Origin of the sequence: Pseudomonas sp. YL2, assembly GCF_023063025.1 — a bacterium.
GTDB classification, from domain to species: domain Bacteria; phylum Pseudomonadota; class Gammaproteobacteria; order Pseudomonadales; family Pseudomonadaceae; genus Aquipseudomonas; species Aquipseudomonas putida_A.
In genome coordinates this window covers 186,531-241,979 of record NZ_JAJSLU010000005.1, presented here as the reverse complement: position 1 = coordinate 241,979, position 55,449 = coordinate 186,531, and the positions used below count along the sequence as shown (strand labels likewise).

Annotated in this window: 59 protein-coding genes and 1 tRNA gene (1 of these 60 cut by a window edge); 44 read left to right on the top strand and 16 right to left on the bottom strand. The window is 59.3% G+C overall.

All coding sequences use genetic code 11. From position 1 onward, the window contains the following. From LVD08_RS10315 to LVD08_RS10275, 9 genes are all read left to right on the top strand, one after another. A protein-coding gene (locus tag LVD08_RS10315) for a disulfide bond formation protein B (protein ID WP_025109264.1) crosses the window boundary here: on the top strand, positions 1–103 show its end. Its footprint begins 407 nt before the window's first position; only the last 103 of its 510 coding nucleotides appear in the window; its start codon lies beyond the left edge, outside the window; it ends in the stop codon at positions 101–103. Positions 104–928: 825 nt separating this feature from the next. Continuing rightward, entirely contained in the window at positions 929–1,870 is a 942-nt protein-coding gene (gene cyoA, locus LVD08_RS10310; RefSeq protein WP_027612162.1) for a ubiquinol oxidase subunit II, read from the top strand. A gap of 3 nt (positions 1,871–1,873) precedes the next feature. Continuing rightward, entirely contained in the window at positions 1,874–3,901 is a 2,028-nt protein-coding gene (cyoB, locus tag LVD08_RS10305) for a cytochrome o ubiquinol oxidase subunit I (RefSeq protein WP_007968380.1), read from the top strand. A gap of 3 nt (positions 3,902–3,904) precedes the next feature. Continuing rightward, complete coding sequence (gene cyoC, locus LVD08_RS10300; RefSeq protein WP_003227982.1) at positions 3,905–4,528, top strand: cytochrome o ubiquinol oxidase subunit III; 624 nt, start codon at positions 3,905–3,907, stop codon at positions 4,526–4,528. After that, on the top strand, positions 4,528–4,863 hold the full coding sequence (gene cyoD, locus LVD08_RS10295; RefSeq protein WP_003227981.1) for a cytochrome o ubiquinol oxidase subunit IV: 336 nt from the start codon (positions 4,528–4,530) through the stop codon (positions 4,861–4,863). The genes cyoC and cyoD overlap by 1 nt, the downstream gene beginning before the upstream one ends. A 10-nt stretch (positions 4,864–4,873) precedes the next feature. Then, a complete protein-coding gene (gene cyoE / locus LVD08_RS10290) occupies positions 4,874–5,761 on the top strand; it encodes a heme o synthase (protein ID WP_003227980.1) in 888 nt (295 codons plus the stop codon). Between the two features lie 126 nt (positions 5,762–5,887). Then, a complete protein-coding gene (locus LVD08_RS10285) occupies positions 5,888–6,232 on the top strand; it encodes a toxin (RefSeq protein WP_247268075.1) in 345 nt (114 codons plus the stop codon). Next, the gene (locus LVD08_RS10280) at positions 6,229–6,543 is read left to right on the top strand and encodes a helix-turn-helix domain-containing protein (RefSeq protein ID WP_047599259.1); all 315 of its coding nucleotides are present in this window, start codon (positions 6,229–6,231) and stop codon (positions 6,541–6,543) included. Before LVD08_RS10285 ends, LVD08_RS10280 begins: the two co-directional genes overlap by 4 nt. A 198-nt stretch (positions 6,544–6,741) precedes the next feature. Then, positions 6,742–7,233: a RidA family protein gene (locus LVD08_RS10275; RefSeq protein WP_247268074.1), complete on the top strand. Its 492-nt coding sequence runs from the start codon at positions 6,742–6,744 to the stop codon at positions 7,231–7,233. 67 nt (positions 7,234–7,300) lie between these two features. Here the strand turns inward: LVD08_RS10275 and LVD08_RS10270 are convergent, their stop codons facing one another. The 3 genes from LVD08_RS10270 to LVD08_RS10260 form a co-directional block, all read right to left on the bottom strand. Next, a complete protein-coding gene (locus LVD08_RS10270) occupies positions 7,301–8,002 on the bottom strand; it encodes a hypothetical protein (RefSeq protein WP_096795496.1) in 702 nt (233 codons plus the stop codon). Positions 8,003–8,121: 119 nt separating this feature from the next. After that, complete coding sequence (locus LVD08_RS10265; protein WP_247268073.1) at positions 8,122–9,642, bottom strand: sensor histidine kinase; 1,521 nt, start codon at positions 9,640–9,642, stop codon at positions 8,122–8,124. Beyond that, complete coding sequence (locus LVD08_RS10260) at positions 9,639–10,349, bottom strand: response regulator transcription factor (protein WP_247268072.1); 711 nt, start codon at positions 10,347–10,349, stop codon at positions 9,639–9,641. Before LVD08_RS10260 ends, LVD08_RS10265 begins: the two co-directional genes overlap by 4 nt. A 151-nt stretch (positions 10,350–10,500) precedes the next feature. Here LVD08_RS10260 and msrB point away from each other — a divergent pair, with 151 nt between their 5' ends. The 3 genes from msrB to msrA are packed head-to-tail and all read left to right on the top strand — an operon-like array spanning position 10,501 to position 13,558. Further along, entirely contained in the window at positions 10,501–11,019 is a 519-nt protein-coding gene (gene msrB, locus LVD08_RS10255; RefSeq protein ID WP_247268071.1) for a peptide-methionine (R)-S-oxide reductase MsrB, read from the top strand. A gap of 43 nt (positions 11,020–11,062) precedes the next feature. Beyond that, positions 11,063–12,838, top strand: a complete 1,776-nt coding sequence (locus tag LVD08_RS10250; RefSeq protein ID WP_247268070.1) for a cytochrome c biogenesis protein DipZ — start codon at positions 11,063–11,065, stop codon at positions 12,836–12,838. 15 nt (positions 12,839–12,853) lie between these two features. Then, positions 12,854–13,558 carry a peptide-methionine (S)-S-oxide reductase MsrA gene (gene msrA, locus LVD08_RS10245; protein WP_247268069.1) on the top strand — a complete coding sequence of 235 codons (705 nt, stop codon included), beginning with the start codon at positions 12,854–12,856 and terminating at the stop codon, positions 13,556–13,558. 10 nt (positions 13,559–13,568) lie between these two features. Here msrA and LVD08_RS10240 read toward each other — a convergent pair whose 3' ends face one another. Together LVD08_RS10240 and LVD08_RS10235 are read right to left on the bottom strand one after the other, a co-directional pair. After that, positions 13,569–13,973: a GNAT family N-acetyltransferase gene (locus LVD08_RS10240; RefSeq protein ID WP_183783918.1), complete on the bottom strand. Its 405-nt coding sequence runs from the start codon at positions 13,971–13,973 to the stop codon at positions 13,569–13,571. 54 nt (positions 13,974–14,027) lie between these two features. After that, positions 14,028–14,933: a LysR family transcriptional regulator gene (locus LVD08_RS10235; protein WP_027612153.1), complete on the bottom strand. Its 906-nt coding sequence runs from the start codon at positions 14,931–14,933 to the stop codon at positions 14,028–14,030. 102 nt (positions 14,934–15,035) lie between these two features. Between LVD08_RS10235 and LVD08_RS10230 the strand changes: the two genes are divergently transcribed. Continuing rightward, positions 15,036–16,208, top strand: a complete 1,173-nt coding sequence (locus LVD08_RS10230) for an aspartate aminotransferase family protein (protein WP_183783922.1) — start codon at positions 15,036–15,038, stop codon at positions 16,206–16,208. 125 nt (positions 16,209–16,333) lie between these two features. Here the strand turns inward: LVD08_RS10230 and LVD08_RS10225 are convergent, their stop codons facing one another. The 3 genes from LVD08_RS10225 to LVD08_RS10215 all read right to left on the bottom strand — a co-directional run bounded on the left by LVD08_RS10225 (position 16,334) and on the right by LVD08_RS10215 (position 19,544). After that, the gene (locus LVD08_RS10225) at positions 16,334–18,253 is read right to left on the bottom strand and encodes an alkaline phosphatase D family protein (protein ID WP_247268068.1); all 1,920 of its coding nucleotides are present in this window, start codon (positions 18,251–18,253) and stop codon (positions 16,334–16,336) included. Between the two features lie 74 nt (positions 18,254–18,327). Beyond that, on the bottom strand, positions 18,328–19,059 hold the full coding sequence (locus LVD08_RS10220) for a hypothetical protein (RefSeq protein ID WP_247268067.1): 732 nt from the start codon (positions 19,057–19,059) through the stop codon (positions 18,328–18,330). A gap of 110 nt (positions 19,060–19,169) precedes the next feature. Next, entirely contained in the window at positions 19,170–19,544 is a 375-nt protein-coding gene (locus LVD08_RS10215; RefSeq protein ID WP_049827877.1) for a hypothetical protein, read from the bottom strand. A 119-nt stretch (positions 19,545–19,663) separates the two neighbouring features. Between LVD08_RS10215 and LVD08_RS10210 the strand changes: the two genes are divergently transcribed. Beyond that, on the top strand, positions 19,664–20,413 hold the full coding sequence (locus LVD08_RS10210) for a hypothetical protein (protein ID WP_247268066.1): 750 nt from the start codon (positions 19,664–19,666) through the stop codon (positions 20,411–20,413). Positions 20,414–20,437: 24 nt separating this feature from the next. On the opposite strand, the gene LVD08_RS10205 is transcribed toward LVD08_RS10210, so the two are convergent. Continuing rightward, a complete protein-coding gene (locus LVD08_RS10205; RefSeq protein ID WP_247268065.1) occupies positions 20,438–20,767 on the bottom strand; it encodes a hypothetical protein in 330 nt (109 codons plus the stop codon). A gap of 256 nt (positions 20,768–21,023) precedes the next feature. On the opposite strand from LVD08_RS10205, the gene LVD08_RS10200 reads away from it, so the two are divergent. After that, positions 21,024–21,284 carry a DUF6429 family protein gene (locus tag LVD08_RS10200; protein ID WP_103369540.1) on the top strand — a complete coding sequence of 87 codons (261 nt, stop codon included), beginning with the start codon at positions 21,024–21,026 and terminating at the stop codon, positions 21,282–21,284. Between the two features lie 222 nt (positions 21,285–21,506). On the opposite strand, the gene LVD08_RS10195 is transcribed toward LVD08_RS10200, so the two are convergent. Both LVD08_RS10195 and LVD08_RS10190 read right to left on the bottom strand, forming a co-directional pair. Further along, positions 21,507–22,127, bottom strand: a complete 621-nt coding sequence (locus LVD08_RS10195; RefSeq protein ID WP_247268064.1) for a hypothetical protein — start codon at positions 22,125–22,127, stop codon at positions 21,507–21,509. 85 nt (positions 22,128–22,212) lie between these two features. After that, positions 22,213–23,127, bottom strand: coding sequence for a hypothetical protein (locus tag LVD08_RS10190; RefSeq protein WP_247268063.1), 915 nt, complete (start codon positions 23,125–23,127; stop codon positions 22,213–22,215). 244 nt (positions 23,128–23,371) lie between these two features. On the opposite strand from LVD08_RS10190, the gene LVD08_RS10185 reads away from it, so the two are divergent. Together LVD08_RS10185 and LVD08_RS10180 are read left to right on the top strand one after the other, a co-directional pair. Then, on the top strand, positions 23,372–23,839 hold the full coding sequence (locus LVD08_RS10185; protein ID WP_247268062.1) for a hypothetical protein: 468 nt from the start codon (positions 23,372–23,374) through the stop codon (positions 23,837–23,839). Further along, positions 23,824–24,180, top strand: a complete 357-nt coding sequence (locus LVD08_RS10180; RefSeq protein ID WP_166497729.1) for a DUF7079 family protein — start codon at positions 23,824–23,826, stop codon at positions 24,178–24,180. Before LVD08_RS10185 ends, LVD08_RS10180 begins: the two co-directional genes overlap by 16 nt. Positions 24,181–24,310: 130 nt before the next feature. On the opposite strand, the gene LVD08_RS10175 is transcribed toward LVD08_RS10180, so the two are convergent. Beyond that, positions 24,311–24,395, bottom strand: a tRNA-Leu gene (locus LVD08_RS10175). A gap of 108 nt (positions 24,396–24,503) precedes the next feature. On the opposite strand from LVD08_RS10175, the gene queA reads away from it, so the two are divergent. From queA to LVD08_RS10145, 6 genes are all read left to right on the top strand, one after another. After that, the gene (queA, locus tag LVD08_RS10170) at positions 24,504–25,568 is read left to right on the top strand and encodes a tRNA preQ1(34) S-adenosylmethionine ribosyltransferase-isomerase QueA (protein WP_247268061.1); all 1,065 of its coding nucleotides are present in this window, start codon (positions 24,504–24,506) and stop codon (positions 25,566–25,568) included. A 14-nt stretch (positions 25,569–25,582) separates the two neighbouring features. Then, a complete protein-coding gene (gene tgt, locus LVD08_RS10165) occupies positions 25,583–26,698 on the top strand; it encodes a tRNA guanosine(34) transglycosylase Tgt (RefSeq protein WP_161794909.1) in 1,116 nt (371 codons plus the stop codon). 43 nt (positions 26,699–26,741) lie between these two features. Next, on the top strand, positions 26,742–27,080 hold the full coding sequence (yajC, locus tag LVD08_RS10160) for a preprotein translocase subunit YajC (RefSeq protein WP_003227923.1): 339 nt from the start codon (positions 26,742–26,744) through the stop codon (positions 27,078–27,080). 64 nt (positions 27,081–27,144) lie between these two features. Beyond that, on the top strand, positions 27,145–29,013 hold the full coding sequence (gene secD / locus LVD08_RS10155) for a protein translocase subunit SecD (RefSeq protein WP_096795518.1): 1,869 nt from the start codon (positions 27,145–27,147) through the stop codon (positions 29,011–29,013). A gap of 9 nt (positions 29,014–29,022) precedes the next feature. Beyond that, positions 29,023–29,937, top strand: a complete 915-nt coding sequence (gene secF / locus LVD08_RS10150; protein WP_047599292.1) for a protein translocase subunit SecF — start codon at positions 29,023–29,025, stop codon at positions 29,935–29,937. Positions 29,938–30,058: 121 nt separating this feature from the next. After that, positions 30,059–30,607 (top strand): glycine zipper 2TM domain-containing protein, encoded by a 549-nt coding sequence (locus LVD08_RS10145; RefSeq protein WP_041071808.1) that lies wholly within the window; start codon positions 30,059–30,061, stop codon positions 30,605–30,607. A 245-nt stretch (positions 30,608–30,852) separates the two neighbouring features. On the opposite strand, the gene suhB is transcribed toward LVD08_RS10145, so the two are convergent. After that, positions 30,853–31,671, bottom strand: coding sequence for an inositol monophosphatase family protein (gene suhB / locus LVD08_RS10140; RefSeq protein ID WP_247268060.1), 819 nt, complete (start codon positions 31,669–31,671; stop codon positions 30,853–30,855). A gap of 145 nt (positions 31,672–31,816) precedes the next feature. Here suhB and trmJ point away from each other — a divergent pair, with 145 nt between their 5' ends. From trmJ to LVD08_RS10035, 21 genes are all read left to right on the top strand, one after another. Further along, positions 31,817–32,587 carry a tRNA (cytosine(32)/uridine(32)-2'-O)-methyltransferase TrmJ gene (gene trmJ / locus LVD08_RS10135; protein WP_027612138.1) on the top strand — a complete coding sequence of 257 codons (771 nt, stop codon included), beginning with the start codon at positions 31,817–31,819 and terminating at the stop codon, positions 32,585–32,587. 3 nt (positions 32,588–32,590) lie between these two features. Further along, a complete protein-coding gene (gene cysE / locus LVD08_RS10130) occupies positions 32,591–33,367 on the top strand; it encodes a serine O-acetyltransferase (protein WP_003227913.1) in 777 nt (258 codons plus the stop codon). 239 nt (positions 33,368–33,606) lie between these two features. After that, entirely contained in the window at positions 33,607–34,098 is a 492-nt protein-coding gene (gene iscR / locus LVD08_RS10125) for a Fe-S cluster assembly transcriptional regulator IscR (RefSeq protein WP_007956690.1), read from the top strand. 50 nt (positions 34,099–34,148) lie between these two features. Continuing rightward, a complete protein-coding gene (locus LVD08_RS10120) occupies positions 34,149–35,363 on the top strand; it encodes an IscS subfamily cysteine desulfurase (protein ID WP_007964423.1) in 1,215 nt (404 codons plus the stop codon). A gap of 83 nt (positions 35,364–35,446) precedes the next feature. Then, positions 35,447–35,833: a Fe-S cluster assembly scaffold IscU gene (iscU, locus tag LVD08_RS10115; protein WP_003227907.1), complete on the top strand. Its 387-nt coding sequence runs from the start codon at positions 35,447–35,449 to the stop codon at positions 35,831–35,833. Between the two features lie 28 nt (positions 35,834–35,861). After that, a complete protein-coding gene (iscA, locus tag LVD08_RS10110) occupies positions 35,862–36,185 on the top strand; it encodes an iron-sulfur cluster assembly protein IscA (protein WP_003227904.1) in 324 nt (107 codons plus the stop codon). A gap of 8 nt (positions 36,186–36,193) precedes the next feature. Further along, positions 36,194–36,715: a co-chaperone HscB gene (gene hscB / locus LVD08_RS10105; protein ID WP_003227901.1), complete on the top strand. Its 522-nt coding sequence runs from the start codon at positions 36,194–36,196 to the stop codon at positions 36,713–36,715. 51 nt (positions 36,716–36,766) lie between these two features. Continuing rightward, positions 36,767–38,632 carry a Fe-S protein assembly chaperone HscA gene (gene hscA / locus LVD08_RS10100; RefSeq protein ID WP_247268059.1) on the top strand — a complete coding sequence of 622 codons (1,866 nt, stop codon included), beginning with the start codon at positions 36,767–36,769 and terminating at the stop codon, positions 38,630–38,632. Then, positions 38,632–38,973, top strand: a complete 342-nt coding sequence (gene fdx, locus LVD08_RS10095) for an ISC system 2Fe-2S type ferredoxin (RefSeq protein ID WP_007964424.1) — start codon at positions 38,632–38,634, stop codon at positions 38,971–38,973. Before hscA ends, fdx begins: the two co-directional genes overlap by 1 nt. 14 nt (positions 38,974–38,987) lie before the next feature. Next, entirely contained in the window at positions 38,988–39,188 is a 201-nt protein-coding gene (iscX, locus tag LVD08_RS10090) for a Fe-S cluster assembly protein IscX (RefSeq protein WP_103367342.1), read from the top strand. An 88-nt stretch (positions 39,189–39,276) separates the two neighbouring features. Then, entirely contained in the window at positions 39,277–39,702 is a 426-nt protein-coding gene (ndk, locus tag LVD08_RS10085; protein WP_007964426.1) for a nucleoside-diphosphate kinase, read from the top strand. Positions 39,703–39,730: 28 nt separating this feature from the next. Further along, complete coding sequence (gene rlmN, locus LVD08_RS10080) at positions 39,731–40,879, top strand: 23S rRNA (adenine(2503)-C(2))-methyltransferase RlmN (RefSeq protein ID WP_003227893.1); 1,149 nt, start codon at positions 39,731–39,733, stop codon at positions 40,877–40,879. Between the two features lie 12 nt (positions 40,880–40,891). Then, positions 40,892–41,650 carry a type IV pilus biogenesis/stability protein PilW gene (pilW, locus tag LVD08_RS10075; protein ID WP_007964430.1) on the top strand — a complete coding sequence of 253 codons (759 nt, stop codon included), beginning with the start codon at positions 40,892–40,894 and terminating at the stop codon, positions 41,648–41,650. After that, on the top strand, positions 41,650–42,678 hold the full coding sequence (locus LVD08_RS10070; RefSeq protein WP_247268058.1) for a RodZ domain-containing protein: 1,029 nt from the start codon (positions 41,650–41,652) through the stop codon (positions 42,676–42,678). The genes pilW and LVD08_RS10070 overlap by 1 nt, the downstream gene beginning before the upstream one ends. A gap of 3 nt (positions 42,679–42,681) precedes the next feature. Beyond that, the gene (ispG, locus tag LVD08_RS10065) at positions 42,682–43,791 is read left to right on the top strand and encodes a flavodoxin-dependent (E)-4-hydroxy-3-methylbut-2-enyl-diphosphate synthase (protein ID WP_007964434.1); all 1,110 of its coding nucleotides are present in this window, start codon (positions 42,682–42,684) and stop codon (positions 43,789–43,791) included. Positions 43,792–43,827: 36 nt separating this feature from the next. Next, positions 43,828–45,117 carry a histidine--tRNA ligase gene (hisS, locus tag LVD08_RS10060; RefSeq protein WP_027612134.1) on the top strand — a complete coding sequence of 430 codons (1,290 nt, stop codon included), beginning with the start codon at positions 43,828–43,830 and terminating at the stop codon, positions 45,115–45,117. A gap of 41 nt (positions 45,118–45,158) precedes the next feature. Next, the gene (locus tag LVD08_RS10055) at positions 45,159–45,800 is read left to right on the top strand and encodes a tetratricopeptide repeat protein (RefSeq protein ID WP_247268057.1); all 642 of its coding nucleotides are present in this window, start codon (positions 45,159–45,161) and stop codon (positions 45,798–45,800) included. Continuing rightward, positions 45,793–46,944, top strand: a complete 1,152-nt coding sequence (bamB, locus tag LVD08_RS10050) for an outer membrane protein assembly factor BamB (protein WP_095136893.1) — start codon at positions 45,793–45,795, stop codon at positions 46,942–46,944. Before LVD08_RS10055 ends, bamB begins: the two co-directional genes overlap by 8 nt. A gap of 211 nt (positions 46,945–47,155) precedes the next feature. Next, on the top strand, positions 47,156–48,628 hold the full coding sequence (gene der / locus LVD08_RS10045) for a ribosome biogenesis GTPase Der (RefSeq protein ID WP_041071834.1): 1,473 nt from the start codon (positions 47,156–47,158) through the stop codon (positions 48,626–48,628). Between the two features lie 237 nt (positions 48,629–48,865). Continuing rightward, positions 48,866–50,014, top strand: a complete 1,149-nt coding sequence (locus tag LVD08_RS10040; protein ID WP_247268056.1) for a pyridoxal phosphate-dependent aminotransferase — start codon at positions 48,866–48,868, stop codon at positions 50,012–50,014. Next, on the top strand, positions 50,002–50,793 hold the full coding sequence (locus LVD08_RS10035) for an amidohydrolase (RefSeq protein ID WP_247268055.1): 792 nt from the start codon (positions 50,002–50,004) through the stop codon (positions 50,791–50,793). The genes LVD08_RS10040 and LVD08_RS10035 overlap by 13 nt, the downstream gene beginning before the upstream one ends. Positions 50,794–50,949: 156 nt before the next feature. Here the strand turns inward: LVD08_RS10035 and leuA are convergent, their stop codons facing one another. The 3 genes from leuA to xseA form a co-directional block, all read right to left on the bottom strand. Continuing rightward, a complete protein-coding gene (leuA, locus tag LVD08_RS10030) occupies positions 50,950–52,629 on the bottom strand; it encodes a 2-isopropylmalate synthase (protein WP_027612129.1) in 1,680 nt (559 codons plus the stop codon). A gap of 463 nt (positions 52,630–53,092) precedes the next feature. Further along, a complete protein-coding gene (locus tag LVD08_RS10025; protein WP_247268054.1) occupies positions 53,093–53,917 on the bottom strand; it encodes a peptidoglycan DD-metalloendopeptidase family protein in 825 nt (274 codons plus the stop codon). Between the two features lie 3 nt (positions 53,918–53,920). Beyond that, positions 53,921–55,300: an exodeoxyribonuclease VII large subunit gene (gene xseA / locus LVD08_RS10020; RefSeq protein ID WP_108183714.1), complete on the bottom strand. Its 1,380-nt coding sequence runs from the start codon at positions 55,298–55,300 to the stop codon at positions 53,921–53,923. Positions 55,301–55,449 lie beyond the last annotated feature (149 nt).

Sequence of the window (55,449 nt, the reverse complement as noted above, 5' to 3'; positions counted from 1 at the left end):
GATCCTCGGTCTGTCGCTGGCGCAATGGGCGCTGGTGGCGTTCGTGCTGGTGGTGATTCTGGTGCCGCTGCTGACCTCGCGTAACCGAAAAGCACTGCGCTGAATCAACTCTTCGGCAGATTGGCCGATACAGAAAACGCCCCGATTTGCGTATCAGCCGATCGGGGCGTTTTGCATTTCAGAGTGTTTGTGAAATCACCGTGACGAACGGCAATGGAGAGTGCGGCAGATGTGCGACATGTTGTCACACGCGCCCTGTCGCAGGGCGTTTCGGCGACCCGGATTGGCGTAATGTTACAAAAAAGGATTGGTCTGTTTCGGCATTTTTCTGGTTTTGCACGCAGGTGCCAGATCAGGCAGTTTTAACAGGCTCTGGCAGATGGCCAGAGGCCTTTGAATATCGGGCTTTGCGCCGATTCGCCGCTGGGAAAATCCCTTCGGAGCTGTCTGAACTGAGGTGTATAGGCCTACATTTTTTGGTGTTTTTGTTGAGAATCGATTTCGATAACATGCGAAACTTTTGCAAAAACGGTGATGGATTGTTGCTCTGAGCGATAAAAATTATTTCGGGATAAGACATGGTGTATAGGGCGCTACCTATCTACAATCGCCCGCACTGAATTCCCGGCACTGTTCAGCCTTTATTAAGGAACTGGACAGGAAGTCGGGTGTCGAGCGGGCCGAAAGGCTTTTGCGACACCCAGGTGTCGGTGCCTTCCAACTTTCCGCACCAAATGGAATTGGTCTGTAACAAGGCCTTTGACCACGAATTCGAATAAGAACTGACCGCTGTCCATGGTTTTGTCGAGCGTCTGACGCGCGACGGGCGGCCCTTATTCAATCCAAAGAAAATGCCAACCCTTGGCAGGGTGAAGTGTTGGCGATCAAAACCCAACTGCATTGCGCAAGCTGCTTTAGAGGTCGTGAGATGAGTAAAAACAGGTACCCCAGATTACTAGGCCTAGTGCCGCTGCTCGGCACGTTGTTGCTGGGAGGCTGCAACATGACCCTGCTCAATCCAACGGGCCAGGTCGGCCTGGAACAGCGCAACCTGATCATCACCGCCACGCTGCTGATGCTGTTGGTCGTTGTGCCGGTTATCGTCATGACCTTCCTGTTCGCCTGGAAGTACCGCGCGTCCAACAAGGATGCCGTCTACACCCCGAAATGGTCGCACTCGACCAAAATCGAAGTGGCGGTCTGGACCATCCCGGTTCTGATCATCATCGCCCTGGGTTACATCACCTACATTTCGACCCACAAACTGGACCCGTACCGTCCGATTGAATCCGACGTCAAGCCGGTGACCATCGAAGTCGTTGCGCTGGACTGGAAGTGGCTGTTCATCTACCCGGAACAAGGCATTGCCACGGTCAACAAGATCGTGTTCCCGGCGCACACTCCGGTCAACTTCCGGATCACCTCCGACGCCGTGATGAACTCGTTCTTCATCCCGGGCCTGGGCGGCCAGATCTACGCGATGGCGGGCATGACCACCAAGCTGCACCTGATCGCTGACCGCAACGCTGAAATGGACGGTATCTCCGCCAACTACAGCGGCGCTGGTTTCACCGGTATGAAATTCAAAGCGATCGCAACTTCTCAGGAAGATTTCGACGCCTGGGTAAGTGAAGTCAAAAAGGCACCTAAACAGCTTGAACAAGCTGAATACGCAGCCCTTGCCAAGCCAAGCCAGAACAATCCAGTCGAGCTCTACTCCTCGGTCACGCCGAACCTGTTCCAGACCATCGTCGACAAGTACGAAGGCATGAAACCGGGCAAGCCGCTGAAGCACGAGAAGAAAGAGAAAGAAGTGGCGGCAACGGACATGGACTCGAATTCGCATTCAGCTGCCGGGGCAGAGGAGTAAACGATGTTTGGTAAATTAAGTTGGGAAGCGATCCCTTTCCACGAGCCGATCGTGATGGTCACCATCTCGATGATCGCGCTCGGTGGTCTGGCGTTGTTCGCTGCAATCACCTACTTCAAGAAGTGGACCTACTTGTGGACCGAGTGGCTGACGTCGGTCGACCACAAGAAAATCGGTGTGATGTACATCATCGTTGCCATGGTCATGCTGCTGCGTGGCTTTGCCGACGCCATCATGATGCGTACCCAGTTGGCCATGGCCACCGAGGGTTCGCCTGGCTACCTGCCGCCTGAACACTATGACCAGATCTTCACCGCTCACGGTGTGATCATGATCATCTTCATGGCGATGCCATTCTTCACCGGCCTGATGAACCTTGCAGTGCCGCTGCAGATCGGCGCGCGTGACGTTGCCTTCCCGTTCCTGAACTCCCTGAGCTTCTGGCTGCTGGTGTCCGGCGTGGTGCTGATCAACCTGTCGCTGGGTGTCGGCGAATTCGCCAAGACCGGTTGGGTTGCCTATCCGCCGCTGTCGGGTCTGCAGTACAGCCCTGGCGTGGGGATGGACTACTACATCTGGGCGCTACAGCTATCCGGGTTGGGTACGACGCTGACGGGGGTCAACTTCCTCGCCACCGTGCTGAAAATGCGTACCCCTGGCATGAAACTGATGGACATGCCGATCTTCACCTGGACCTGCACCTGGGCCAACGTCCTGATCGTGGCTTCGTTCCCGATCCTGACCGCTACCCTGGCACTGCTGACCCTCGACCGTTACATGGATTTCCACATTTTCACCAATGAACTTGGTGGCAATCCAATGATGTACGTCAACCTGTTCTGGGCCTGGGGCCACCCTGAGGTTTACATCCTGATCCTGCCGGCATTCGGCATCTTCTCGGAAGTGATCTCGGCGTTCACCGGCAAGAAACTGTTCGGCCACCACTCGATGATCTACGCTTCGGGCGCGATCTCGGTACTGGGCTTCATGGTTTGGCTGCACCACTTCTTCACTATGGGTTCGGGTGCCAGTGTCAACGCCTTCTTCGGTCTGGCGACGATGCTGATTTCCATCCCGACGGGTGTGAAACTGTTCAACTGGCTGTTCACCATCTACCAGGGCCGTCTGCGCTTCACCAGCCAGGTTCTGTGGACCCTGGGCTTCATGGTGACCTTCGCCATCGGCGGCATGACCGGCGTACTGCTGGCCATTCCGGGTGCTGACTTCGTTCTGCACAACAGCCTGTTCGTGATCGCGCACTTCCACAACGTGATCATCGGCGGCGCGGTATTCGGCTACATCGCAGGTTTCGGCTTCTACTTCCCGAAAGCGTTCGGCTTCAAGCTGCACGAAGGCTGGGGTAAAGCAGCGTTCTGGTTCTGGATCTCGGGCTTCTTCGTCGCGTTCATGCCGCTCTATGCACTGGGCTTCATGGGCATGACCCGTCGTCTGAACGCCACCACCAACCCTGAGTGGGTACCGTACCTGTACGTTGCCATGTTCGGTGCGGTGATGATCGCTGTCGGTATCGCCTGCCAATTGATCCAGCTGTACGTCAGTGTGCGTGACCGCAACAAGCCAGAGAACATGTGCGAACACGGTGACCCGTGGAATGCCCACACTCTGGAATGGTCGACCTCGTCGCCACCTCCGTTCTACAACTTCGCTGTGCTGCCTAAGGCTGACTGCATCGACCCGTTCACCGAAGCCAAGGAAAACGGTACTGCGTACCAGGCTCCGGCCAAGTACGAGCCGATCCACATGCCGAACAACACCGCCACTGGCGTGGTGATGGGCGCACTGCTGACCGTCTTCGGTTTCGCGATGATCTGGCACATCTGGTGGTTGGCGATCGCCAGCCTGGCCGGCACTGTCATCTACTTCGTGATCCACGCCGCACGTGACGACCAGGGCTACATGGTTCCGGTTGAAACGATCGAGCGCATCGAAGCCGAGCAGCACAAGCGTCTGGTCGCGGCAGGGAAAATCCCGGCCAATGCCACCCGTGTAACCTCGTTGGAACAGGCTTAAACCATGTCGAACTTAGTGACCAATGTTGGACACGCCCATGGTGACCATGGGCACGATGACCATCACCACGACTCGGGCGAGATGACCGTATACGGTTTCTGGCTCTACCTGATGACCGACTGCATTCTGTTTGCGTCGATCTTCGCGGTGTACGCAGTACTGGTAAACAACGTCGCCGGTGGCCCGTCGGGCCACGACATCTTCGAACTGCCATACGTGCTGGGCGAAACCGCTCTGCTGTTGTTCAGTTCGATCACCTACGGCTTCGCCATGCTGGCGTTGTACAAAGGCAAGAAGCAGCAGGTTCTGGGCTGGTTGTTCATGACCTTCCTGCTCGGCGCAGGCTTCATCGCCATGGAGATCAACGAGTTCCACCTGCTGATCTCCGAGGGCTTCGGTCCTAGCCGTTCGGGCTTCCTGTCGGCGTTCTTCACCCTGGTCGGTACCCACGGTCTGCACGTATCTGCGGGTCTGATCTGGATGGGCATCATGATGTACCAGGTCAACAAGCACGGCCTGACGGCGACCAACAAGACCCGTCTGAGCTGCCTGAGCCTGTTCTGGCACTTCCTGGACGTGGTGTGGATCTGCGTATTCACCGTTGTTTACCTGATGGGGACTCTGTAATGGCTAATGCACACTCCCATGACAGCCATGATGCTGGCCACGGCAGCGTAAAGTCGTACGCCATCGGCTTCATCCTGTCGGTGATCCTGACTGCCATCCCGTTCGGCCTGGTGATGTTTCCGACCTTGCCGAAGTCGACCACGCTGGCAATCGTTCTGTTGTTCGCAGTCATCCAGGTGATCGTTCACCTGTATTACTTCCTGCACTTGGACCGTTCGATTGCACAACGTAACAACGTGATCGCGTTTGTCTTTACGGCCATCGTGATCCTGCTGCTGGTTGGCCTGTCGCTGTGGATCATGTTCAGCATCCACACGTACATGATGGCGAAGTGAGGTAGACCCGATGTCGCTCAAGCACTTTATCCAAATCACCAAACCGGGGATCATTTTCGGTAACGTGCTTTCTGTGGCAGGCGGGTTCTTCCTGGCCTCGAAAGGGCATGTAGATCTGGCGGTGTTCCTGGCCGCCATGATCGGCACTTCCCTGGTTGTGGCCTCCGGTTGCGTGTTCAACAACTGCATCGACCGCGACATCGACCTGAAGATGGAACGCACCAAGAACCGGGTGCTGGTGCAGGGCTTGATCTCCCTGAAACTGGCCCTGGTCTACGCGACCATCCTGGGTGTTCTCGGCGTTGCCTTGTTGTACAAGGTGGCCAACCCGTTGGCCGCCCTGTTCGCGGTAATCGGCTTCATCATCTACGTCGGCTTCTACAGCCTGTACCTCAAGCGCAAGTCGGTTCACGGCACGCTGGTGGGCAGTCTGTCGGGCGCCATGCCGCCAGTGATCGGTTACGTTGCCGTAACCAACAGCTTCGACATGGCCGCACTGACCCTGCTGGTGATGTTCAGTCTGTGGCAGATGCCGCATTCCTACGCCATCGCGATCTTCCGTTTCAACGACTACCTGGCCGCATCGATTCCGGTGCTGCCCGTCAAGCGCGGAATCGAAGTGGCCAAGAAGCACATCCTGCTCTACATCCTGGCGTTCCTCGTGGCGACCTTGATGCTGACCTTCAGCGGTTACGCCGGCATGAGCTACCTCGCCGTCGCCGCGGCCATGGGCATGTACTGGCTGTACATGGCCTGGACCGGCTACAAGGCGGTGGATGACACGGTCTGGGCACGCAAGCTGTTCGTGTTCTCGATCTTCACCATCACCGCCCTGAGCGTCATGATGTCCCTGGACTTCAAGGTGCCGGCCGAGCTGCTGCTGACGTACGCGCCGTAAGGCTGGATGGTTTCAAGAAAAACCCCGCACATTGAGAGATGTGCGGGGTTTTTTGTTGATCGGATGTTTATCAAAGGTCGAATTTGTTGATAGTCTCTCCATGGGCAAGTTGCCTATAGTTTGCCCATGCGAACTGTATTTTTTGAAACCACAATATTCACCGCGAGCGTTGGTCATTACCTGACGGACGATGAGTATCGGGAGTTGCAGAATTATCTGCAGTGCAATCCAGCGTCGGGCGACGTAATACCGCGAACTGGAGGCTTCCGGAAATTACGTTGGTCTGACGCCCGGCGTGGCAAAGGCCGACGAGGTGGCTTGCGGGTCATCTACTATTGGCTTATGAATGATCGTCAGTTCTGGATGTTTGCGATTTATGACAAAGATGAGCTTGAGAATCTGTCCGCCGAGAAAGAGAAGGCGCTCAAAAAAGCCATTGAGATAGAGTTGAAAAAAAGAGGTGCCTCATGAAAAAACGCGACCTGTTTGCGGAATTGATGCAGGGCGTTGAAGAGATGGCCGCCCATCGCGAAGGTAAAATTACGCTGCGCAATACGGTCGTCGAGGACAAACCGGTTCCCGAGGTTGGTGCACAAGAGATCGTTGCACTGCGTGAAAAATTGCACATGTCACAAGCGGTATTTGCCAAGCGAATCAGGACCAGCCCGAGCACATTGAGGAATTGGGAGCAGGAGAAGTCCAAGCCCAATGCTCAGGCGGCACTGTTGATCCGCTTGGTGGAGAAATTCCCTGATATGGTTGAGCGCTTGGGCGCTGTGTAGATAGTTCGTTGATATAGGTCATCAAGCCCCGCGATTCGATAGAGTCGCGGGGTTTTTCGTCCAGAACGACAGGTTGCGGTATCGCCGCAAACCACCTAGATTTGGATCCAGTCTTCAATGATAGCGCCATGCCACTTCCTCGGCGCTCAACTGTTCCACTCCGCGATTCTTCATGCACTGATCAAAAGGCTGGGCGAAATGACTGAGAGGATGACCTGCGACGAACGCTTCATTGCCCTGGCACAAGAGCTGAACTACGACATCTATGCCGAGAACACCGCCGGCGGCAATTACGCGCCGCTGATCCGCCACCGCGATGAGTTGTACATCAGCGGCATGGTGCCGCGGGTCAATGGCAGGATTCTGTATCCCGGTCGCGTGGGGTTGGAGTTGACCCTCAAGGACGCCCAAGCTGCCGCGAGCATCAGTGCCATGCGCTGCCTGGCGCTGATTGTCGATGCGGTGGGGTCGCTGGACAAGATTCGGGCGTTGTTGCGGGTCACGGTGTATGTGAAGTCGACCCCGGACTTCGTTGACCTGAGCGAGGTGGCCAACGGTGCATCGGACGTGTTCAGCCATGTGCTCGGCGATGCCGGCCGGCACACCCGCACCACGGTCGGCGTGTATCAGTTGCCGAAGAACGCCGCGATTGAAGTCGACATGATCGCGGCGGTGCAGTCGGAAGTCTGATCGCCGCGCCGCCCAACAAAAAGCCCCGCCTGAATCTCAGAGCGGGGCTTTTTTGTCGGCGCCGGGATTACTGCGCGGCGATGCTGTAACCATCGAACGCGGTTTGCTGTTGCAGGGCGGTGATGATGTTCTTGCGGTTGATCGCGTGTTCGGTGCCGGCGTTGTCGATGAAGGTCTCGCCCTCCAACTCGGCTTCTTCGCCTTCACCGACGAAGGTGAAACCGAGGAACTCCAGCGCTTCACGGTCAACGTTCAGACGCGAACGCGGCGTGCGCAGCGGCAGGGTCACGCTGCTGCCGTCCTTGCTGATGGTGAAGATTTCCAGTTCTTTCTTCTTGGCAGCCTTGCTCTTGCCGCCGCTCGGGTTGCTGATCGCCTGGTGGGTCTGATTCAGCACTTTGAGCGCGAGGCCGTAAACGATTTCCTGGAACGCCGGATCGTCCTTGAAGCAGGACAGGATGCGGCCGATTGAAAACTTGCTGCTCAGGTCTTCGAGGGCGGCGATGTCGGCGGCCTCGGCGTCCTTGAGGCGCTTGAGTTCGCCCATCAGCTCGTAGGCCTTGTCGTCATCGAAGCTGTCGTGCGCCTGACGGATCGCGGCGCGCAGCTCGCGGATCTGGTCACTTTCGCGGGTCGACTGGAAAGCATCCAGCACCATCTCGCTGATGATTTTGGCTTGTGGAAGGTGTTGTGAAAGATTGATGGAGTTTTCGTATTCCGCTTTGGACGATTCGGTGACTACGGATTCAGCGGTGTTGAAATCGGACATTGAAATTTCACTACTTTTTTAACTTGAGTGGAAACGAGAAAGCGCGAGGTCTTTTTCAGGCCGGTTAATTTAGGGGAGCGGGGCGGCGTTGTCACGGAACAACAGTCCGGTGGTGCGGATTATTTGTCCGGCGTGCTCAGGTTCATCGAGCGCACCATCCACTGTTCAGCGGTTTGCTGATCGGTCGGCAGCGTGAAGCGGAAAGTCGCCCCGCGCCCGGCGACATCGATCAACTGAATCTCACGCCCGTGCAGTTGCAGGATGCGGTGGACGATCCGCAGGCCCAGTCCACCGTCACGCCGCGCGCCGCCAATATTGAAAGGACGCAGGAACAGACCTTCGCGCAGATCCGGAGCGATGCCGGGGCCGGTGTCGCTGACCGTGACTTCTACCAGTGCGCCCTGGGGCTTCAAATCCAGCTCGATCTCGCCACCCGAAGGCGTGTGGCGCAAGGCATTGTCCACCAGGTTGGTCAGCACCCGTTCGATCAACCCGAGGTCGGCGCAGACCGTTGGCAGGTTGGGCACGAAGGTGGCCTTGAGTTCGACATGGCGGGCTTCGGCGGCCAGTTCGAATTTCTGGAACATGTCCTGCAGCAGATCGATCAGCGAAAAGCGTTCCAGTACCGGTTGCACGAAACCGTGTTCCAGACGCACCAGCTCCAGCAGCGATTGCGCCAATCCGCCAACCTTGCGGCTCTGATCCAGTGCGATGCCCAGATAGCGGCGGCGTTCTTCGGCGGTGAGCGTAGCGTCCTTGAGTGACAGGGTTTCCAGATAACCGTGCAGCGAGGCCAGTGGCGTGCGCAGGTCGTGGGAGATATTCGCGACCAGTTCGCGTCGCTCCTGATCCTGGCGGGTCAATGAGCGCCACTGCTCACCGAGGCGTTTTTGCATTTGGCGGAAGGCGCCATCAAGCACGGCGATCTCATCCGGGTCAGCGCTTTTATCCACAGCTGCTGACGGAGCGGGCAGAGGTTGCGGCGTGCCATCAATGTCGAAGCGGCTGACGGTTTCGGTCAATCGGCGCAAGGGTCGGGTAATCAGGTTGAACGCCGTGAGACCCGCGATCAGGCACAACAGCGCCACCAGCCCGATCGACAGCAACGCCGTATTGAGTGCGGCACTGGTCGCGCCCCGTTCAGCGAAGCGATCGTGTTCTTCGCTGAGCAACACCACGTACAGATAACCGGCGGACTTGCCGTTGACCTTCAATGGCGCGGCACTGAAGACCTTGCGCCCGTCGGCACTGCGCGGGTCATCGCCGAGGATCGGCAGCGGCTGATCGGCAAGCAGACGCTGCACCGGAACCAGGTCAACCTTCTCCCGCCGCAAGTGGCCTTCGGGGGCAGCATTACCGACAATTCGCCCCTCCGTATCGAGCAGGTACACCTCGACACTCGGGTTGACCAGCATCAGCTTGCTGAACAGTTCGCGCACGGCACCGGGCATCAGGCCATTGCTGTCCATCAGCACCGTGTCATGGGCGATGTGCTGCGCCAGATCTCGCGACAGGCCTTGCACCACTTCCAGTTCATGCATCTTGCTCGAGCGCACTTGCAGCCATGCCGAGGTGCCGCAGCACACCAGCAGCAAAACGGCGAACACCAGCGACAGGCGCTGCGACAGATTCAGTCTCATGGTTGTTCCGTGCCGAATTTATAGCCGCGACCCCACACGGTGAGGATGCGGGTCGGTTGTGCCGGATCGCTTTCGATCTTCGCCCGCAGGCGATTGATGTGGGTGTTGACCGTGTGCTCGTAACCTTCATGACTGTAGCCCCACACCGCGTTCAGCAGGTCCATGCGTGAGAAGACCTTGCCCGGTTGTCGGGCGAAGAAATACAGCAGGTCGAACTCTCGCGGGGTGAGGTCCAGACGCGCGCCATTGAGGGTGACGTCGCGGGTGATCGGGTCGATGCTCAAACCATCGAGACTGAGGCTGCCGGCGTCCATTTTCAGGTTGCGCGCCATGGCGTCGACCCGGCGCAGCAAGGCTTTGACCCGAGCCACCAGTTCCAGCATTGAAAACGGTTTGGCAAGGTAATCGTCGGCACCCAGCTCCAGACCCAGAATGCGGTGCAATTCGCTGGAGCGGGCGCTGGTGATGATGATCGGCGTATAGCGCGCCATCGCCCGGGCGCGGCGGCAGATTTCCAGGCCGTCGACCCCCGGCAACATCAGGTCGAGGATCAGTGCATCCCATTGTCCCTGTTGCAACAGGCGCATGCCTTCGTCGCCGTCTGCACAGTGCACGACGTCGTAATGCTCATCGCGCAGGTGCAGGCAAATCAAATCGGCGATGTGTTGGTCATCCTCGACCACGAGGATGCGTCTGGTTAATTCCATCAAGCTCAATCCTTCGGCGCAGTGAGCGCATTGTGCGGGTTTTCCTCGGGGCGAGTTATCACGAATTCGTTAACTTCCCGTGAGGATTTGGCGATCAACCCAAGCCTAGGCTGTGTTCCATGACAGGCACCTGGAATTTTTGGAGACGGCCATGTTTTCACGGCGACAGATTCTCGTAGCGAGCGGCGGGCTGGGGGTTGCAGCTCTGGTGGCGGGTGTATTGCCAAAATTTTCCTCGGGCTCCGCACTGATCGAGCAAGCCCATGCCGATGAGGTTTTCGAGGTGAGCCACAGCGACAGCGAATGGCACTCGCTGCTCTCGGATGAGCAGTACGCCATCCTGCGCGATGAAGGCACCGAACGGGCCTATACCAGCCCGCTCAACAACGAACATCGCAACGGCACATTCGCCTGCGCGGGTTGTGATCTGGCGCTGTTTTCATCGGCGACCAAGTTCGACAGCCGCACGGGCTGGCCGAGTTTCTGGGCACCGTTGGAACATGCGGTGGCCACGCGTCAGGACCGATCGTTAGGCATGTCACGCAATGAAGTGCACTGCCGACGCTGCGGCGGGCACTTGGGACATGTGTTCGACGACGGCCCGAAACCCACCGGCCTGCGCTATTGCATGAATGGCCTGGCGATGACGTTCAAACCCGTGGCGGCATGAGCCATGGCCATTTTTCGATGTTCACTTTCTACAGGACGACACCATGTGGCTCTTGGTTCTCGCTTATCTGGGCGGTGTGCTGACGATCGTCAGTCCGTGCATCCTGCCTGTTCTGCCTTTTGTCTTCGCTCGCACCGGGCAGCCGTTTATCAAGAGTGGCTTGCCGCTCTTGGCCGGGATGGCGCTGACTTTCGCCCTCGTCGCCACACTGGCGGCGGTGGGCGGCGGTTGGGTGGTGCAAGTCAATCAGTACGGGCGCTGGCTCGCGTTGCTGTTCGTTGCACTGTTCGGGCTGACGCTGCTGCTGCCGCGCCTCGCCGAGCGCCTGACGCGACCGCTGGTCTCGGCCGGCAGTCGGCTGTCCGAAGCCGCGGGCCAGGACAATCGTCCGCGTCCCGGCGCCTCGTTTCTGATTGGCGTCGCCACGGGTCTGCTCTGGGCACCGTGCGCCGGGCCCATCCTCGGTTTGATTCTGACCGGAGCCGCGTTGCAAGGGGCAAGCATCGCCACCACGCTGTTGTTGCTCGCCTACGCGGCGGGCGCCGCGACTTCACTGGCGGCGGCGCTGCTGCTGGGCAGTAAGGTCTTTGCGTTGATGAAGCGCTCGATCGGTACGGGGGAGTGGGTCCGGCGCGGGTTGGGGGCGGCGATGCTGGCGGGTGTCGCAGCGATTGCGCTGGGCCTCGATACCGGGCTGTTGGCGCGGCTGTCGACGGCTTCCACGGGCGGGATTGAACAGGCGCTGGTCGGCAAGCTGACCAGCAAATCGCCGACGGGCAACGGAACCATGATGGCGCAGATTCCTGCTGCCGGCGGGGCGATGAAAGTTGCCGACAAGGCACCGGGAACACTACCGGTTGAAGGCCAGTTGCCGCCGCTCAATGGCGCCGTGCAATGGCTCAATTCGCCACCGCTGGACGCCCAGGCATTGAAGGGCAAAGTGGTGCTGGTGGATTTCTGGACCTACTCCTGCATCAACTGCCTGCGCACCTTGCCATACGTCAAAGCCTGGGCGGAAAAGTACCGCGATCAAGGCCTGGTAGTGATTGGCGTGCACGCCCCGGAATTCGCTTTCGAGCGCGATGTCGGCAATGTCACTAAAGCCATGAAGGAGCTGGGTATCAACTATCCGGTCGCCATCGATAACGACTACAAAATCTGGCGTGCTTTCAACAACGAATACTGGCCGGCGCATTATTTTGCCGATGCTCAAGGACGGATTCGTTACCACCATTTTGGCGAAGGGGATTACGCCGAATCGGAACGGGTCATACAGCAGTTGCTGCGTGAGGCCGGGGCGAAAACCGTCGCCGACGGCTTGATCAACGCCGATGCCCAAGGCGTGCAACAGGCGCCGGACATGAATCAGGTGCTGTCACCGGAAACCTACGTCGGCTACCAGCGTGCGGAACATTTCGTACCGGAAACCGGGCTGGTGCCTGACAAGGTCGCGACCTATAACCCACCCGCCAACCTGACCCTGAATGACTGGAGCCTTGGCGGCCAGTGGGCCGTCGGTGCCGAGCAGGCCACCGCCAGCGCGCCGGCCAGTCGCATCGTCTACCGCTTCCACGCCCGCGATCTGCATCTGGTGCTGGGCCCGGGTGCGGATGGCAAACCGGTGCGTTTCAACGTGTCGATTGACGGGCAGGCGCCGGGTGACGCCCACGGTGTCGATGTCGCCGCGGATGGCAGCGGCCGCGTGACCGAGCAGCGCCTGTATCAACTGGTACGGCAAACCGACGAGGTGAAGGACCGGACCTTCACCATCGAATTTCTTGACCCGGGCGTATCGGCTTACGCCTTCACCTTCGGCTGATCGGGAGTGCGCAACATGAAAGCTCAAAACAACTGGCGCCGTGCACTGCTCGGCGTCGCCATGGCTGGTGTGATCGGTCAGTGCTCGGCGTTCTCTTTCGGTGCAGAGGACGCGGTGGCCATCCCGCCACCGGCCCTCGACGAAACCACTCAGGCGCACAGTGAAACCGCGGTGTTCGCCGGTGGTTGTTTCTGGGGCGTACAAGGGGTTTTCCAGCACGTCAAAGGCGTGCAGAAAGCCGTCTCCGGTTATGCCGGAGGTACGGCGAACACGGCGGAATATGAGCGGGTCAGCGAAGGTGATACCGGTCATGCCGAGTCAGTGCAAGTCACCTTCGATCCGACGCAAGTCAGTTACGGCAGCCTGCTGCAGATCTACTTCTCGGTGGCCCACAACCCGACCGAACTCAACCGCCAAGGCCCCGACAGCGGCACGCAATACCGCTCGGCGCTGTTCCCGGTCAACGCCGACCAGCAACGCGTGGCCCAGGCCTACATCGCCCAACTCGACGCGGCGCATGCCTACAGCAAACCGATCGTCACCCAACTGGAAACCTACAACGGCTTCTACCCGGCGGAGGACTATCACCAGGATTTCCTCACCGAACACCCGAGCTATCCGTACATCGTGATCAACGACATGCCCAAGGTGGCGCAGTTGAAGCAGTTGTTTGCGCAGCGTTATCAGGAGAAGCCGGTGTTGGTGAAAAGCGGGAGTTGATTCTCACGTGTTACTTGAGCCTTGGGCGCTCCATGGCAATCACTGATGTTTCAAACCCCAAACTGGCAAAAAACGCCTCCGCACCTTCGCGCCCGGCGCGCAGGACCCAAGTGATCTCGGGGTTGTCCCCCATGACATGCTCGACCAGTGCGCGCCCGACGCCGGCGCGCCGATGCTGGCCATCAACCACGACCATCGACAGATAACCGTTGGACAAACCATCGGTGATGCCTCGGGCGAAACCGATGATCTGCTCGCCGCTCAGCGCGACGGCAGTGCGTTGCGAGTTTTCGATGAGTTGGGCGAAATAGTCGCTGGAGCCTGTCCGGTGTCCCCAGCCATGTAGGCCGAGAAACAGCCGCACTGGCTCCACTTCTTCGGGCAACAGATCGCGTACGGTAAGGTCGTTTTTCATCACGTGGCAGCATCCTTGTCGGCAATCACCGGAGCGTAGTCGATAGCAACTAAGTCAGGATCTGCCCCAGGTTTTCATCGCGAACTCGACGAAGCGCCGCAGCTTCGGCAAACGATAACGATCCGGGGCATACAACAGATGCAAAGGGCGGCTCGGTGGCTGGTAATCGGGGATCACCGTCACCAGTTTGCCGTCGCGCAGATCCTGTTCCACCAGCGCATCCGGCAACATCACGATGCCCATGCCGGTGCGCGCTGCCTGATGCAGGCCGGCGGAGGTGTTCATCAGCATCGGGCCGCTGACGTCGACCAGAATCTCGCCGTCCGGGCCGCTGAGGCGCCAGCGTTTTTCCACTGATTGCCAGTCGTCGCCAGCGGGGTAGGCGAAGGACAGGCAGTCGTGTTGTTGCAGGTCTTGCGGGGTGATCGGCATGCCGCGTCGGGCGACGTAAGCCGGCGAAGCGCACACGGTCAGGGTGTAGTCGATCAGCGGCCGGGCGATCAGGTTCGACTGCTCGAAATGTCCCAGCCGAAACGCTACGTCGAGGCCGCTTTCCAGCAGATCCGGACGGCGGTTGGTCAGCACCACATCCATTTTCACCTGCGGGTATTGCAAGGAAAACTCGCTGAGCGCCGGCGCCAGGCGTTCGACACCAAAGGTCAGCGGCGCGGTGATGCGCAACAGGCCGCGCGGCTCGTCTAGGGCCTGTTCGGCCAAGCGTTCGGAGTCGGCCACCAGACCCAAAACATCCAGACAGCGCTGGTAGTAAACGCTGCCGAACTCGGTCAGTCGCTGACGGCGGGTGGTGCGCTGCAGCAACTGCACGCCGAGCCTTTGCTCCAGTGCGCGCAGGTGATTTCCGACCATGGTCGTGGACATTTCGCACTGCAACGCGGCTGCCGTCATGCTTCCGGCTTCCACGACCTTCACGTACACGCTCATTGCCTGCAACAGGTCCATTATCAAGCTCGGCTTTTAAATGAATGAAGTTTTGCCGAGTTTATCCAGTTCTGGTGGCTAACCATACTGCAAACACACCGACCTTCACTGGAGTTTGAAGTCATGACCGCCGCCCTGATGAACACCTACCAATCGCTGGCTCTGAGTTTCACCAGAGGTCTGGGCACTCGCCTGTGGGATCAGGCCGGTCGTGAATACCTGGATGCTGTCGCCGGGGTTGCGGTGACCAATGTCGGGCACTCGCACCCACGGATCGTCGCGGCCATCAGTGAGCAGGCCGGAATGCTGCTGCACACCTCCAATCTGTACAGCATCGACTGGCAGCAGCAACTGGCCAAACGGCTGACTGAGCTGTCGGGCATGGATCGCGCGTTCTTCAATAACTCGGGTGCTGAGGCTAACGAAACCGCACTGAAACTTGCGCGCTTGTACGGCTGGAGCAAAGGTATCGGACAGCCGCTGGTGGTAGTCATGGCCAACGCATTTCATGGCCGCACGCTCGGCACGTTGTCGGCGAGTGATGGCCCAGCGGTGCGGCTGGGCTTCAATGATCTGCCGGGGGATTTCGTCAAAGTGCCTTTCGGTGATCTGGCGGCGCTGGATCAACTGCAGCAAAAGCATGGCGAGCGCATCGTGGCGATTCTGGTCGAGCCGATCCAGGGCGAAAGCGGCGTGCAACTGGCGCCGCCCGGCTACCTCAAAGCTCTGCGGGAAGTGTGCAATCGGCGCGCCTGGCTGCTGATGCTCGACGAAATCCAGACCGGCATCGGCCGCACCGGCCAGTGGTTCGCGTTCCAGCATGAAGGCATCGTGCCGGACGTCATGACCCTGGCCAAAGGCCTCGGCAACGGTGTGCCGATCGGCGCCTGCCTGGCACGGGGCAGAGCGGCGGACCTGTTCACTCCCGGCAGCCATGGCAGCACCTTCGGCGGCAACCCGCTGGCCTGCCGGGTCGGTTGCACGGTGCTGGATATCATCGAAGAACAGGGCTTGCTGGAAAATGTCCGGGTGCAGGGTGAGCGCCTGTTGACCCGCCTGCGCGCCGAACTGGCAGACAACCCCAATGTGTTGGCGATTCGCGGGCAGGGCTTGATGATCGGCATCGAGTTGAAACAGCCGATTCGCGATCTGACGCTGATTGCGGCGCGGGATCATGGATTGCTGATCAACGTGACGCGTGGCAAGACGATACGGCTGTTGCCGCCGCTGACGATTGATGAGCGGGAGGTGGGGATGATTGTCAGAGGTGTGGGGCTTGTTGTAGCCGCGCACTGACAGGCACCGACAACCCCTGTGGGAGCGGGCTTGCTCGCGAAAGCGTGTTGTCAGTCGACACTGATGTTGAATGATCAATTGCATTCGCGAGCAAGCCCGCTCCCACATTGGAAAAATGCGTGATGCTAATCAGGATAATCCCCCAACTCCGGCGCCAGCATCCGCGTCTTCACCGCCCCGTTTGAATTGTGCTGAATGATCTCGCTCGGCTGTCCCTGCGCATTGAAAAATACCTGCCCGATCCCCGCCGAATTCCACAGCCGCTCACCCGCTTCGGCATGTTCCGGGGTATAGGGCACGATGCGCATGCGTCGGCGTTTGGTGAACCAGTTCAACGGCGAGCGCGGTGAATAGAGCCAGCGGTTGAGGCGGTCAAACCATTCCAGCAGGGTTTTCGGGAACTCGTTCTTGATCCCGCTGCTGGTGATCTGCCAGATGCGTGGCCCGGCCTTGCGGTGTCGGATAAGCACTTCGTAGACGAAGGAATAATGCACATCGCCGGACAGCACCACGTAGTTCCCGGGTGTGCGGGTGTGTCGGAAAATGTTCAGGATCACCTGAGCGGCGCCACGGTGGGCCATCCAGTTTTCGGCGTCGACCAGCAGCGGATAACCGCACCAGCTGAAAACCTTCTGCACGGTTTCAATCAGCTTCACGCCGAAGATCGGCGCGGGGGAAACGATGATTGCTGACGGATGATCGAGCAGTTCCTGCTGCAGTTCGCTCAGCGCCTCCCAGTCCAGCAAACCGGAGGGTTGCTTGAGTGCCATCTCGCTGCGCCAGCGGCGGGTGCGGGTGTCGAGCACCACCAGCGCCGGGCTGGTTGGCAGCACGAAATGCCAGTGCTGAAAGCGCAGCAAATCATCGATCAGCGCGTCCTGCACCGGGCTGTCGAGATAACGATCGTCACCGCTGGCGCTCAGACGTCGTGTGTTCTCCAGCACATCCTTGAACGCATCCGGATTATTGCCCCAGCCCTGACACAACATGTACGCGATCAAGGCATTGCCGATGATGCGTTTGGAGAACGGATGGCCGTAGGCGGTTTCCTCCCATTGCGCGGAAAGATTCCAGTCATCGGTGATGTCGTGGTCATCGAAAATCATCAGGCTCGGCAGGTGCGCCAGCGCCCGGGCAACGTTGGCCAACCCGGCCTTGAAACCATCGATTCGGGTCTGCTCCAGGGTGTAGCGCTTCAAGCGTTCAGGCGTCAGCGATGGAGCAGCAGGATTGATCAACCCCCAGGCAACTGGTGACCACACCAGCAAGTACATCGCCATCACTTCGGCGAAGGTCACCAGGTGATTGTCGGCGCTGCTGCTGGTGAAAATCGGCTTGCGCGCACCGCCGAAAAATCGCTCGCGCAATGTCTCGTTGCTCTCCAGCGCCGGTAACAGATCCGCACGGTGGTAGTAACTGGCCGGGTGTTGGTAGAGCTTGGCGCTGTCGCTGACCACGGCACCTTCGAGGTGTTCGTCGAACAGGCCGAGGCGCTTGATCAACGCATGAATCGCCCGCAGCATTGGGCCGGCAACGTCGTCTGCGTAAACCTGGTCGCCGCTCATCATCAGCAGCGCTGGGCGTTGTTGCGGATCGGTTTCGCCAGACAGCAGTTGATCGACGCACAGCAGACCGTCTGCCGCCGGATGATGTGGTTTGCGGCAGGAGCCATGCAGCAACTGATCAATCCGTGAGCGCACGACGAGGTTTGGACAGCGGGCATTGCCGTACAGCAGGTGCGGCGCCCATTCGGCGATGGGCGTCTGGCCGTCGATCAGCAGGTCATAGTCGATGCGCGTGTCGCAGGGCAGGGTGCTGTCGAGCGTAACGTCAATCAAATGGACGAACGCTTGACGGCCTACGGCAATGACCGTGCATTTCCCGGCATCGAGAGGAATGTCTCCTACACCTTGCAGGCGCAGGGTCAACGACAGTTCGCGGGTGCCAACCAGCCACAGCACCACTCGCGTCGCTTCCAGCCGTCGCAGCAGCGGGCCGGCCAACACGGGAGGCAGCGGGTTCAGATCAGCAGGTATCGAGGACATTCGGGGGCAAAGAGCTCAAGGCGCACAAGCCGGCGATGATAGCGCAGCCGGCGCCTTGAACCCTTAAACGAGGCTTAAGAGTCAGCCTTCTGCAGCTTCAGCGCCAGCAGTCGCCATTCGGCGGACGCGGATTGCTCCTGCACCGAGCAGTCGAAGCGATAAGTGACGTCATCGCCGTTCATGTTGCGCGCGGTGACCTTGTTGCTGAGGGTGTAGACCTGATCCTTGAAGCGCTTGGTGACAATGGCAGAGCTGTCGGCGAAGCGCTCCGACGCTGGGAAGCGCAGTGTGCTGGTGACCACCGTGCCGCACATGACATACGCGAGCATCGATTTATCGCTGTCGGCATTTTGCCCAAGCTTGTCGCGCAGCGCGGTGAGCGCTTTACGGCCCTGCGCGTCGCTCTGATCCAGGACGGATTTTTCCGATATCGATTTCGGTGCCCGGCTGGCGTAATTCGGCAGCAGTGCGGAATCCGGCGGAGAAGGTTGGTTATCCGGCTCGATCACAGCAAAGCCCGGCGCGTTTTCCAGCACCGCGGACGTCGAGTCCGACTCGGCTTCGGGCAACAGACTGGTGGTGACATCGTTCTGTGTGATCACGTCTTCAACTGGCGCCTTTTCGGCTTTATGCGCCGACGGGAACAACGACAGGAAGATCGACAGCACCACCATGCCGACGATAAAGCCGCCCGCCGCGCCAACGATGTTGCCGTAAAACAGATTCCAGCTGCCGCGGTTTTTCACCACCCAGCGCCACATCAAACCCCAGGCGGCGATAAATGCCAGAAAACTCAGAAACTCCATTCGATCCTTTCCTTAACCCTTCAATAGCCTGCAAAACAGCACTCACTGGCGGTGAGTGCTGAAGATGGACGGCAAGATATCAAAATAGAGGTCTGACGCCACGAAGACATTCACATGCCGAGATTGGGCGGATTGATCTGAACAAAAAACATGATCGCCGTTATGCCGGCCACAACGCCGCAAAGGCCGGCCAGTAGCTGACGCGCGACAGGGTGTTCGACCTGCGAGCGACGGGCCACCAGCATCCATACGCCGGTCAGCGCCGCGGCAGTCGCCAGCATTTCCAGAAGCGATCCCATGACTCCCGGGACCGGTGGCCGGCTAGAGCCGAACAGACCGACACAAAGCTGCGAAACCACCAGGCCGACAATCATGCCGCTGGCCGCACCCAACACATTGGCGAGTAGCAGATTCCACGCACCACGCTGCCTGACGACCCAGACCCACATGCCTATCCAGGCGATAAAGAAAAACACAACATCCATCGTATCCATCCTTCGAAACCCGTCACGGTACAAACGCTCGGCACCTTGCCGACAGTGGACGGCACGATAGCAAAATAGTAGCGTCGCGCCACTTTCTTGATTCCTGTAATGGACTACTCATGCCAAAAGCTGCTTCTGTTCTGCGCTTGCTCTGTGCAATCACGTGCGCCGCTGTCATTACCCCGGCATTCGCCGAGTGGAAGGAACCCCCGGAAAGCAGCTGGCAGTATTACCTCGCCAACTGCCAGCGAATGCAGGAGAAAATCGCCGACGTCCGGAGCGGTCGCGTACCTGGCGCCTTTGAGGTGGCAGGTGATCTGGAAGGCAGCCTGCGGATCATCAATGAGCGCCGCTTGAACCTGACGCCCCAATACCTCGGCTCCCGCGAATTCGCGCAATGCGAAAACGTCGCCGCCCAGGCCGAGGCAACGATAGCCCAAGGCAAAGCCGAGTTCGCCGCCAGAATGAACCAGGCCGCCGAGCAAGGCCGCATCGCCCACCAGAACTCCCCCGAATACCTACGCGCGCGTTCACTCGGCTACAGCGACGTCGGCGACATCTCCTTCCTGAAACTGCACGAAGACATGGACGGCGAAGCCCGCCTGAAAACCATGCTGATCACCGTCGACGAAGTCTGCGGCCAATACTTCCGCGCCACGCAATATGTGAAGCCGTATGTGATTTATACCGTTCGCCCATCGGATGGCGGTTGTGGCGAGGAAAAACGCGTGGCGATCGTCGGTGGCCGGTCGGTGGAGAAGGGTGATTACATCGATGAGCGGGGCGAGTTTCAGTATGTGGGCTGGAAGAAGCTTGTGGGGGCGGATGGGTTTCCCACGGATATACGGGTGTTGAAGGCGCGGCGCTGAAAGCTCAGCGCGTGGCGCAACTGATCAGAGAATGTCTTTCAGATAACCCTTGAGCGCGAGGAGCGGCTGATCAAGCTGCTCCAGCGACTGCGCCTGACGGAAATCGGCTGACAGCTTGTGCAGCTCCCGCCCCAGCGGTTTCTCGACACCGCCCAAGGCTTCCATTGCCAAGCCCAGGCACTCGTTCATCTTGAACTGGATGGTCTCGACATCACCCCGGCGCACCAGCAGTTCGAAAACGTCTTTCTGATAGTCACCCATAACCATGTCATCCCGCAGAATCGGGCTCAGGCCTTCCTCCTCGTAAGCGAGTTTGAGGGAGAACAGGGCGACGGTTTCCAGTGACGTTTCCATGGGGGGGCCTTAGCGACGTCCGTCAATGTGAGTGTTAATGCGTAGATGCAACCACCGATGCGGTGGACTACTTTCAGAGGGGCGTGATTATACGGAGTGAGATCAACAAGTGCAGCCCAAAGGCGAGGCTGGGCACTCGGAAGCCGATCAATAACCTTCACGGGATTGAGCGGTATTTCCATCGGAGGTCGGCGAGTATTATGGTGAGCCTTCACACACTCGACGTTAACTGTTGGATACGAATGGAGTGACGACCATGGAATACGACGACAAACTGATGGAAGACGCCGTGCTTGCCCTGTTGGCAGCACTTAGTTCCGATAAAGGAAATGCCTGGAAAGGGTTCGACTTCGAGATCATGAACCGATTGCATGAACAGGGTTTCATTAGCAATCCGGTGAACAGGAACAAGTCGGTCTGGTTGACGGAGGAGGGGCTGGAGAGGGGGCGGGCGATAGCAGCGCGGTTGTTTGGGGGAAATGCTCAGATTGAGTCTGCAACCGACTCCGATACCTGAGTCCGTGCCATGTCACGTGCTACCCGCGCGGTGGTGAGCGTTCTGCATTGCGCGTCCACTTTCCAACAGACGAAAAAAAAGGCCTTGCTAAGCAAGACCTTTCTTGATTTTGGTGCCCGAGGGAGACTGTCGTCTCCCATACACTCCGGGGCTTGCAGCCAGATTGTATTGATAGGGATACATGTAGTGATACACCGTTTCGGGTGGTGGCTGATTATGACGTCAGTTTTCACTCTGGGAAAGAATCACGTCGTTGTCCCATTCCCTTTTCCACGTCACAAAATCAAAATCGTCGTTGTAGCCCAGCAAGGCGCCGACGGTGTCTGAAATCAGGCTCTCCAGATCTTTGATAACGTCGTTGCCAGTGAGTATCCCCACGATCGTTCCTCCGGTTCCTGAACCACCAGGCTCATGCTTGGACCAGTGGAACGCGTATCGCCCTTGAATGTAGGTCTGAATGTAGTCTTGGGCCGACTGCCCCCCCCAATGCCTATCAGGATAAAACTCCGCAATACGCAACCATGCATATTCTAAAAATGCGGTAACGTCGTAGCTTGCATCGCGCATCTCGGACGTCACTCCGGTGTCCCATCCTTCACCGGCATTTTCTAGAACGACGGCTCTCAACTTCGGTAGCGATTTGATGAAGCGATAGTGGCTTGGGTACTCCAAGTACCTACGCGCAAAGCTTTGAGATTCGGTTTCCTCATTGCTTTGCTGCTCAGTGATGACTGGAGCGATGGTTGGAGGCGCCGGTTTGGGACGTTGGAGATACCATCCAATCAATACCGCCGCCACCGTTGCGATTGCTCCGATTATTGCGGCAAGAAGAGTTGAGTCCATGTTGTTATCTCTTATTTGACTGTTTGGGAGAGGTTCAGCCATCAGATCGTGTGACAACTGAACCTAGCGAACTAAGGAGTGATCATCAAGATACGATGATCAAAGCCCCCAGCAGCCCACAAATCAGCCTATGGTCAGTTACGTTGAAAATGGTTGGATCGTCCTCATCCTGGTCACCGATAAAGAAAATGTATGCGCGATCTTTGAGATTTTTTTTCTTTGCTTTTATCCCTTCCTCACGCACAACCTCCATCTCATTTCTTACAACTGTTTGCTTGTATTTTGACCATTTCGCCCAGCTCACACGCACCTTGTAATGGCGAACCAGTTTTCGAGCAGTACTCCACTCACCAGCCGATAGTGGGATGGTAAGCGAGCCGTCATCTTCTTGAGCTTTCGCCCATGCGAGCTCCGCGTAGAAAATTTTTGGGCGCTCGAACGTCTCTATTCCTTTGTTGCCGGCTCCTAGCTTCTTGAAGGCAGTCCAGTATGTTTTGTCGTCAACTCCTGGAACGTCCAGCGACATATTTCTGTCAAAAGGGAAGTTCAGAAATGCTCGGCAGATAGGACGAATGGTATTTGCTGCTCTGCGACCTACAGGTCTCACCGTTTCACTGTCTATGTCACGTCGGGCAGTTCTGGTGCTGCTGGTTTGAGCTGATGTGCGAGGAAGCGTAGGGTCAACCGCCACACGCTCGTCTCTAAGTGTCAATCTCGACGGAGATAACCCTGGGCTAGTTTCTAACTCGTCGCGAACGCTTCCCTTTTTTCCTCTAGCAACTGTCTTTTTATCGCCCTCGACGTCACAACCGTTCAGGTGATCGGTATCTCCGTACAAGCTGAAATAAGGTCGCTTGAGATTGGTTTTGAGATAGGAGGCAGGATAAACGTCTACGCCACAGCTGCCACATTCGTATCCTTTTCGATCTACCGTAGGCAGCTGCCATAGCTCTTCCGCCTCGACAATTTCCCTAGTGTATTTATCACGAGCTGACTCCATTTAACGCTTCCTCACTCCTAGATGACCGTAACCTACCATGTCAAAAAGGTTACCGGGGACCCTAGAGCCTTTCTGACGGCACGGGTCGGAAACCCGCGGGATTTTGTTAGCGGCACGACTTCAAGCTTATTGAATTTCAATCATTGAAATCGAAAGGATTCCGTTGTGGATCCCTCAGGGACAGACCACGTTTTCAAAATGTGGTCTGTCCCTGAAGCACTTCCAAGGCCTGGCGATTGTTCAAATGAAGAAAGCCGATGGCAGGACTTTGCAGTTTCTTTTTGACCGCTACTCGGAGCGACTTTTCAAAAAACCTTACAACATCTTTACTGCAGCAGAGCAGTCAAAGGTTCACTACACCATTTTGGAAGCAGCCGGTCGGGACGATGTGAAGTTCACGAAGGGCACTCAGAAAATGTTGATCATGGGGAAGCTCGGAGTCCTGGTGACTGCGGCCCTCGCGACTTATCAAATCCTCAATGCCGAAAACAAACCGAAAGAAGCGGCACGTCAAGGCATCATCGTTGGCGGTGGTGCCGTAGGCGGTATTCTTGCGGGTATGGGAGTTAGCGCACTCTGTGGCCCAGGGGCTCCCATTTGTGCAAAAGCTGTTGTTTTGGTTGGATCGGTTGCCGGTGGCGCCGCAGGTGGAGTGGTCGCTGACTCAGTGGATGAAGAACTGGAGGAGTTTTCGCATTGGGACATTTTCTGAGTGAGCCGGAACTGAAAAATGTAAGGGTCGCACTCTCTGATCCGTTCAACGATTTCCCTGTGGATTACGACTACATAGCCAGTCAGGTAAAGAACATCGATCCCGGTGTGCTGTACGAGATCCTTTATTCAGAAGTCGCACCGGTGTGTTTCACCAATATTGCGGCTGCCGTGCCCTCTGTCTGGACGGGTTTCGATCCCGAGTCGCTCAATAGCATGATCAACGAAAGGCTGGCTGAGAGAGAGCGCAGTTGGTTTCGCAGTCAATTCGATAAAGCGCTGGTTCTCTGGCTCAAATACAACTACGGCTATATCTGGAAGGAAATTGCCCGCAGGTTGTGAGCGTTCACGTACCGGATTTCTGATCAAAAACAAATCGCGGGGAGGTGCGGCGTGCGCGAGGTCAGCGCCACACGTCCACTTTCCGACAGACGAAAAAAAAGGCCTTGCAAAGCAAGACCTTTCTTAATTTTGGTGCCCCGAGGGAGACTCGAACTCCCACTCCTTTCGAAAACGGATTTTGAATCCGCCGCGTCTACCAATTCCGCCATCAGGGCTCAATGGCGGCGAAGTATAGAGAGGTGATTACCGTTGGTCAATCACGTTTCATGGTCAATTTTTGATAATTCCGCTAGACTTTCCGGCCCTGCTAGACGAACCCCATCATGCGCGTTGCTGACTTTACCTTCGAGCTTCCTGATTCGCTGATCGCCCGCCACCCTTTGGCCGAGCGTCGCGGTAGTCGCCTGCTGACCCTTGATGGGCCGAGCGGCGACCTTGCACACCGTCAATTCACTGATTTGCTTGAGCATTTGCGCCCGGGCGATTTGATGGTATTCAACAATACCCGGGTGATTCCGGCGCGGCTGTTTGGGCAGAAAGCCTCGGGCGGCAAGCTGGAAATCCTCATCGAACGCGTGCTCGATTCGCACCGCGTGCTGGCCCATGTGCGCTCCAGCAAGTCGCCGAAGCCGGGTTCGAAGATCCTCATCGACGGCGGTGGCGAAGCCGAGATGCTCGCGCGTCACGATGCGTTGTTCGAGCTGGGCTTCGCTGAAGAAGTGCTGCCGTTGCTCGATCGCGTCGGGCACATGCCGTTGCCTCCTTATATAGACCGCCCGGATGAAGGCTCGGATCGCGAGCGCTATCAGACCGTGTACGCCCAGCGCCTGGGGGCGGTGGCGGCGCCGACGGCGGGGCTGCATTTCGATCAGCCGCTGATGGAGGCGATTGCCGCCAAGGGCGTCGAGACCGCGTTCGTCACGCTGCACGTCGGTGCGGGGACGTTCCAGCCGGTGCGCGTCGACAAGATCGAAGATCACCACATGCACAGCGAGTGGCTGGAGGTCGGCCAGGATGTGGTCGACGCCGTTGCCGCGTGCCGTGAGCGTGGCGGGCGGGTGATTGCCGTGGGTACCACCAGCGTGCGCTCGCTGGAAAGTGCCGCGCGCGATGGCGTGCTCAAGCCGTTCAGTGGCGACACCGACATCTTTATCTACCCGGGCCGGCCGTTCCATGTGGTCGACGCCCTGGTCACCAACTTCCATTTGCCGGAATCCACGCTGTTGATGCTGGTTTCGGCTTTCGCCGGTTATCCCGAAACCATGGCCGCTTATAAAGCCGCCGTCGACAACGGCTACCGCTTTTTCAGCTACGGTGATGCGATGTTCATCACCCGTAATCCCGCCCCGACCGCCCCTGAACACACAGGCCCAGAGGAAACAGAATGAGTCGCGAATGTCGCATGTCCTTTGAACTGCTTGCCACCGATGGCAAGGCTCGTCGTGGTCGGCTGACCTTCCCGCGTGGCACCGTCGAGACCCCGGCGTTCATGCCGGTGGGCACCTACGGCACGGTCAAGGGCATGTTGCCGCGTGACATCGTTGCCACTGGCGCGGAAATCATTCTGGGCAACACCTTCCACCTGTGGCTACGCCCGGGCACCGAGGTGATCAAGGAGCACGGCGACCTGCACGATTTCATGCAGTGGAAAGGCCCGATCCTCACCGACTCCGGCGGTTTCCAGGTGTTCAGCCTCGGCGCGATGCGCAAGATCAAGGAGGAGGGCGTGACCTTCGCCTCCCCGGTCGACGGCTCGAAAGTGTTCATGGGCCCGGAAGAATCGATGCAGGTGCAGCGCGATCTGGGTTCCGACATCGTGATGATCTTCGACGAGTGCACGCCGTACCCGGCTGACGAAGACGTCGCCCGCGTATCGATGGAGCTGTCGCTGCGTTGGGCCCAGCGCTCGAAAAACGCGCATGGCGACAACACCGCGGCGCTGTTCGGTATCGTTCAGGGCGGCATGCACCAGGATCTGCGCATGCGCTCGCTGGAAGGCCTCGACAAGATCGGCTTCGATGGCCTGGCCATTGGCGGTCTGTCGGTGGGCGAGCCGAAGCACGAGATGATCAAGGTGCTGGATTATCTGCCGGGCATGATGCCGGCTGACAAACCTCGTTACCTTATGGGCGTTGGCAAACCGGAAGATCTGGTTGAGGGTGTGCGCCGCGGTGTGGACATGTTCGATTGCGTGATGCCAACCCGTAATGCCCGCAATGGGCATCTGTTCATTGATACAGGCGTGCTGAAGATCCGTAACGCGTTCCATCGCCATGATGATTCGCCGCTGGATCCGACCTGCGATTGCTATACCTGCCAGAACTTCTCCCGCGCTTATCTGCATCACCTGGACAAGTGCGGCGAAATGCTCGGCAGCATGCTCAATACCATCCATAACTTGCGCCATTATCAGGTGCTGATGGCTGGTTTGCGCGAGGCTATTCAACAGGGTACATTGGCCGCCTTTGTCGATGCCTTCTACGCCAAACGCGGGCTCCCCGTTCCGCCTTTGGACTGAGTTTTCTGACCCCAAGATTCAACATTTGCAACTGGAGTGCTAAATGAGCTTTTTTATCTCTAACGCCATGGCTGACGCAGCTGCACCGGCTGCTGCAGGCCCAATGGGCGGCGGCTTCGAGTGGATTTTCCTGGTCGGCTTCCTGGTCATCTTCTACCTGATGATCTGGCGTCCACAGGCCAAGCGCGCCAAAGAGCAGAAGAACCTGCTGAGCAGCCTTGCGAAGGGTGACGAAGTGGTCACCACCGGCGGCATCGCCGGCAAGATCACCAAAGTGGCCGATGACTTCGTGGTTCTGGAAGTTTCCGACACCGTGGAAATGAAGTTCCAGAAGGGCGCCATCGCCGCCACGCTGCCAAAAGGCACGCTGAAAGCGATCTAAGGTTCCAACTTCTACTCAATCGACGGGGCGCGCAAGGCGCCCCGCGTTCATAACGGGCGGCGTGATGCTGAACAAATATCCTCTGTGGAAATACATTCTGATCCTGGCGGTGCTGGCGATCGGTCTGATTTATTCCGCTCCCAATCTATACCCCGATGACCCGGCCATTCAGATCAGCGGCGCCAGCACGGCACTGCAGGTCAATCAGGCCGATCTGGATCGCGTCAGCACCGCGCTGCGTGAGTCCGGGATCAACGTCAAGGCAGCCTCGCTGGCCGCCAACGGCAAGGGCGGTCTGATCCGTCTGACCAAGGCTGAAGACCAGCTGCCGGCCAAGGACGTTGTGCGCAAGGCATTGGGTGATGACTACGTCGTCGCACTGAACCTGGCACAGACCACCCCGCAATGGCTGCGCAATCTGGGCGCGCACCCGATGAAGCTGGGTCTGGACTTGTCCGGTGGTGTGCACTTCCTGCTGGAAGTGGACATGGACAAAGCCCTCGACGCCCGCCTGAAAGTCTACGAAGGCGACGTCAAGAGCCTGCTGCGCAAAGAGAAGCTGCGCTATCGCAGCCTGCCACAACTGGGCGGCGCCATTCAGTTGGGCTTCAGCGATGCTGACTCCCGCGAACAGGCCCGTGCGCTGATCCGCAAGAACTTCAACGATTTCGACATTGTTCCGGCCGACCTCAACGGTCAACCGGTGCTGCGTCTGGCGATGACCCCGGCCAAGCTGGCGGAAATCCGTGAATACTCCATCAAGCAGAACTTGACCACGGTACGTAACCGCGTCAACGAGCTGGGTGTTGCCGAACCGATCGTTCAGCGTCAGGGCGCCAACCGCATCGTGGTTGAGCTGCCGGGCGTGCAGGACACTGCCGAAGCCAAGCGTATTCTCGGCAAGACTGCCAACCTCGAGTTCCGTCTGGCTGCAGAGCCGGGTGCTTCGAAAGCCACTTCCGAAACCTTCGAGTTCCGTGAAGGCAAGCGTCCTCCTGCGCAGATCGAGCGTGGCCTGATCATCACCGGTGACCAGGTAACCGACGCCAAGGCTGGTTTCGGCGAGCACGGCACACCAGAAGTGAACATCCGTCTGGACGGTCACGGTGGCGAGCTGATGAGCCGCGCGACCCGTTCGAACGTCGGTCGCAGCATGGCGGTGATCTTCATCGAACAACGTCCGGTGACCACTTACACCAAGCAGGTTGTCGACGGCGTCGAGAAAGACGTGCCGGTTCAGACCTTCAAGGAAGAGAAGAAGATCATCAGTCTGGCGACCATTCAGTCGCCGCTGGGTGCGCAGTTCCGTATCACCGGCCTGAACGGCCAGGGCGAATCGTCCGAGCTGGCACTGCTGCTGCGTGCCGGTGGTCTGGCCGCACCGATGTACTTCGCTGAAGAGCGCACAATCGGTCCGAGCCTGGGTGCTGACAACATCACCAAAGGTATCGATGCATCGCTGTGGGGCATGCTGTTCGTTTCGCTGTTCATCATCGCCATCTACCGCTTCTTCGGTGTGATCGCCACGGTCGCACTGGCGGTGAACATGGTGCTGCTGCTGGCGCTGATGTCGCTGCTGGGTGCAACGCTGACCCTGCCGGGTATCGCCGGTATCGTCTTGACCATGGGTATGGCGGTCGACGCCAACGTGCTGATCTTCTCGCGGATCCGTGAAGAGATCGCCGCCGGCATGACCGTGCAGCGTGCAATCAACGAAGGCTTCGGCCGGGCATTCACCGCGATTCTCGACGCCAACCTGACCACTCTGCTGGTCGGCGGCATCCTCTTCGCCATGGGCACCGGCCCGGTGAAGGGCTTCGCAGTGACCATGTCCCTCGGGATCTTTACCTCGATGTTCACGGCCATCATGGTGACCCGCGCAATGGTCAACCTGATCTTCGGCGGACGTGACTTCAAGAAGTTGTGGATTTAAGGGGCTGCCATGTTACGTACAATCAACTTCATGGGCGTTCGCAACTTTGCGTTCGGCGTCACTGTGTTTCTCACCGTTCTGGCCTTGTTCAGCGTTTTCCACAAGGGCATGAACTGGGGTCTGGACTTCACCGGCGGCACGCTCATCGAGCTGACCTACGAGCGTCCGGCTGACGTCACCAAAGTGCGCGAGCAACTGGTGACTTCCGGTTACCACGAAGCCATCGTGCAGAACTTCGGTGCGACCACCGATCTGCTGGTGCGTATGCCGGGTGAAGACCCGCAACTGGGCCATCAGGTAGCAGACGCGCTGCAGAAAGTCGGCGGCGACAACCCGGCGACGGTCAAGCGTGTCGAGTTCGTCGGCCCGCAGGTCGGTGAAGAACTGCGCGACCAGGGCGGCCTCGGCATGCTGCTGGCGCTCGGCGGCATCCTGATCTACCTGGCTTTCCGCTTTCAGTGGAAATTCGCGGTCGGCGCCATCGTTTCGCTGATTCACGACGTGATCGTGACTGTCGGTATCCTGTCGTTCTTCCAGATCACCTTCGACCTGACGGTGCTGGCGGCGGTACTGGCGATTATCGGTTACTCGCTGAACGACACCATCGTCGTGTTCGACCGGGTTCGTGAAAACTTCCGTGTGCTGCGCAAGGCTTCGTTGATCGAGAACATCAACATCTCGACCACCCAGACCCTGCTGCGGACCATGGCAACGTCGATCTCCACCTTGCTGGCGATCGCTGCGCTGCTGTTCTTCGGTGGCGACAACCTGTTCGGCTTCTCCATTGCCCTGTTCATCGGTGTTCTGGCGGGTACCTACTCGTCGATCTATATCGCGAACGTGGTGCTGATCTGGCTGAACCTGAGCACCGAGGATCTGATTCCTCCGGCCAACACCGAGAAGGAAGTCGACGACCGTCCATAACGGCCATCGCTTCACCGGTTGTCAGCCCGAAAAAGGCGCGAGTTGAACTCGCGCCTTTTTTTGTGCTCCAAGGCTGGGAGAAGCGCGGGCGCGTCCCGCATGTGATGGTCAGGAGGTTCATGTGAACAAGTCGTTGCTGGTTGGTGCGGTATTGGGTGCTGTCGGTGTGACTGCCGGGGGTGCTGTTGCCACCTACAGCCTGGTTAAAAGCGGCCCTGAGTATGCGCAAGTGCTGGCCGTAGAACCGGTCAAAACACAGATCAAGACTCCACGTGAAGTGTGCAAGGATGTTGCTGTAACCCGCCAGGCGCCGGTCAAGGATCAACACCAGATCCTCGGTACCGCGATTGGTGCGGTAGCGGGTGGTTTGCTGGGTAACCAGATTGGCGGCGGTACCGGCAAGAAGATTGCTACGGTCGCTGGCGCGGTCGGTGGCGGTTATGCCGGTAACAAGGTGCAGGAAGGCATGCAGAACCGCGATACCTACACCACCACCCAGACTCGCTGTAACACTGTGAATGACATCAGCGACAAAGTCGTCGGTTACGACGTGCGTTACTCGCTCGATGGCAAGGAAGGCAAAGTGCGGATGGATCGCGATCCGGGCAACCAGATTCCGGTCGACAAGGAAGGCAAGCTGATTCTGTCGCAGAATCAGCCGGGTCAATAACAGTCCGACTGTTTAAAAAAGAAGCACCCTGCGGGGTGCTTTTTTGTGCCTGCGATTCAAGCCTCACCACAAAGACCCTGTGGGAGCGGGCTTGCTCGCGAATGCGGTCTACCATCCAGAATTAATGTTGGCTGACGCGCCGCCTTCGCGAGCAAGCCCGCTCCCACAGTGGATTCGAGTGGAAGCTGAAATCGCAGGCATAAAAAAAGCACCCCGAAGGGTGCTTTTTGCGTTTCGCCGGAAGCTTAGCGCTTCAGCGAAGCCGGCAGGTGCGGCTGGATCGCCGTCAGTACTGCCTTGAAGCATTTGGTGTTGCCGGCAACGATGTGGCCTTTTTCAAGGAAATCGTGACCGCCGGTGAAGTCGCTCACCAGGCCGCCAGCTTCTTGAATCAGCAGGGCGCCTGCAGCCATGTCCCACTCGGACAGACCCGATTCCCAGAACGCGTCGAAACGACCGGCAGCCACGTAGGCCAGGTCCAGGCTGGCGGAGCCGGCGCGGCGGATGCCGGCAGTCTGGCCAATCAGGGCGCGGAACATGCCCAGGTAGTTGTCGAGGTTGTCCATCTGGTCATCACGGAACGGGAAGCCAGTGCCCAGCAGAGCGCCGTCGAGGCTGGTGCGACCGCTGACGCGCAGACGACGACCGTTCAGTTGAGCGCCGCGACCACGGCTGGCGGTGAATTCTTCCTGGCGAACCGGATCCAGAACCACTGCGTGCTCCAGGCGACCACGGTATTTGCAGGCAATGCTGACAGCAAAGTGAGGAATGCCACGCAGGAAGTTGGTGGTGCCGTCCAGTGGATCGATGATCCACAGGTACTCTTCGCCTTCGATGCCGTTACCGACGTGCATGCCGGTCTCTTCGCCCTGGATCGAGTGATTCGGGTAAGCCTTGCGCAGAGCATCGATGATTTTCTGTTCGGCGGCGCGATCGACCTCGGATACATAATCCTTGGCGTCTTTTTCGTCGACCTTGATGGTATCCAGGCGCTCGATGGAGCGGAAGATCAGTTCACTGGCGCTGCGGGCGGCGCGCAGCGCGATATTCAGCATGGGCTGCATGGATGTGTCACCTAAGGTTGTTAAAGAAAGCCGCGCATTCTATCAGAACTTTTCTTCAGGTGAAGGTCGCTGTTCGCTTTCATAGCTTAACGGTAGGCTGTTCTGTAAGATTTGCACCCCTTTCCTGTGTCCGAGAGCGCCTCCCTTGCTGCAGAACATTCGTGTCGTCCTGGTCAATACCAGCCACCCCGGCAACATCGGCGGGGCCGCGCGCGCCATGAAAAACATGGGTCTGTCGCGGCTGGTGCTGGTCGAACCGCGGTTGTTTCCGCACCACGAAGCCGATGCGCGTGCTTCCGGTGCCGGTGACATCCTTGAAAACGCCCAAGTCGTCGCCACTCTGGAAGACGCTTTGGTCGGCTGCAATCTGGTGCTCGGCACCAGCGCTCGTGACCGGCGCATTCCCTGGCCGCTGCTCGATCCCCGCGAATGCGGGAGCAAGGTGGTCGAGGAGGCGGGGCAGGGCGCGCAAATCGCTTTGGTATTCGGTCGTGAAGACTCCGGCCTGACCAACGAGGAGCTGCAGCGATGTCACTTTCACGTGCACATCCCCTCCGATCCTGAGTTCAGCTCGTTGAACCTCGGGGCGGCGGTGCAGGTGTTGAGCTACGAAGTGCGCATGGCCTGGCTGGCCGCTCAAGGGCAGCCGACCAAGATCGAGAAAGAAGAAGTGGCCTCGGTGAAAAGCGCCGAGCTCGCGACCATGGATGAGCTGGAGCGCTTTTACGAGCATCTGGAGCAGACGCTGGTTGCCATCGAATTCCTCGATCCGGAAAAGCCAAGGCACTTGATGGCGCGCCTGCGCCGATTGTACGGACGCAGCTCGGTCAGCCGGGCGGAAATGAATATTTTGCGTGGCATCCTCACGGAAACCCAAAAAGCGGCCCGTGGTGAGCTTCTTAAGCGGAAGGACTGAATGATGTTTGAGCGTTTGCGTGAAGATATCCAGAGCGTATTCCATCGAGACCCGGCGGCGCGTAACGCTTTTGAAGTCCTGACCTGCTACCCCGGCATGCATGCAATCTGGATTCATCGCCTGGCCGGGATGCTGTGGCGCAACGAGCTGAAATGGCTGGCGCGGCTGGTGTCGAACTTCGGTCGTTGGTTGACCGGGATCGAAATTCATCCGGGTGCCAAAGTTGGTCGGCGCTTTTTCATTGACCACGGCATGGGCATCGTCATTGGTGAAACCGCCGAGATCGGCGATGACGTGACCATTTATCAGGGCGTAACCCTCGGCGGCACCAGTTGGAACAAGGGTAAGCGCCACCCGACGCTGGGTGATGGGGTTGTCGTGGGGGCTGGTGCCAAAGTACTCGGGCCATTCACGGTGGGGGCTGGCGCGAAAGTCGGCTCCAACGCCGTAGTGACCAAGGAAGTGCCGCCGGGCGCTACAGTAGTGGGGATTCCGGGGCGGATCATCGTCAAAACCGATGAAGAGCAGGACGCCAAGCGCAAGGCGATGGCCGAGAAGATCGGTTTCGATGCCTATGGCGTCAGCGAAGACATGCCCGATCCGGTGGCCCGTGCCATCGGTCAGTTGCTCGATCACCTGCAAGCGGTGGATGGACGGCTGGAAGGGATGTGCGGCGCGCTGAAGGATCTGGGCAGTAATTACTGTGCGAAAGATCTGCCTGAGCTGCGCGAAGAAGACTTTGCCTGCGTGAAGGGCAAGGATCAGAGCCAGGCCAGCTAAACCGGGGCGCCGCGTTTCGCGAGCAGGCTCGCTCCCGCTGGTGGATGCTTTCCAATGTGGGAGCGAGCCTGCTCGCGAAGAACGATCTCGCGGTTGCGCTGGCTGTACGCCGCCAGCCTTTGCTATGATGCGCGCGCTCTTTTGCGGGTAAACCCGACTAAAGCACTAGGTCTTATAGTTGACTTAAATGCTCGGGAATTGCATACTCCCGCCCATTCCGAACTCCGTGGTAATTGTCCATGCGACTGACTACAAAAGGCCGATACGCCGTGACCGCCATGCTTGACCTGGCGTTGCACGCGCAGCACGGGCCGGTGTCCCTGGCCGATATCTCCGAGCGCCAAGGCATTTCCCTGTCCTATCTCGAACAGCTTTTCGCCAAGCTGCGCCGCAGTAACCTGGTTTCCAGTGTTCGCGGTCCAGGCGGTGGTTACCAGCTGTCGCGCGACATGCAGGGCATCCAGGTGGCTCAGGTGATCGATGCGGTCAACGAATCGGTCGATGCTACAAAGTGCCAGGGCCAGGGCGATTGCCACTCCGGCGACACCTGCCTGACTCATCACCTGTGGTGCGACCTGAGCCTGCAGATTCACGAATTTCTCAGCGGTATCAGCTTGGCCGACCTCGTAACTCGCCGTGAGGTGCAGGAAGTGGCCCAGCGTCAGGATCAGCGTCGTTGCAATGGCAAGGCGCCGCGCCTGGACAAGATTGAAGCGTCCGCCGTCGAATGACAGCCAAAGAGCTAGCGGCACGCCAGCCAGCCTGATTTAGGAGATAGTCCATGAAATTGCCGATTTACCTTGATTACTCTGCGACCACCCCGGTCGATCCGCGCGTTGCGCAAAAGATGAGTGAATGCCTGCTGGTCGACGGAAACTTCGGTAACCCGGCGTCCCGTTCCCACGTGTTCGGCTGGAAAGCTGAAGAGTCCGTCGAAAACGCCCGTCGTCAGGTGGCCGACCTGGTCAACGCCGACCCGCGTGAAATCGTCTGGACGTCCGGCGCCACCGAATCCGACAACCTGGCGATCAAGGGTGCGGCGCATTTCTATGGCTCCAAGGGCAAGCACCTGATCACCAGCAAGATCGAACACAAGGCCGTACTCGACACCATGCGCCAACTGGAGCGTGAAGGTTTCGAAGTGACCTACCTCGAGCCGACTGAAGACGGTCTGATCACCCCGGCGATGATCGAAGCGGCACTGCGCGAAGACACCATTCTGGTGTCGGTGATGCACGTGAACAACGAAATCGGCACCATCAATGACATCGCTGCCATCGGCGAACTGACCCGCTCCAAGGGCGTTCTGCTGCATGTTGACGCGGCTCAGTCCACTGGCAAGGTCGACATTGACCTGCAGAAGCTGAAAGTCGACATGATGTCGTTCTCCGCCCACAAAACCTACGGCCCTAAAGGCATCGGCGCGCTGTACGTCAGCCGCAAGCCGCGTGTGCGCATCGAAGCGACCATGCACGGCGGCGGTCACGAGCGCGGCATGCGTTCCGGCACGCTGGCGACCCACCAGATCGTCGGCATGGGCGAAGCGTTCCGTGTAGCCAAGGAAGACATGGCTGCCGAAAACGTGCGCATCAAAGCCCTGAGCGACCGCTTCTACAAGCAGGTCGAGCATCTGGAAGAGCTGTACGTCAACGGCAGCCTGACCGCCCGCGTTCCGCACAACCTGAACCTGAGCTTCAACTACGTTGAAGGCGAGTCGCTGATCATGGCGCTCAAGGATCTGGCGGTATCGTCCGGTTCGGCCTGCACCTCGGCGTCCCTGGAGCCTTCGTACGTTCTGCGCGCCCTCGGCCGCAACGACGAACTGGCACACAGCTCGATCCGTTTCACCTTCGGCCGTTTCACCACCGAAGAAGAAATCGACTACGCCGCGCAGAAAGTCTGCGAGGCCGTTACCAAGCTGCGCGCTCTGTCGCCGCTGTGGGACATGTACAAAGACGGTGTCGACATTTCGAAAATCGAGTGGGCGGCACACTGATTTCAAGTCGCCGCGAACCGGCCCTGCGACCCCAGGTTGCAGGGCTTAAAGAGCGACTCTCTGATGAGTGAGGATTAAGCACCATGGCTTACAGCGAAAAGGTCATCGACCACTACGAAAACCCGCGCAACGTCGGCAAGATGAACGCGGAAGACCCGGATGTCGGCACCGGCATGGTCGGCGCTCCGGCGTGCGGCGACGTGATGCGTCTGCAGATCAAGGTCAACGATCAGGGCGTTATCGAAGACGCCAAGTTCAAGACCTATGGCTGCGGTTCGGCAATCGCTTCCAGCTCCTTGGCCACCGAGTGGATGAAGGGCAAGACGCTGGACGAAGCCGAGACCATCAAGAACACTCAGCTGGCCGAAGAACTGGCTCTGCCGCCAGTGAAAATCCACTGCTCGGTACTCGCTGAAGACGCTATCAAAGCGGCTGTTCGCGACTACAAGCAGAAGAAAGGCTTGATCTAAGCATTGCGCGACGAGTAAGGAGTCAACGATGGCTATCAGCATGACAGAAGCGGCTGCTCGACACGTGCGACGCTCCCTCGACGGGCGCGGCAAAGGTGAAGGGATTCGTCTGGGTGTTCGCACCACGGGCTGTTCCGGCCTTGCCTACGTGCTGGAGTTTGTCGACGAGGTGGTTGCCGAGGATCAGGTGTTCGAAAGTCACGGCGAGAAAGTGATCATCGACCCGAAAAGCCTGGCTTACCTGGACGGCACCGAGCTCGATTTCGTCAAGGAAGGGTTGAACGAAGGCTTCAAGTTCAACAACCCCAACGTACGCGGTGAATGTGGCTGCGGCGAAAGCTTCAACATCTGAGGCTTGTCGTGGGTATTCCTTGTCATTTCGCTTTATTCGAGCTGCAACCGAGCTTTCGCCTGGATCTCGAGCAGTTGGCCACGCGCTACCGTGAGTTGGCGCGCGGTGTTCATCCTGACCGCTTTGCCGACGCTTCCGAGCGCGAGCAGCGCTCAGCGCTCGAGCAGTCTGCGCGGCTTAACGATGCGTATCAGACGCTCAAGAGTCCTGCCCAGCGTGCACGCTACCTGCTGACCATCAGCGGGCATGAAGTGCCGATGGAAGTCACGGTCCATGACCCCGAGTTTCTCTTGCAGCAGATGCAATGGCGCGAAGAGCTCGAAGACCTCCAGGACAGCGCCGATCTCGACGGTGTCGCGGTATTCAAGCGTCGCCTGAAGGTGGCTCAGGAACAGTTGAACGAAAGCTTCGCAGCCTGTTGGGATGATGCGGCGCAACGCGAACAGGCCGAACGCCTGATGCGGCGCATGCAGTTCCTCGACAAGCTCACCTACGAAGTGCGCCAGTTAGAAGAGCGCCTCGACGATTAACCCAGTGCCGCTCCGGTCGCACGCCTGATATACAGATAAGTCCTGATCACGATGGCCCTACTGCAGATCGCCGAACCCGGCCAAAGTCCTCAACCGCACCAGCGTCGTCTGGCTGTGGGAATCGACTTGGGCACTACCAATTCGCTGGTCGCTGCGTTGCGCAGTGGTCTTTCCGAGCCACTGGCCGACGCTGACGGGCAGGTCATCCTGCCGTCCGCCGTGCGTTATCACGCCGACCGCGTCGAGGTTGGCGAGTCGGCCAAGCTGGCCGCATCTTCCGATCCCTTGAACACTGTGCTGTCGGTCAAGCGCCTGATGGGGCGTGGTTTGTCCGACGTCAAGCAATTGGGCGAACAACTGCCATACCGCTTTGTCGGCGGCGAATCGCACATGCCGTTCATCGACACCGTACAAGGCCCGAAAAGCCCGGTCGAAGTCTCCGCTGATATCCTCAAGGTGCTGCGTCAGCGTGCTGAAGCGACCCTGGGTGGCGAGCTGGTCGGTGCGGTGATCACCGTTCCGGCGTATTTCGACGATGCTCAGCGCCAGGCCACCAAGGATGCGGCGAAACTCGCCGGTCTGAATGTGCTGCGTCTGCTCAACGAGCCGACCGCTGCCGCCGTGGCGTATGGCCTGGATCAACACGCCGAAGGCCTGGTCGCAATCTACGACTTGGGCGGCGGTACGTTCGATATTTCGATTCTGCGTCTGACTGGCGGCGTATTCGAAGTGCTCGCCACTGGCGGCGACAGCGCCTTGGGCGGCGATGACTTCGATCACGCGATTGCCGGCTGGATTATCGAGAGCGCCGGCCTGTCTGCCGATCTCGACCCGGGCGCACAACGCAATCTGCTGCAAACCGCCTGTGCGGCCAAAGAAGCCCTGACCGACGCGGCCAGCGTTGAAGTCGCCTACGGTGACTGGAAAGCGCAGCTGACCCGCGAAGCCTTCGATGCGCTGATCGAGCCGATGGTTGCTCGCAGCCTGAAAGCCTGCCGCCGCGCCGTGCGTGATTCCGGTATCGAACTGGAAGACGTGCATGCCGTGGTCATGGTCGGTGGTTCGACTCGTGTGCCGCGCGTTCGTGAAGCGGTCGCCGAAGCCTTCGGTCGTCAGCCATTGACGGAAATCGACCCGGATCAAGTGGTGGCCATCGGGGCCGCGATCCAGGCGGATACGCTGGCTGGCAACAAGCGCGATGGCGGCGAACTGCTGCTGCTCGACGTGATTCCACTGTCCCTTGGGCTGGAAACCATGGGCGGGCTGATGGAGAAGGTGATTCCGCGCAACACCACCATCCCGGTCGCCCGTGCGCAGGACTTCACTACTTATAAAGACGGCCAGTCGGCCATGGCGATCCATGTGCTGCAGGGTGAGCGCGAGCTGATCAGCGACTGCCGCTCCCTGGCACGCTTCGAACTGCGCGGCATTCCTGCGATGGTGGCCGGTGCGGCGAAGATTCGCGTGACCTTCCAGGTCGATGCCGACGGCCTGCTCAGCGTGTCTGCCCGCGAACTGGGTTCGGGCGTCGAGGCGAGTATTCAGGTCAAACCGTCCTACGGTCTGACCGACGCTGAAATCGCCAAGATGCTCAAGGACTCGTTCCAGCACGCCAATGACGACAAGGTCGCCCGCGTCCTGCGTGAGCAGCAAGTTGATGCCCAGCGCCTGATCGAAGCGGTGCAGGGCGCTCTGGAGGCTGATGGCGAGCGTTTGCTCGACGCCGAAGAGCGCATGGTCATCGAGCTGCAGATGCAGGAACTGGCCGAACTGATGAAAGGCACCGATGGTTATGCCATCGAGCAGCAGACCAAGCGTCTGTCGCAAGTGACCGATGCTTTTGCTGCCCGCCGCATGGATCTGACGGTGAAAGCCGCTCTGTCGGGGCGCAATCTGAATGAAATCGAGGATATCTGATGCCGCAGGTCATTTTTCTGCCCCACGAGAAGTTCTGCCCTGAAGGCATGGTCGTCGAGGCCGAACCCGGCACTTCGATTCTCGAGCTGGCTCACGAACACCACATCGAGATGGAAAGCGCCTGCGGTGGCGTCTGCGCCTGCACCACTTGCCACTGCATCATCCGCGAGGGTTTCGACTCGCTGGAAGAGGCGGACGAGCTGGAAGAAGACTTCCTCGATCGCGCCTGGGGTCTGGAGGCGCAATCGCGTCTGGCCTGTCAGGCTATCGTTGGTGAAGAAGACATCACCGTCGAGATTCCGAAATATTCGCTTAACCATGCGGCCGAAGCGCCGCACTGACTGGTAAGACTGTCATGAGCTACGGTTGGAATGATGTTCAACGCATTGCAGAAGAATTGGCCGAAGCCAAGCCGGATGTAGATCCGCTTTCTGTCAATTTCGTCGACCTGCAGCGATGGATCATGGAATTGCCTGACTTCGACAACACCTCTGGCCGTGTCGGCGAGAAGGTGTTGGAAGCGGTTCAGGCACTCTGGATCGATGAAGTCGACTGATCGTCCTCGCAGGTTAGGCAATACCCAAGAACCCGCGTATAATTCGCGGGTTTAATTTTTCGCAAATTACCGTTTCTGGAGTTACACCATGGCTGTTCAACGTACTTTCTCCATCATCAAGCCTGACGCTGTTGCAAAAAACGTCATCGGCGAGATCACCACTCGTTTCGAAAAAGCAGGCCTGCGCGTTGTAGCTTCGAAACTGAAGCAGCTGTCCAAAGCCGAAGCTGAAGGCTTCTACGCTGAGCACAAAGAGCGCGGTTTCTTCGGCGACCTGGTTGCTTTCATGATCTCCGGTCCTGTTGTTGTTCAGGTTCTGGAAGGCGAAAACGCTATCGCTCTGAACCGTGAGCTGATGGGCGCTACCAACCCTAAAGAAGCTGCTGCCGGCACCATCCGTGCTGACTTCGCTGAGTCGATCGACGCCAACGCCGTTCACGGTTCGGACTCCGAAGCCGCTGCTGCTCGCGAAATCTCGTACTTCTTCGCAGCTACTGAAGTAACCACTCGCTAAGCATTGCTTTAAGAGTGAAGGTGAATCCATGACTACATCGACTGTTAAAACAAACCTGCTGGGTCTGACCCAGCCGGAAATGGAAAAATTCTTCGACTCAATCGGGGAGAAGCGTTTCCGTGCCGGTCAGGTAATGAAATGGATTCACCACTTTGGCGTCGATGATTTCGACGCCATGACGAACGTCAGCAAGGCCTTGCGCGACAAGCTCAAGGCTATTGCTGAGGTCCGTGGTCCCGAAGTGGTCAGCGAGGACATTTCCAGCGACGGCACCCGTAAGTGGGTGGTGCGCGTGGCGTCCGGCAGCTGTGTCGAGACCGTCTACATTCCTCAGGGCAAACGCGGCACGCTGTGCGTTTCGTCCCAGGCAGGCTGTGCCCTGGACTGCAGTTTCTGCTCCACCGGCAAGCAAGGCTTCAACAGCAACCTCACCGCCGCCGAAGTCATCGGTCAGGTGTGGATTGCCAACAAATCCTTCGGCAGTGTTCCCGCCACCATCGACCGCGCCATCACCAACGTGGTGATGATGGGCATGGGCGAACCGCTGCTGAACTTCGACAACGTCGTGGCCGCCATGCATCTGATGATGGATGACCTCGGTTACGGGATCTCCAAGCGCCGCGTGACCCTGTCCACTTCGGGCGTGGTGCCGATGATCGATGAGCTGGCCAAGCACATCGACGTCTCCCTGGCGTTGTCCCTGCACGCACCGAATGACGCATTGCGTAACCAATTGGTGCCGATCAACAAGAAATATCCGCTTAAGATGCTGCTTGAGTCGTGCCAGCGCTACATGTCCGCCCTCGGCGAGAAACGCGTGCTGACCATCGAGTACACCTTGCTCAAGGACGTCAACGACAAGCTTGAGCACGCCGTGGAAATGATCGAGCTGCTCAAAGACATTCCGTGCAAGATCAACCTGATTCCGTTCAACCCGTTCCCGCATTCCGGTTACGAGCGGCCGAGCAACAACGCCATTCGTCGGTTCCAGGATCAGTTGCATCAGGCCGGCTTTAACGTCACTGTCCGCACCACCCGTGGTGAAGACATCGACGCTGCGTGTGGTCAATTGGTAGGGCAGGTGCTGGATCGCACCCGTCGCAGTGAACGTTACATCGCCGTGCGCGAGTTGAGCGCCGACAGCGATCTGGCACAGAACGCCGCGAACACTAACTAAGAGAGGATCTCTATGTCCCTGCGCTTTGCGCTGCTGTTGCTGATGGCCAGCCTGTGTGCTGGTTGTGTCCTGTCGGGTGACTACAACCCGATGAAGACCAGCAAGGGCCGCGACGAAGCGCGTGCCGCCTACGTGCAGCTGGGACTGGGATACTTGCAGCAAGGGATGACCGAGCGCGCCAAGGTGCCGCTGAAGAAGGCGCTGGAGCTGGACGGCTCCGATCCTGATGCCAACGCTGCCCTCGGCCTGGTGTTCCAGGCCGAAATGGAGCCGAAGCTGGCCGACGAACATTTCCGCAAAGCCCTGTCCTCGCGTCCCACCGATGCACGAATCCTTAATAACTACGGCAGTTTTCTCTACGAAGAACAGCGTTACAAGGAAGCCTACGAGCGTTTTGAGCAGGCAGCCGCCGATACCCTGTATCCTGAGCGTTCGCGAGTCTTCGAGAACCTCGGCATGACCGCCTCGAAACTCGGTCAGCGGGATCTGGCACAGCAGCAACTGGAAAAAGCCCTGCGGCTGAACCGTCAACAACCGCGCGCTTTGCTGGAAATGGCTGAGTTGTCCTTCGAAGACAGGCATTATGTGCCCGCGCGTGACTATTACGACCGTTTCAGCCTGCTAACCGAGCAAAATGCACGTAGTCTATTGCTCGGCGTTCGGCTGGCAAAAGTGTTTGAAGATCGCGACAAGGCCGCCAGTTATGGCCTGCAATTAAAACGACTCTATCCCGGTACGCCGGAATATCAGCAATACCTGTCGGAGCAATGATGAAAGCGGCGCATCCCGAAGTTGTAGCAGCGACTCGCGTTAATCCCGGTGAGACTTTGCGCCAGGCCCGCGAAAGCAATGGCTGGTCGCTGGCCGAAGTGGCCCTCAAGCTCAACCTCACCGTGACTTCCCTGAGCAATCTTGAAGCTGGCGCTTTCGACAAGCTGCCAGGGCATACCTTCGCTCGCGGTTACATTCGCGCTTACGCCAAGTTGCTTGGCATGGACCAGACCGTTCTGGTTCAGCAATTCGACCAGTCCACCGGTACCGACTCCCAAGGCAGCAATGTGCATGCGCTGGGCCGTATCGAAGAGCCGGTGCGGGTTTCACACACTATTTTGCGTATTGTCAGCCTGCTGTTGCTGGTCGCGGTCATCGGCGGCGGTTTCGTCTGGTGGCAGGATCAGACCTCGCAGCGCAGCAAGGACGTGACCAGCCTGGCCCCGGAGCACGTTGAAGTCGAAGGCGCCGACGGCACCACACAGATTCACCCGATCGACGAGCCGGAAGACCAGGCCGTTGCCGAAGGTCAGGCCGAGGGCGCAACCGCGCTGGCACTGCCGCAATCGGAAACCACCGCTGAATCGACCGGTGCCGAGCCGGTTGCTCCGGCCACCGCACCCGCCGTCCCGGCTGCAACCACGCCAGCCGCACCGGTTCATACACCGGCCCCGGTTGTGGCGACTCCGGCACCGAATGCCCCGGCCACACCAGCGCCGACGGTCACCGCACCAGTGGTAGCGGCTACCTCTGCGCCGACCGCAGAAGCAGCTGTCCCAGCGGCTGGCGACGGCCAGGTGCAACTGCAGTTCACCGCCGATTGCTGGGCACAGGTCACCGATGGTCGCGGCAAAGTGCTGTTCAGCGGTCTGAAACATAAAGGCGACAGCGTTTCAGTTTCCGGCAAGCCGCCACTGGCGGTGCGTCTGGGTGTGGCTCGCGCCGCACAGGTCAGCTACAACGGCCAACCGGTCGATATCGCTCCGTTCACCAGTGGCGAGACTGCTCGCCTGAAGTTGGGTCAATAAGTCATGCACGGCGAATCTCCAATCAAACGTCGCGTTTCGCGCAAGATCTGGGTCGGTAACGTACCTGTTGGCGGCGATGCGCCCATCGCTGTGCAGAGCATGACCAACAGCGACACCAATGATGTGGCTGCCACCGTCGCCCAGATCAATCGTCTGGAAGCGGCCGGCGTCGACATCGTCCGTGTTTCGGTACCGGACATGGACGCCGCCGAGGCGTTCGGCAGGATCAAGCAACTGGTCAAGGTGCCGCTGGTTGCGGACATCCACTTCGACTACAAGATCGCGCTGCGCGTCGCCGAACTGGGTGTGGACTGCCTGCGCATCAACCCGGGCAACATCGGGCGTGAAGACCGGGTGCGTGCCGTAGTCGATGCCGCCCGTGACCGCGGGATTCCGATCCGTATCGGCGTCAACGCCGGTTCCCTGGAAAAAGACCTGCAGAAGAAATACGGCGAACCGACCCCGGCTGCACTGGTCGAGTCCGCGCTGCGTCACGTCGAGCACCTCGAACGCCTGAATTTCCAGGACTTCAAGGTCAGCGTGAAAGCCTCCGACGTGTTCATGGCCGTCGAAGCCTACCGTCTGCTGGCGAAAGAAATCGTCCAGCCGCTGCACCTGGGCATCACCGAAGCCGGTGGATTGCGTTCGGGCACAGTGAAATCCGCCGTGGGCCTAGGTATGCTGCTCGCCGAGGGGATTGGCGATACTATCCGCATCTCGCTGGCGGCCGATCCGGTCGAGGAAGTGAAGGTCGGTTACGACATTCTCAAGTCTTTGCATCTGCGTTCCCGTGGCATCAACTTCATCGCCTGCCCGAGCTGCTCGCGGCAGAACTTCGATGTGGTCAAGACCATGAACGAGCTGGAAGGGCGCCTTGAGGACCTGCTGGTGCCGCTGGATGTCGCGGTGATCGGCTGCGTGGTCAACGGCCCCGGCGAAGCCAAGGAAGCCCATATCGGCTTGACCGGCGGCACGCCAAACCTGATTTACATCGACGGCAAGCCGTCGCAGAAACTGACGAATGACAATCTGGTGGATGAGCTGGAAAAGCTGATCCGCGAGAAAGCGGCCGAGAAGGTCGAAGCTGACGCAGCGGTCATCGCGCGCGGCTGAGCCTGACTGAAAGCCGAATGAATTTAAGGATTTAAAGTGAGCAAGTCTCTGCAAGCCATTCGTGGCATGAACGACATCCTGCCCGAACAGACCCCGCTGTGGCGTTATTTCGAGGGCACTGTCGCGCGTCTGCTGGATAACTACGGTTACAAGCAGATCCGCATGCCAATCGTCGAATTCACCGAGCTGTTCAAACGCTCGATCGGTGAAGTGACCGACATCGTCGAAAAAGAGATGTACACCTTCGAAGACCGTAACGGCGACTCTCTGACCCTGCGCCCGGAAGGCACAGCGGCGTGCGTGCGTGCGGTGCTCGAACACGGCATCACCGGCGGTGGTCAGGTGCAGAAACTCTGGTACATCGGCCCGATGTTCCGCCACGAGCGTCCGCAGAAAGGTCGTTATCGCCAGTTCCACCAGATCGGTCTGGAGGTGTTCAACCTCGACGGTCCGGACATCGACGCCGAACTGATCATCATGACCTGGCGCCTGTGGGGCGAGCTGGGTATCCGTGATGCGGTCAAGCTCGAACTCAACAGCCTGGGCACCAGCGAGTCCCGTGGTCGCTATCGTGAAGCGCTGGTCGAGTACCTCTCGGCGCACCACGACAAGCTCGACGAAGACAGCCAGCGTCGCCTGAAAACCAACCCGCTGCGCGTGCTCGACACCAAAAATGCCGACACTCAGGCGGTACTGGTCGATGCGCCGAAGATGGCCGACTACCTGGACGACGAATCCCGTGCGCACTTCGAAGGTCTGAAGGCGCGTCTGGACGCGGTTGGCATCCCGTACGTGCTCAACCCGAAACTGGTGCGCGGCCTCGATTACTACAGCAAAACCGTATTCGAATGGGTCACCGACAAGCTCGGCGCCCAGGGCACTGTCTGCGCGGGCGGTCGTTACGACGGTCTGGTCGAGCAGATGGGCGGCAAGCCGACTACAGGCGTGGGTTTCGCCATGGGCATCGAGCGTCTGGTGTTGATGCTCGAAACCCTGGAGCAGATCCCGGAAGAAATCTCCCGTCAGGTCGACGTTTACCTCTGCGCCTTTGGCGAGGAGGCCGAACTGGCCGGTCTGGCCCTGGCCGAGCGTGTGCGTGACCAGCTTCCAAACCTGCGTCTGCAAGTCAATGCCGGCGCCGGCAGCTTCAAAAGCCAGTTCAAGAAAGCCGACAAGAGCGGTGCGCTGTACGCACTGATCCTGGGTGACGACGAAATGGCCCAGCAAGTGGTAGGTTTCAAACCCCTGCGTGGCCAGGGCGAACAACAAAGCATTGCCTGGGATGCGCTTGCCGCTCACCTGGCCACCTGCGTCGTGCAGGGTTGAAGCTGTCTAAACAGCCGATTTAGCGATTAAGGAGTATTGGGGTGTCGAGTACCGAAGACGAACAGTTGGCGGATTTGAAGGACTGGTGGACACGCAACGGCAAACCTCTGGTCACTGGCGGCCTGTTGGCGCTGGTCATCGTGTTCGGCTGGCAGGCTTTTCACAAGTATCAGAGCAACCAGTCGCAAGGCGCCTCGGTGCTCTATCAGCAACTGCTGGAAACCACGCTGACCCCGGACGGCAAGCCTGACGCTGCCCGCGTTGCGGATCTGGCCGGCAAGCTCAACAGCGAATTCGGCGGCACCGCGTACGCGCAGTACGGCAGCCTGTTCGTGGCCAAAGTAGCGGTCGACAGCGGCAAGCTGGACGACGCTGCGACTGAACTCAAAGCCATCGTTGCCAAACCGGCCAACCCGGCGCTGGGCGAAATCGCCCGTCAGCGTCTGGCGCAGGTGCTGGGTGCGCAGAACAAGGTCGATGAAGCCCTGAAGCTGCTCGACGGCGATGCCGACAAGGCGTTCCTGGCCACTCGCGAAGAACTCAAGGGTGATCTGCTGGTTCAGTTGGGTCGTACCGACGAGGCGAACATCGCGTATCAAAAAGCCAAGGCGGCACTGTCGGATGAAGCGGCAGTCGGTGGCCTTCAAATCAAGCTCGACGACCTGGCCAAAGGGGATGCGTGACGTGATCCGTTGGAAGCATGCAGCATTGCTGGCTCTGGCCATTCTGGCCGCGGGTTGCAGCAGCAACAGCAAAAAAGAACTGCCACCGGCCGAGCTGACCGACTTCAAAGAAGAAGTGGTTCTGCAAAAGCAGTGGAGCCGTTCGATCGGTGACGGTCAGGGCGAAACCTACAACATGCTGGTGCCGGCGATCGATGGTGACACCATCTACGCGGCCGATGTGACCGGCGTGTTGATGGCCATGGATCGCAGCAATGGCGACGTGAAGTGGAAAAAGGATCTTGAACTGCCTGTCTCCGGTGCCGTTGGCGTAGGTTACGGTCTGGTCACGATCGGTACCTTGAAGGGTGAAATCGTTGCCCTCGACGCCATCAACGGCGAAGAGAAGTGGCGCGCCCGGGTTTCCAGCGAAGTCCTCGCGCCACCGGCCAACAACGGTGACGTCGTAGTGGTACAGACTCAGGACGATCGTCTGATCGGTCTGGACGCTGCTACCGGCGACCGTCGCTGGACCTACGACAGCACCCCTGCGGTACTGACCCTGCGCGGCACCAGCGCCCCCGTCGTGACCAACCGCCTCGCGGTCGCTGGCCTGTCGACCGGTAAAGTGGTCGCCCTGGACATTTCCAACGGCGTGCCGGTCTGGGAACAACGGGTCGCGATTCCAACCGGTCGTTCGGAACTGGAGCGCGTGGTCGACATCGACGGCGGTCTGCTGCTGTCCGGCGAAACGCTGTACGTTGCCAGCTACCAGGGTCGCGTCGCGGCACTCGATCTGCAAAGCGGTCGCCAATTGTGGCAGCGCGATGCATCGAGCTATGCCGGTGTCGCCCAGGGTTTCGGCAACGTATACGTGAGCCTGTCTTCGGGCACCGTTGAAGGCGTTGACGAGCGTTCGACCACTGCACTGTGGAGCAACGACTCGCTGGCTCGTCGCCAGCTGTCGGCGCCAGAAGTGTTCTCCAGCTACGTAGCCGTTGGTGACATGGAAGGTTACCTGCACCTGTTGAGCCAGGTGGACGGTCGTTTTGTGGGTCGTGAGCGTATCGACAGTGACGGCCTGCGTGCCCGTCCGCTGGTGGTGGGCAACACGATCTATGTGTATGGCAACAGCGGCAAACTGGAAGCCCTGACCATCAAGTAACAACTATGCTTGGGGTTAACGCCCCAGGCAGCTTCATTTGTGGGAGCGGGCTTGCTCGCGAAGGCCTCAACGAAGACGCGTACAGCCTGATTAAACGCGGTGCTGCTACGGTTTTTCGCGAGCAAGCCCGCTCCCACAGTGTTGCCCCGAGCACCAGCCGCTGCCTCGCAGCGGCTTTTGTATTTTCTGAAATAACGAAGTGGAGAGCCGCATGGTTCCCGTAATCGCCCTGGTGGGCCGACCGAACGTCGGCAAATCCACCTTGTTCAACCGCCTGACCAGGACGCGTGACGCCATCGTTGGCGACTTGTCCGGTCTGACCCGTGATCGCCAGTACGGTGAGGCCAAGTGGCAAGGGCGTTCCTACATTCTGATCGACACCGGCGGTATCTCCGGTGACGAACACGGTATGGACGAAAAAATGGCCGAGCAGTCGCTGCTGGCCATTGAAGAAGCGGATGTTGTGCTGTTCCTGGTAGATGCCAAGGCCGGTTTCACCGCCGCCGACCAGATGATCGCCGAACACTTGCGCAAGCGTAACAAGCGTTCCCACGTGGTGGCCAACAAGGTCGACAACATCGACCCGGAAATGGCCCGCGCTGAATTCGCCCCGCTGGGCATGGGCCACGCGATCCCGATCGCCGGTGCTCATGGCCGTGGTATCACTCAACTGCTGGAAGCGGCACTGAGCGATTTCCCGCGTGACGAAGACGAGCCGCAGGAAGGCGAAGAGGAAGAGATCGTCGCCGAGGGTGAGGAAGCCAAGCGCATTCCTGGCCCGAGCGAAAAAGACGGGATCAAGATCGCCATCATCGGCCGTCCGAACGTCGGCAAGTCGACCCTGGTCAACCGCATGCTCGGTGAAGACCGGGTCATCGTCTACGACCAGCCAGGCACCACCCGCGACAGTATCTACATCCCGTTCGAGCGTAACGACGAGAAGTACACGCTGATCGACACCGCCGGTGTGCGCAAGCGCGGCAAGATCCACGAAGAAGTCGAAAAGTTCTCCGTGGTCAAAACCCTGCAGGCGATCAAAGACGCCAACGTGGTGATCTTCGTGATGGACGCCCGCGAAGGCGTGGTCGATCACGACCTTAACCTGTTGGGCTTTGCCCTCGAAGCCGGTCGTGCGCTGGTGATCGCGATCAACAAATGGGACGGCATGACCCCGAGCGAGCGTGACTTCGTCAAGGTCGAGCTGCAGCGTCGGCTGTTCTTCGTCGACTTCGCCGACATTCACTTCATCTCGGCGCTGCACGGCACTGGCGTGGGCAACCTCTACGCCTCGGTGCAGAACTCGTTCAAGTCTGCGGTTACCCGCTGGCCGACCAGCCGCCTGACGCAGATTCTCGAAGACGCGGTCAGCGAACACCAGCCGCCGATGGTCAACAGCCGCCGGATCAAGCTGCGTTACGCTCACCTGGGTGGTGCGAACCCGCCGATCATCGTGATCCACGGTAACCAGATCGAGAAAGTGCCGAAGTCGTATGTGCGCTATCTGGAGAACACTTACCGCCGTGTGCTGAAGCTGGTCGGTACGCCGATCCGCATCGAGTTCAAAGGTGGCGAGAACCCGTACGAAGGCAACAAGAACACGCTGACCGACCGCCAGGTCAACAAGAAGCGTCGCTTGATGTCGCACAACAAGAAAGCCAGCAAGAAGCGCCGCGACAAGAAGTGATCCTGTGGTGAGGGGATTTATCCCCGACGGGTTGCGAAGCGACCCCAAATACCTGTCATAGGGTTTGCGACTGCTTCGCAGCCGATCGGGGATGAATCCCCTCGCCACAAGGTTGCTGCGCTATAAATGAAAGAAGGGTGCTCAGTTGGGCGCCCTTTTTTTATGGGCGCCGGATGGGCTATTCTCGGGTTCTCCCGCGCCGCCGTCAGAGCCGGGTGTAGAGCAGGGAACCCCTCGATGATCACCAGTAAGCTGCCGAATGTCGGCATCACTATTTTCACGCAGATGTCTCAGCTCGCGGCGCAGACCGGAGCGATCAACCTGTCCCAGGGTTTTCCTGACTTCGACGGCCCGCAGTCCCTGCGTGACGCGGTCGGTCGGCATATCGCCAGCGGCCATAACCAGTATTCACCGATGACCGGCCTGCCGGCGCTGCGCGAGCAAATCGCGGCGAAAATCGCGCGCAGCTATGGCGTGAAAGTCGATGCCGACAGCGAAGTGACCGTAACGCCGGGCGCGACCCAGGCGATCTTCTGTGCAATTCAGGCGGTTATCCACAGCGGCGATGAAGTCATCGTGTTCGACCCGTGCTACGACAGCTATGACCCGGCGACGCAGTTGGCGGGCGGCCGCTGCGTGCATGTGCAACTGAACCCGCACGATTTCTCCATCGATTTCGACAAGCTCGCCGCGGCCCTCAGCCCGCGCACGAAAATGATCGTCATCAACACACCGCACAACCCGAGCGGTGCACTGATCAGCCGTGCCGAGCTGGATCAACTGGCGGAATTGATCCGTGGTCGTGACATCTACCTGATCAGCGACGAGGTGTACGAACACCTGGTGTTCGACGGTGTGCCGCATGTCAGCGTGTTGGCTCACGAAGAGCTGTACCAGCGCGCATTTGTGGTCAGCTCGTTCGGCAAGACTTACCACGTCACGGGCTGGAAAACCGGTTACGTGGTTGCGCCCCCGGCGCTGACCGCCGAGCTGCGCAAGGTGCACCAGTACGTCAGTTTCTGCGGCGTCACCCCGCTGCAATACGCCCTGGCCGATTACATGGCCGAGCACCCGGAACACGTCGAAGAGCTTCCGGGTTTCTATCAGGCCAAGCGCGACCTGTTCTGCGATTTGCTGGCGCCGTCGCGCTTTACCTTCACCCGCGTCACCGGCACGTATTTCCAGTTGGTCGACTACTCGCAGATCCGCCCTGACTTGAACGACGTCGACATGGCGATCTGGATGACTCGCGAACACGGCGTGGCGAGTATTCCGGTGTCGGTGTTCTATCAGAATCCACCCGAAGGCCAGCGCCTGGTGCGCCTGTGCTTCGCCAAACGCGAGGAGACGCTGCGCGAGGCAGCGGCAAAACTATGCGTGATCTGAGTGCGTTGCCCGATCTCAATCTCGCGCTGATCCAGACCAGCCTGGCCTGGCATGATCGTCAGGCCAACCTCGAGCACTTCGAGGTGCTGCTGGAGCAGGCCCGAGGCGCTGACCTGATCATCCTGCCGGAGATGTTCACCACCGGTTTCTCCATGGCGTCGGAAACCCTCGCCGAAGCCGAGCATGGCCCGACCAGCAAATGGATGAAGGAGCAGGCCGCGAAACTGAATGCCGTGGTCACCGGCAGCGTGATCATTCAGGCGGCTGACGGCAGCCATCGCAATCGCCTGCTGTGGGCACGCCCGGACGGCGAAGTCTGGCATTACGACAAGCGCCACCTGTTCCGCATGGCCGGTGAGCACAACCACTACACCCCCGGCGAGCGCCAGGTGCAGTTCGAACTCAAGGGCTGGCGCATCCGGCCGCTGATTTGCTACGACCTGCGCTTCCCGGTGTGGAGTCGCGACGCGCAGGACACCGATCTGCTGCTGTACACCGCCAACTGGCCGGGGGCGCGGCGTCTGCACTGGAACCGCTTGTTGCCGGCGCGGGCGATTGAAAACCTGTGCTACGTTGCGGCAGTGAACCGGATCGGCACCGACGGCAAGGGCTTTGCCTATACCGGCGACAGTCAGGTGCTGGATTTCCAGGGCGAGACATTGCTGGCGGCGGGGGAGGCCGACGGCGTGTTCAAGGTCGTGCTGGAGGCCGCGCCATTGGCGGCGTATCGGGAGCGCTTTCCGGCCAATCTGGATGCGGATACCTTCGAACTCACTTGATATTCGCGAGCAAGCCCGCTCCCACAGGTAGAGCGCAATACCCTGTGGGAGCGGGCGCTTCCTCGCGAGGAGGCCAGACCAGGCAAAACAAAACCAGCAGGCAAAAAAAAGGCCCCGGAGTCCACACTCCGGGTCCTTTTGCATTTCAGCGATAGCTTAAGCCGCTTTCGCCTCAGGCTGGCTCAACGAACGATTCAGCGCACTGAACAGCGCCTTGAAGCTGGCGGTAGTGATGTTTTCATCGATACCCACGCCGTGCACCGCACGCTCGCCATTCACGCGCAGCTCGATGTACGCGGCGGCCTTGGCGTTGGTGCCCGCGCCGATCGCGTGTTCGTTGTAGTCCATGATCTCCACCGGAATCGGCAGGCCGGCCACTAGGGCTTCCAGCGCACCGTTGCCCTTGCCGCGCCAGTGCAGGTTGGTTTCGCCCTGACCCTTGCTTGCCACTTCCACTTCGACGGCGCTGTTACCGTTTTCTTCCTGCAGGCGATGGCTGACCAGCGCGTACGGGGTGTTGGCTTGCAGGTATTCGCTGATCAACAACGAGTGGATCTGCTTGGCGGTCATTTCCAGGCCGAGGCGATCGGTTTCCCGCTGCACGACCTGGCTGAACTCGATCTGCATGCGACGCGGCAGGCTGATGCCGTATTCCTGCTCCAGCAAGTAGGCGATACCGCCCTTGCCCGACTGGCTGTTCACACGAATCACCGCCTCGTAGCTGCGACCGATGTCGGCCGGGTCGATCGGCAGGTACGGCACTTCCCACAGGGTGTCCGGCTTCTGCTGGGCGAAGCCCTTGCGGATCGCGTCCTGGTGCGAGCCGGAGAATGCGGTGTGGACCAGGTCGCCGACGTACGGGTGACGCGGGTGCACCTGAATCTGGTTGCACTCTTCTACGACTTTGCGCACGCCGTCGATATCGGAGAAGTCCAGCTCAGGGTCGACGCCCTGGGTGTACATGTTCAGTGCCACAGTGACGAGGTCAACGTTACCGGTACGCTCGCCGTTGCCGAACAGGCAGCCTTCGACGCGATCCGCGCCAGCCATCAGGCCCAGCTCGGTGGCGGCGACGCCAGTGCCACGGTCGTTGTGGGTGTGCAGGCTGATGATCACGCTGTCACGACGATTGATGTTGCGGCCGAACCATTCGATCTGGTCGGCGTAGACGTTCGGCGTTGCGCATTCGACGGTGGCCGGCAGGTTGAGGATCATCTTGTGCTCAGGCGTCGGATTCCAGACCTCGATCACCGCGTCACAGACTTCCTTGGCAAACTCCAGCTCGGTGGCGCTGAAGGTTTCCGGGGAGTATTCGAAAGTCCACTCGGTGTCCGGCTGCATCGCTGCGTATTTGACGAACAGCTTGGCGGCGTTGACCGCGATGGCCTTGATGCCGTCCTTGTCCTGGTTGAAGACGATGCGACGGAAAGACGGCGAGGTGGCGTTGTACAGGTGAACGATGGCTTTCTTCGCCCCGCGCAGGGATTCGAAGGTGCGCTCGATCAAGTCTTCACGGCCCTGGGTCAGCACCTGAATGGTGGTGTCGTCCGGGATGTGGCCTTCTTCGATCAGGGTACGCACGAAGTCGAAGTCGGTTTGCGAAGCGGCCGGGAACGAGGCTTCGATTTCCTTCACACCCACCTGAACGAGGGTTTTCCAGAAGCGCAGCTTCTTCACCGCGTCCATCGGCTCGATCAGCGACTGGTTGCCGTCCCGCAGGTCGGAGCTGCACCAGATCGGCGCGGCGTCGATGGTTTTCGACGGCCAGGTGCGATCCGGCAGATTGATGACGGGGAACGCGCGGTATTTCGAAGACGGGTCTTTGAGCATGCTCATCGGGAAATTCCTTATTGTCTGGGCCGAAAAGAGGCGGCCTGCCGGTGGAACGAATGTTCGGGAAAACGCTTGGGACGAGGCGCAGCGATTCAGCCCGGCAGTCGTGCGCTGACGAGGCACAGACTGCGGTGCTGGCGAAGCTGAATAAGGGTGTGAGAGGTTTTCATGCCTTCAACCCTAACCGCGAGGGGAGAGGATGGCAAGCAGTCGAAAAAAATTGAGAGGAATACTCGAAAAGCTGCGATCGGCGCGATTTTATTGTGCTTTAGGCGGATGATCTTATTGATGTTTGCGCGGGGTTGGATTGGGGCGCAATTGAAACGGGTGGGTGTGAGCAGTATTTGCGGTGTGGGATGGGCCGCCTTCGCGAGCAAGCCCGCTCCCACAGTTGATCGTGTTCACAACACAAATCCAGTGTGGGAGGGGGCTTGCTCCCGAAGGGGCCGGTAGCCTCAATCAGGAATTACGGTTGGAACGCACCAATGAAAATCGCCGGATCCACCCGCGCATCGTTCAGGCTGATGTTCCAGTGCATGTGCGGCCCGGTCGCCCGGCCGGTCGAGCCGACCTTGCCCACCACCGCGCCACGGGCCAGTTGATCGCCGACCTTCACGTCGATTTTCGACATGTGGCAGAACATGCTGATAAAGCCCTGTCCGTGATCGACAAACACCGTGTTGCCGTTGAAGAAGTAGTTGCCGGTCAGAATCACTTTGCCCGCCGCCGGGGTCTTGATCGGCGTGCCGGCGGGCACTGCAAAGTCGAGGCCGGCATGGGGGTTGCGCTCTTCGCCATTGAAGAAACGGCGCACACCGAACTTGCTCGACAATGGTCCGTTGACCGGTTTGTCCAGCAGCAGGTTGCTCGGGGTGTTCGGACTGAAGCTGCGGTAGGCCTTGATCTGCTCGGCCAGTTCACCCTCGATGCGCTTGAGGTTGGCCGGGTTCGGGTTGACCTGTTGAGTGTTCTTCAGGGTGATGTGCTGTTCCGGGTATTTCTTGTTGCCAACCGTGAACGGCAGATTGCGCTCACCGCTGCTGATCTGCTGGCTGCCGGGTTTGACCGTCAGCGGCACACCGACAATCGCCAGCCAGTTGTTCTGTTCTTTCACCACCAGCACCGGTTTGCCCTGATAGGTGGCTTTTGGTGCCTGCGCGGCGCTGCCCAGATCGACCACCGCGACGCCGCCCGGCACCGGTTTGTTCAGCAAACGGGTGATGTAGCTGTCGGCGTGGGCGTTGAAGGAGGTCAGGCACAGCAACAATAACGGAGCAAAAAAACGCGGCATGGATCAGTCCAGTAAAGAAAGGGTGACAGGCGTCAGGTGATTGTCCTCGACGCGCACTTGCAGTTCGCCTTCGCCCAGTCTGGCCTTCAGGCGTTGGCCGGTGTGGGTCTGCGCGGCATTACGGATCGCGTGCCCGCGCTCATCCAGCAGAATGCTGTAGCCACGGCCGAGAGTCGCCAGCGGACTGACCACATGCAGCGTCTGCATCTGGCTGTGCAGTTGCAGGCGACGGCTTTTCAGGCCTTCGCGCATGGCTCGCGGCAGGCGTTCGGCGAGGCTGTCGAGGCGCTGGCGCAGCATCGCCAATTGGCGTCCCGGATGTTGCCCGGCGAGGCGGGTTTCCAGGCGGATCAGGCGTTCGCGGCGGGTATTCAGTTGGCGTTCGAACGCCCGGCGCATGCGCATGTCCAGGTCATCCAGGCGTTGCGCTTGCTGACGCAGGCGTTCTCCGGGATGGCGCAGACGGCGGGCCATGCCTTCGAGGCGCAGACGATCGCGCATCAGCCGGTCGCGCATGCGCATCACCAGACGCCGGTGCAGGCTTTCGACCTGACGGATCAGGTGACTCGAATCCGGGGCCAACAGCTCAGCGGCAGCAGAGGGCGTTGGGGCGCGCACGTCAGCCACGAAATCACTGATCGACACGTCGGTTTCATGCCCGACGGCGCTGACAATCGGCGTCACGCAGGCATCGACCGCGCGGGCCACGGCTTCTTCGTTGAAGCACCAGAGGTCTTCCAGCGAACCACCGCCACGGGCGAGGATCAGCGCGTCGAAACCACGGGCGTCGGCCATTTTCAGCGCGCGGACGATTTGCGCCGTGGCTTCACGGCCCTGCACGGCAGTCGGGATCAGCGTCAGTTGCACCTGCGGCGCCCGCCGGCGGAACACGCTGATGATGTCGCGAATCACCGCGCCGGTCGGCGAGCTGATGATGCCGATGCGTTGCGGATGCGCCGGCAACGGCACTTTGCGTTCGGCACTGAACAGACCTTCGGCGCTGAGCTTTTCCTTCAGTGCATCGAAGGCCAGGCGTAGCGCGCCGTCACCGGCCGGCTCCACGGTGTCGAGAATCAGTTGGTAGTCGCCACGTCCTTCGAACAGCGAGACCTTGCCGCGTACCTTCACGGCCAGACCGTCCTTCAGCGCCTGACGCACCCGCGCCGCATTATTGCGGAACAGCGCGCAACGCACCTGCGCACCGCTGTCCTTGAGGGTGAAATACACGTGACCGGACGCCGGGCGCGCGAGGTTGGAGATTTCGCCTTCGACCCAGATGTTGCTGAACACGTCTTCGAGCAACACCCGCGCGCGGCCGTTGAGCTGGCTGACGGTCAGGACTTCACGGTCCAGGCCAAGTCTTGCAAAGGGATCTTTAATCATGGGGCGCAGTTTAAAGGCATTCGCCTACCGATCACCATGACCCAACACAAAACCCCTTGTGGGAGCGGGCTTTCCCCCGCCGGCGGGGGGGGGGGCAGAACCCAATCTCGCCCCCACCCCCCCTTACCCCGGCGACCCCCCCCCCCCCC

What these genes read in the sequence shown, in the direction of transcription:
- cyoA (WP_027612162.1), top strand. Translation starts at nt 929, where the DNA reads ATGAGTAAAAACAGGTACCCCAGATTACTAGGCCTAGTGCCGCTGCTC.
- cyoB (WP_007968380.1), top strand. Translation starts at nt 1,874, where the DNA reads ATGTTTGGTAAATTAAGTTGGGAAGCGATCCCTTTCCACGAGCCGATC.
- cyoC (WP_003227982.1), top strand. Translation starts at nt 3,905, where the DNA reads ATGTCGAACTTAGTGACCAATGTTGGACACGCCCATGGTGACCATGGG.
- cyoD (WP_003227981.1), top strand. Translation starts at nt 4,528, where the DNA reads ATGGCTAATGCACACTCCCATGACAGCCATGATGCTGGCCACGGCAGC.
- cyoE (WP_003227980.1), top strand. Translation starts at nt 4,874, where the DNA reads ATGTCGCTCAAGCACTTTATCCAAATCACCAAACCGGGGATCATTTTC.
- LVD08_RS10285 (WP_247268075.1), top strand. Translation starts at nt 5,888, where the DNA reads ATGCGAACTGTATTTTTTGAAACCACAATATTCACCGCGAGCGTTGGT.
- LVD08_RS10280 (WP_047599259.1), top strand. Translation starts at nt 6,229, where the DNA reads ATGAAAAAACGCGACCTGTTTGCGGAATTGATGCAGGGCGTTGAAGAG.
- LVD08_RS10275 (WP_247268074.1), top strand. Translation starts at nt 6,742, where the DNA reads ATGACTGAGAGGATGACCTGCGACGAACGCTTCATTGCCCTGGCACAA.
- LVD08_RS10270 (WP_096795496.1), bottom strand. Translation starts at nt 8,002, where the DNA reads ATGTCCGATTTCAACACCGCTGAATCCGTAGTCACCGAATCGTCCAAA.
- LVD08_RS10265 (WP_247268073.1), bottom strand. Translation starts at nt 9,642, where the DNA reads ATGAGACTGAATCTGTCGCAGCGCCTGTCGCTGGTGTTCGCCGTTTTG.
- LVD08_RS10260 (WP_247268072.1), bottom strand. Translation starts at nt 10,349, where the DNA reads ATGGAATTAACCAGACGCATCCTCGTGGTCGAGGATGACCAACACATC.
- msrB (WP_247268071.1), top strand. Translation starts at nt 10,501, where the DNA reads ATGTTTTCACGGCGACAGATTCTCGTAGCGAGCGGCGGGCTGGGGGTT.
- LVD08_RS10250 (WP_247268070.1), top strand. Translation starts at nt 11,063, where the DNA reads ATGTGGCTCTTGGTTCTCGCTTATCTGGGCGGTGTGCTGACGATCGTC.
- msrA (WP_247268069.1), top strand. Translation starts at nt 12,854, where the DNA reads ATGAAAGCTCAAAACAACTGGCGCCGTGCACTGCTCGGCGTCGCCATG.
- LVD08_RS10240 (WP_183783918.1), bottom strand. Translation starts at nt 13,973, where the DNA reads ATGAAAAACGACCTTACCGTACGCGATCTGTTGCCCGAAGAAGTGGAG.
- LVD08_RS10235 (WP_027612153.1), bottom strand. Translation starts at nt 14,933, where the DNA reads ATGGACCTGTTGCAGGCAATGAGCGTGTACGTGAAGGTCGTGGAAGCC.
- LVD08_RS10230 (WP_183783922.1), top strand. Translation starts at nt 15,036, where the DNA reads ATGACCGCCGCCCTGATGAACACCTACCAATCGCTGGCTCTGAGTTTC.
- LVD08_RS10225 (WP_247268068.1), bottom strand. Translation starts at nt 18,253, where the DNA reads ATGTCCTCGATACCTGCTGATCTGAACCCGCTGCCTCCCGTGTTGGCC.
- LVD08_RS10220 (WP_247268067.1), bottom strand. Translation starts at nt 19,059, where the DNA reads ATGGAGTTTCTGAGTTTTCTGGCATTTATCGCCGCCTGGGGTTTGATG.
- LVD08_RS10215 (WP_049827877.1), bottom strand. Translation starts at nt 19,544, where the DNA reads ATGGATGTTGTGTTTTTCTTTATCGCCTGGATAGGCATGTGGGTCTGG.
- LVD08_RS10210 (WP_247268066.1), top strand. Translation starts at nt 19,664, where the DNA reads ATGCCAAAAGCTGCTTCTGTTCTGCGCTTGCTCTGTGCAATCACGTGC.
- LVD08_RS10205 (WP_247268065.1), bottom strand. Translation starts at nt 20,767, where the DNA reads ATGGAAACGTCACTGGAAACCGTCGCCCTGTTCTCCCTCAAACTCGCT.
- LVD08_RS10200 (WP_103369540.1), top strand. Translation starts at nt 21,024, where the DNA reads ATGGAATACGACGACAAACTGATGGAAGACGCCGTGCTTGCCCTGTTG.
- LVD08_RS10195 (WP_247268064.1), bottom strand. Translation starts at nt 22,127, where the DNA reads ATGGACTCAACTCTTCTTGCCGCAATAATCGGAGCAATCGCAACGGTG.
- LVD08_RS10190 (WP_247268063.1), bottom strand. Translation starts at nt 23,127, where the DNA reads ATGGAGTCAGCTCGTGATAAATACACTAGGGAAATTGTCGAGGCGGAA.
- LVD08_RS10185 (WP_247268062.1), top strand. Translation starts at nt 23,372, where the DNA reads ATGAAGAAAGCCGATGGCAGGACTTTGCAGTTTCTTTTTGACCGCTAC.
- queA (WP_247268061.1), top strand. Translation starts at nt 24,504, where the DNA reads ATGCGCGTTGCTGACTTTACCTTCGAGCTTCCTGATTCGCTGATCGCC.
- tgt (WP_161794909.1), top strand. Translation starts at nt 25,583, where the DNA reads ATGTCCTTTGAACTGCTTGCCACCGATGGCAAGGCTCGTCGTGGTCGG.
- yajC (WP_003227923.1), top strand. Translation starts at nt 26,742, where the DNA reads ATGAGCTTTTTTATCTCTAACGCCATGGCTGACGCAGCTGCACCGGCT.
- secD (WP_096795518.1), top strand. Translation starts at nt 27,145, where the DNA reads ATGCTGAACAAATATCCTCTGTGGAAATACATTCTGATCCTGGCGGTG.
- secF (WP_047599292.1), top strand. Translation starts at nt 29,023, where the DNA reads ATGTTACGTACAATCAACTTCATGGGCGTTCGCAACTTTGCGTTCGGC.
- suhB (WP_247268060.1), bottom strand. Translation starts at nt 31,671, where the DNA reads ATGCAGCCCATGCTGAATATCGCGCTGCGCGCCGCCCGCAGCGCCAGT.
- cysE (WP_003227913.1), top strand. Translation starts at nt 32,591, where the DNA reads ATGTTTGAGCGTTTGCGTGAAGATATCCAGAGCGTATTCCATCGAGAC.
- iscR (WP_007956690.1), top strand. Translation starts at nt 33,607, where the DNA reads ATGCGACTGACTACAAAAGGCCGATACGCCGTGACCGCCATGCTTGAC.
- LVD08_RS10120 (WP_007964423.1), top strand. Translation starts at nt 34,149, where the DNA reads ATGAAATTGCCGATTTACCTTGATTACTCTGCGACCACCCCGGTCGAT.
- iscU (WP_003227907.1), top strand. Translation starts at nt 35,447, where the DNA reads ATGGCTTACAGCGAAAAGGTCATCGACCACTACGAAAACCCGCGCAAC.
- iscA (WP_003227904.1), top strand. Translation starts at nt 35,862, where the DNA reads ATGGCTATCAGCATGACAGAAGCGGCTGCTCGACACGTGCGACGCTCC.
- hscA (WP_247268059.1), top strand. Translation starts at nt 36,767, where the DNA reads ATGGCCCTACTGCAGATCGCCGAACCCGGCCAAAGTCCTCAACCGCAC.
- fdx (WP_007964424.1), top strand. Translation starts at nt 38,632, where the DNA reads ATGCCGCAGGTCATTTTTCTGCCCCACGAGAAGTTCTGCCCTGAAGGC.
- iscX (WP_103367342.1), top strand. Translation starts at nt 38,988, where the DNA reads ATGAGCTACGGTTGGAATGATGTTCAACGCATTGCAGAAGAATTGGCC.
- ndk (WP_007964426.1), top strand. Translation starts at nt 39,277, where the DNA reads ATGGCTGTTCAACGTACTTTCTCCATCATCAAGCCTGACGCTGTTGCA.
- rlmN (WP_003227893.1), top strand. Translation starts at nt 39,731, where the DNA reads ATGACTACATCGACTGTTAAAACAAACCTGCTGGGTCTGACCCAGCCG.
- pilW (WP_007964430.1), top strand. Translation starts at nt 40,892, where the DNA reads ATGTCCCTGCGCTTTGCGCTGCTGTTGCTGATGGCCAGCCTGTGTGCT.
- LVD08_RS10070 (WP_247268058.1), top strand. Translation starts at nt 41,650, where the DNA reads ATGAAAGCGGCGCATCCCGAAGTTGTAGCAGCGACTCGCGTTAATCCC.
- ispG (WP_007964434.1), top strand. Translation starts at nt 42,682, where the DNA reads ATGCACGGCGAATCTCCAATCAAACGTCGCGTTTCGCGCAAGATCTGG.
- bamB (WP_095136893.1), top strand. Translation starts at nt 45,793, where the DNA reads ATGCGTGACGTGATCCGTTGGAAGCATGCAGCATTGCTGGCTCTGGCC.
- der (WP_041071834.1), top strand. Translation starts at nt 47,156, where the DNA reads ATGGTTCCCGTAATCGCCCTGGTGGGCCGACCGAACGTCGGCAAATCC.
- LVD08_RS10040 (WP_247268056.1), top strand. Translation starts at nt 48,866, where the DNA reads ATGATCACCAGTAAGCTGCCGAATGTCGGCATCACTATTTTCACGCAG.
- LVD08_RS10035 (WP_247268055.1), top strand. Translation starts at nt 50,002, where the DNA reads ATGCGTGATCTGAGTGCGTTGCCCGATCTCAATCTCGCGCTGATCCAG.
- leuA (WP_027612129.1), bottom strand. Translation starts at nt 52,629, where the DNA reads ATGAGCATGCTCAAAGACCCGTCTTCGAAATACCGCGCGTTCCCCGTC.
- LVD08_RS10025 (WP_247268054.1), bottom strand. Translation starts at nt 53,917, where the DNA reads ATGCCGCGTTTTTTTGCTCCGTTATTGTTGCTGTGCCTGACCTCCTTC.
- xseA (WP_108183714.1), bottom strand. Translation starts at nt 55,300, where the DNA reads ATGATTAAAGATCCCTTTGCAAGACTTGGCCTGGACCGTGAAGTCCTG.